A 57,671-nucleotide genomic window follows, 5' to 3' on the forward strand; every position below is an offset into this window, starting at 1 on the left:
GGACCAGCGCGCGGCGTCGGATGTGGTGCATCGCAAGGCGGAGGGGCGTCCGCATACTGGACGTATGCGGACGTTCCGACAACGCGGCGAGGTGCCGCAGCTGTCGTCGCGCGCCTGCCAGGGATTACGGGACAGCCCTTAACCTGACCGGGGAGGACTTCTGCAACAAGCCCGACTAGCCGGGCAAGCCGAACACTCCGAACAAAGAGGGAGATCATGACCGATACCCCAGTTCGCCGCCTGAACGACGGCCGCGCCATTCCCGCCGTCGGACTCGGTACCTGGCCCCTGGACGACGACGCGGCGGAGCGGGCCGTCGCCGGCGCCCTGGGCCTCGGGTACCGGCTGGTCGACACGGCGCTGAACTACCGCAACGAGACGGGCACCGGCCGCGGGATCGCCCGCAGCGGCGTGCCGAGGGAGGACGTCTTCGTCACGACCAAGGTTCCGGGTCGCCACCACGGCTACGAGCAGACGCTGACGTCGTTCGAGGAATCACGGCGCAATCTCGGGCTGGAGTACGTGGATCTGTACCTCGTTCACTGGCCGCTGCCCCGCCTCGATCTGTACGTCGACACCTGGAAGGCGTTGATCCGGCTCCGCGAGGACGGGCTGGTGCGTTCGATCGGCGTCTCCAACTTCACCGCGGACCAGATCGACCGGCTGGAGCGGGAGACGGGGGTGCTGCCGGCCGTCAACCAGATCGAGATGCACCCGCGTCTCCCGCAGGACGAGTTGCGGTCCGTGCACGCCGCGAAGGGCATCGTCACGGAGAGCTGGAGCCCGCTCGCCCGCGGCCGGGGCGTGCTCACCGACCCGGAGGTGGTCGCCGTCGCGGAGACGCACGGCGTGACTCCCGGTCAGGTCGTACTGCGCTGGCACACCCAGCTCGGTGCCGTACCGATCCCGAAATCGGCAGATCCGGGACGGCAGCACGAGAACCTGGACCTGTTCGGATTCGAACTCACCGCAGACGAGCTGGCCCGCGTCTCCGCCGGGCCGCAGCGGCGCTACGGAGGGGACCCCGAGGTCCACGAGGAGTTCTGAGGAGCCGGGAACCGGGCCGGGCGGCGGCGCCGCGGTACGCCGAGAGGCCCGGGGAACTCCGGGCGGGCGCGCCGACGCCGGTTCACCGAGGCCGGGTCACCGGCATCGGCATCACCGCGAGCGCGGGGTGACTTCCGCCATCCGGGACCAGCCCTCGCCCGGCACCTCGACGTTGATGATCTCCGGCGTCACCGCGACCAGATCGGCCATCCGGTCCATCGCGGCCGTGAAGTGCTCCGACTTCACATGGGCCTCCCCGGCCTCGGGGGAGGCGAACGCCTCCAGCAGGACGAACTGGTCCGGGTTCTCGACGCTGGTCGACCACTCGAAGAACACGTTGCCCGGCTCAGCCCGGGTGGCGCGGGTGAAGTCCTCGACAGCGGGAAGCCAGTTGTCGCGCTCGTCGCTGCGCACGGTGAATTTCACGGCGATAAAGATCATGACATCATGTTCGCATACGTTAATCGGCATCACCCCCTCGGGCGCGGCCGGGCGAGGCGTCACGGTCAGGCGAGGCGTCCCGGCCGGACGAGGCAACCCGGTCCGGCAGACTCCACGGCCGGGCGGGGCGGCATCCCGCCCGCATCCGCCGTCGCGGTCAGCCGCTCCCTTCCGGCCTGCCCCGCCAGTCCTGCCTTTCCAGGAGGCGGCCCGTGGGTTCGGCGAGGACACCGTTCGCCGCGATCCGCGCACCGCGCAGCCAGGTCGACCGCACGACGCCGTGCAGAGTCCTGCCCGCGTAGGCGGTGACCTGGTTGCGGTGGAACAGCTCGGCGGGGTCGACGGTGAAGGTCTCGTCCGGGGCGAGCACCGCGAAGTCGGCATCGCGGCCCGGCTCGATCGCGCCCTTGCGGGTCAGCCCGGCCAGCTCGGCGGGGGCGGCCGACATCCAGCGGGCCACGTCGTCGAGCGAATGGCCCCGCCTGCGGGCCTCGGTCCAGATGACGGGGAGGCCCAGCTGGAGGGAGGAGATACCGCCCCACGCGGAGGCGAAGTCCGGGGTCTTGAGGTCGGCGGTGCACGGCGAGTGGTCGGACACCACGCAGTCGATCGTCCCGTCGGCCAGCCCCGCCCACAGCGCGTCCCGGTTGGCGGCCTCCCGGATCGGGGGGCAGCACTTGAACTCCGTCGCGCCGTCCGGGACTTCCTCGGCGGTGAGGGTGAGGAAGTGCGGGCACGACTCGACGGTGACCCGCACGCCGTCGCGCCGGGCGGCGGCGATCATCGGCAGCGCGTCGGCGGAGGACAGATGAAGGACATGGACCCGGGCGTCGAACCGCCGCGCGCAGGCGATGAGCGCCTCGATCGCGGTGTTCTCGGCGTCGCGGGGCCGCGAGGCCAGGAAATCGGCATACGCGGGGCCGCCGCGCATCGGGGCGGCGGCCAGGTGGCGCGAGTCCTCGGCGTGCACGATGAGCAGGCCGCCGAAGCCGGCGATCTCGGCCAGGGAGCGGGCCAGCTGCTCCTGGCCGAGCTCCGGGAACTCGTCGACGCCGGAGGGTGAGAGGAAGCACTTGAACCCGAAGACCCCGGCTTCGTGCAGCGGGCGCAGGTCCTGCACGTTGGACGGGACGGCCCCACCCCAGAACCCGGTGTCGACGTGCACCTCGGGCGCGGCCACCCGCCGTTTGGTGCGCAGGTGCCCGACGGTGGTGGTCGGCGGGAGGGAGTTGAGCGGCATGTCGATCAGGGTGGTGATGCCGCCCGCCGCCGCGGCCCGGGTGGCGGTGCGAAAGCCCTCCCACTCGGTACGGCCGGGATCGTTCACATGGACGTGCGTGTCGACCAGTCCGGGCAGCAGGACATCGTCGCCGAGGTCCTCCAGCCGGGCACCGACGGGCACTTCGGCGTCGTGAGGCAGGACGGCGTCGATGGTCCCGTCGGAGACGGCGACCGACGCAGGACGCGTCCCGTCCGGGGTCACGACGCGCGTCGAGCGCAGTACCAGATTCACGTCCGCCTTCACGCCCGCACCGGACACCCGTGCTCCTCACTTCTCGCTCCGGCCCGGCTCCGGCACGGTCACGCCCACCTCCGGCCCGGCTCGGCTCCGACCCCACGGCCACCAAGAAATTCAACGAACCGTTGAAGGAGTCTTCACGCGGGATCCGACCCCGTCAAGACCCTCCCCCGCCGCACGCGTCGGCCACCACCCTCACGCCCGCCGCCCCCTAGCATTTCCGCGCGTCGGAACATATGTCCCGGAAGGCGGAACACCTCGCGGCGCGAACGGAACGACCGCACCACCACCCCACCGCAGCCGCGAGACCGGGGCAAACGGGCTCTGACCGGCCAGGACGCCGCACCGGGAGCGGTGGGCCGATCGGGGGCCGCCCGGTAGGCTGCGGGGTGCCTCGCCCGGGCGGGGCACCCGCTTTTCCGTCCCGAAAGGACCGTTGACGTGCCGTCGCCCCACGCCAGCACATCCGACTCCAAGCCCGCCGCCTCCAGCGGCGGCGTGCAGTCCCTCGAACGCGCCTTCGATCTGCTGGAGCGGATGGCCGATGCCGGGGGCGAGGTCGGGCTGAGCGAGCTCTCCGCGAGCAGCGGACTGCCGCTGCCGACGATCCACCGGCTGGTCCGCACGCTGGTCCTCTGCGGATACGTGCGCCAGCAGCCGAACCGGCGGTACGCGCTCGGCCCCCGGCTGATCCGGCTCGGCGAGTCCGCGTCCCGGCTGCTCGGCACCTGGGCCCGCCCGTATCTCGCCCGGCTGGTCGAGGAGACCGGCGAGACCGCGAACATGGCGATGCTCGACGGCGACGAGGTCGTGTACGTGGCTCAGGTGCCGTCCAAGCACTCGATGCGCATGTTCACCGAGGTCGGCCGACGTGTGCTCCCCCACTCCACGGGCGTCGGCAAGGCGCTGCTGGCGCACACGTCCCCGGAGGAGGTGCGGGCGTTGCTCACCCGTACCGGGATGCCGGCCGCAACCGAGAAAACGATCACCTCTCCGGATGCCTTCCTGGAGGCGCTGGACCAGGTCCGCCGGGTCGGCTACGCGATGGACGACAACGAGCAGGAGATCGGGGTGCGCTGCCTGGCGGTATCCGTCCCCGACTCCCCCACTGCCGCCGCGCTCTCGATCTCGGGTCCGGCGGGCCGGGTGACGGAGGCGGCGACGGAGCGGATCGTGCCGGTCCTCCAGCAGGCCGCGAGGGATCTGTCCGACGCCCTGGCGGGCACTGGTTCCGCGGGCTGAGCCCGGACGCCGGACGCGGGGGCCGTCCGGTCCCGGGCCGGGACCGGACGGCGGAGAGGCCATGGGGCCCGATGAGATTCGGGGCCCCACGGCCGTACGGACAACCGCCCCTCAGGCCGGCGCGGGAGCCGTCAGCCGCCCGCCCTGCGGGTGCCGGCCGCCCGGTGCGATGCCCGCCGTGTACGCGGTGAGCGCGCCGATCCCGCCCCGTCGCTCGCCCCCCGCCCCGTCGCTCGGCAGGCGTTCCGCCCGGCCGGCGCTCCGCTCGTGCGGTCAGCCGCGCGGGGGTTCACCGAAGAGGTCCACGGCGACGCGCACGTCCCGGAGAGCGGATGCCAGCGCGCTGACCGATCCGATCGCCCCCGCGATCAGCAGCAGCGAACGCCGCAGCCGCGGGATCTCGGGCGCACCACTGATCGCCATCTCGTCCAGGGCCGCCAGCTCGTCCTCGGCGATCCCCCGGTCGGGGAATTCCGCGGGGTGTCCCGCCAGCTCCCTGCGGAGTCGGGAGACGGCCGTTCGCAGCTCCGTCACCCTCGGGTCCTCACCGCTGCTCGTCACCCGCGCCTGTCCCACACTTCGCAACAAAGCACTCCCCCTCGCACGTCCGTGTGCCAGTGTCCGACCGGGTCCCGGATTGCGGCCAAGTCTCCGGGGGTTCCCGCAAGTTAACGCCATGAAAGGTGTCGTGCGCCACTCCGCGGACAGAATTCAGGGGTCCCGTACGGGTGATCCGCGCGGCGCGCTGTAGACCCCGCCGCACCAGGTCATCGCACCCCTGTTCCACCCCGCCCGCCCCACCAGCCACTCGCGCGTCCCGGAGCGTCCGAGGCACCGCGCCCGGGGTAGGAACTCCGCATGAATCGAACAGATCGGGCCCCGGTGGTCGCGGGGCTGCTGCTCGCCGCGGGCGGTGGGCGTCGGCTCGGCGGGCGTCCCAAGGCGTTGCTCGAACACCGCGGCCGCCCTCTGGTGGAGCACGCGGTGCGGGTGCTGCGGGCGGGCGGCTGCGACCGCGTGCATGTGGTGCTGGGCGCCGCGGCCGACGAGGTACGCGAGCGGGCCGACCTCACCGGGTGCGCGGTGACCGTCAACCCCGGATGGGCGGAGGGCATGGGCTCGTCGCTGCGGGCGGGGCTCGGGGCCCTCGCCGCCACGGACGCCGACGCGGCCCTGGTGCTCCTCGTCGACCAGCCGGGCATCGGCCCGGAGGCGGTGGCCCGGGTGCGGTGCGCGTGCGGCTCCCGCGCCGGTCTCGTCGCGGCCACGTACGGCGGCGAACGCGGTCATCCGGTGCTGATCGGGGCCGACCGGTGGGCGGATGTCGCGGCGGCGGCGGTGGGCGACCGGGGCGCGCGCTCGTATCTGCGGGCGCATCACGACGCGCTCGGGCTCGTCGAGTGTTCGGACGTGGCCGAGGCGTACGACATCGACGGCCCGGAGGACCTGAGACATCTCGCGTGAGAAATGAGCCCTGAGGCACACGAGAAGTGAACCCCGAGGCGTGAGGGACTGGGCGACGGCGGCACTCCGTGCCACAGCCCGGCGACTTCTGTCGACCCGGAGAGTCTCGACATCAACAAATGATTGAATTTCCACTATGAGGAAACTAATATCCACAGACCCACGGATCGGAAGCCCTCTGCCCCAGACGGCATCCGCACCCACGTCCCGGAGCCCCGGCACCCCGTGCCGTGCCGGCCGACCGGCCACCATGAGGGCCGTCCGCACCGCCCGCCGAAGGAGTGACAGCTCATGTCCGCACCAGCGCCGTCTTCGCCGGCCATCGTCGACGCCGAGCCCCTGCCCCGGCAGGACGAGGTCCTGACCGACGCGGCCCTCGCGTTCGTGGCCGAGCTGCACCGCCGGTTCACGCCCCGCCGCGACGAGCTGCTCGCGCGCCGCGCCGAGCGCCGGACCGAGATCGCCCGCACCTCCATGCTGGACTTCCTGCCCGAGACGGCGGCGATCCGCGAGGACGGCACCTGGCGGGTCGCGCCGGCCCCTGCCGCACTGGAGGACCGTCGCGTGGAGATCACCGGTCCGACCGACCGCAAGATGACCATCAACGCCCTGAACTCCGGCGCCCGGGTCTGGCTCGCGGACTTCGAGGACGCGTCCGCCCCGACGTGGGAGAACGTGATCCTCGGTCAGCTCAATCTGATCGACGCCTACACCCGTTCCATCGACTTCACGGACCCGGGGACCGGCAAGTCGTACGCACTGAGGCCCGCCGGCGAACTCGCCACCGTCGTCACCCGTCCGCGCGGCTGGCATCTGAACGAGCGTCACCTCCAGCTGGACGGCACCCCGGTGCCGGGCGCGCTGGTCGACTTCGGCCTCTACTTCTTCCACAACGCCCGGCGCCTCGTCGACCTCGGCAAGGGTCCGTACTTCTACCTCCCGAAGACGGAGTCCCATCTGGAGGCGCGCCTCTGGAACGACGTCTTCGTCTTCGCCCAGGACTACGTCGGCATCCCGCAGGGCACGGTCCGCGCCACCGTGCTCATCGAGACGATCACCGCCGCGTACGAGATGGAGGAGATCCTGTACGAACTGCGCGACCACGCCTCCGGGCTGAACGCGGGCCGTTGGGACTACCTGTTCTCCATCGTCAAGAACTTCCGTGACGGCGGGGCCGGGTTCGTCCTCCCCGACCGCAACGCGGTCACGATGACGGCCCCGTTCATGCGCGCGTACACCGAACTGCTCGTCCGCACCTGCCACAAGCGCGGTGCGCACGCCATCGGCGGCATGGCGGCGTTCATTCCGTCGCGCCGGGACGCGGAGGTCAACAAGGTGGCCTTCGAGAAGGTCAAGGCGGACAAGGACCGCGAGGCCCACGACGGCTTCGACGGCTCCTGGGTCGCCCACCCGGACCTGGTCCCGATCGCCATGGCCTCCTTCGACGCGGTCCTCGGCGAGAGGCCGAACCAGAAGGACCGGCTGCGCGAGGACGTGTCGGTGGCCGCGGGCGACCTGATCGCCATCGGCACCCTGGACGCCAGGCCCACCTACGACGGCCTGCGCAACGCCGTCGCGGTCGGCATCCGCTACATCGAGGCGTGGCTGCGCGGCCTGGGCGCGGTCGTCATCTTCAACCTGATGGAGGACGCGGCCACCGCGGAGATCTCGCGCTCGCAGATCTGGCAGTGGATCAACGCGGGCGTGGTCTTCGAGAACGGCGAGCGGGCCACGGCGGAGCTGGCCCGCGAGGTCGCCGCCGAGGAACTCGCCGCGATCCGCGCCGAGATCGGCGACGGGGCGTTCACCACCGGGCAGTGGCAGCAGGCCCACGACCTGCTGCTCCAGGTCGCCCTGGACCAGGACTACGCGGACTTCCTGACCCTGCCCGCGTACGAGCGGCTGCGCTGAGCCGGCGCTTGCGTACATGACTGCCCCAGGTGCCGCCGTCACCTGGGGCAGTGCCATATCGCGATGAACTCGAAGTCAGAAATTCATCAGGAAGGTGTCAGGGTGACAAATCTGACCGGCTCTTCCAGGACGGCCTGTGCACCCTCGAGGTCGGCAAACCTCGTCGCCAGAGTCGCCTGTGCGAGGCGAGGCGGAAGCGCCTCACCGAACTTCAGCCCCTTTACCGCCCGCTGGTCGACGTCGGGCAGACAGAGCTGGTCCGACACATCGGCCACAGCCTGCTTCCAGTGCTGCTGGTCCACATCCTCCCGAAGCCGAATCCAGCAGTCGTTCGCCCGCTGGGCGGGCGCGGCCACGGTGCCGAGCGTCGCCGCAAGCGTGGCGTTGGCTCGATGACCGGCCCAGGTCCACCAGCGGACCTGCCCGCCGGAAGTGCGAGTGACGAGTGTGCCGCCCGGGTGCACAACATCCATGAAGTGGTCCCGTGCCTCGGCGAGCGCCGTGACCGCACGCCTCGAGAGGGCCACGTCCGGGTCGGCCCCCAGCAGGACCTCACGCATGGCTCGCATCAGTTCGAAAGAAGTGGCACGTTCGAGGCCGAGACCGCTCCACTTGGCTTTCCCTCCGCTGTCGGTCGGCTCGACGAAGCAGCGTTTGCGGTGCCAGTCGATGTACGTCACGAGCCAGCTCCGGCCTGCGAGGAGCAGCTTGCGCGGCCCTTCGACCTCCTCGGTGAGCAGATCGGGATCGGTTCTGCCGATCTCACTGCGCCCCTGCAACACGGTGAACTGAGGAGGCGAGGTGAAGACGGCCGTGAGATTCATGAAGTGTCGGTGCCCGAAGCGTCGTTCCGCCTCAGGACCGATGAAAAGCATGCCGCCGTCCTGGTCCAGGTATCCCTCTTCCACGAGATGGCGCACGATCGGCTCGGCCGGCTGCCCGAAGGGACCGAAGCCGTTCCACCACTCCTGCCACAGCTTGTCGCCCACCCGGTGTTCCTGAAGACACAGAGCAAGGAGCTGTTGAGCCACGATGTGGCGGGGCTCCGGGGGCGCGACGACAGGCTCGACCCAACCCCGTTTCCACTGGAGCAACAGTGCCGCTGCGGCAAGAAGTCCATCTTCGTCGAGCGCAAGGAACAGACAGTTGCGGCTGGTCCCCGCCCGGCGGCCGGTACGTCCGAGACGCTGCAGGAAGGACGCCACCGTCATGGGGGCATCGAGCTGAATCACTCGGTCCAGGTCACCCACGTCGATACCGAGTTCCAGCGTACTGGTCGAAACGATGACGCAGTCGCGCGCCTCGGAGAATGCCTGCTCCGCACGGCGCCGCTCGTCAACCGACAGAGAGGCGTGCGACAGAAACATGGTCACGCCTCTCAGGCGAAGCTTTTCGCCCAATTCTTCGACCAGGCGGCGCGATTCGCAGAACACGAGGCGCTTCTCACCCCGGTGAAGTGCCGCGATCACAGTCGCCGCGTTCTCGACCGAACCGACGTAATCAAGTTCGATGTCACCCGGCACCGCATGCGCACCCCGCTGCCGCGGCTCGTCGAGATGCGGTGCGACCACACGAGCCGAACGGCGGCCCGCAGCCGAACCCTGGAGCCATTGCAGAAGCTCGGCAGGATTGCCCACGGTCGCGGAGAGCCCAATGCGTTGCACGGGGCGGCCCACTGTCTTCTGAAGCCTCTCCAGCACTGCCAGTAGGTGCCACCCGCGATCGTCGCCGGCGAACGCATGGACTTCGTCCACGACGATCGCCTGCAGACCCGAGAAGAAGGCCCTGTGGTCGACGTTGGCACTGACCAGCATCGCCTCAAGAGATTCCGGTGTGGTGAGCAGCACGTCCGGCCGGTCGGCCAGAATCCTCTTTCGCCGCCCAGTGGTCACGTCCCCGTGCCAGAGAGCCGCAGTACGCCCGATCCAGCCGGTATACATCTCGAGCCGTGGTAGCAAATTGTTGAGCAGGGCCTTGAGGGGACACACGTACAACACCGACGTCCCCGACCATCGGTCCGTCGTCATTCTGGACAGCAGAGGAAAGCTGGCCGCCTCGGTCTTTCCTCCCGCCGTGGGGGCCAGCAGAATGGCGTCCTCCCCAGCCATGACAGGACCGATCGACTCCTCCTGCAGGGGGCGCAGCCCGCGCCATCCGAGGGAGTTGACGATGTGGTGCACCAGGACCGGATCCAGAGCATCGAGGGGGCTCACGGCAGTTCCAGTTCGATGTCGCCCGCATTCGACGCCGTTGCGTTGCGCTCCACTTCGTTCAGCTCGGCGCTGGACACGGTGAGTGCGTAGTGCTGCCGAGGATCGAACTCGTCGAACTCGTCTACCCGGTCGAGCACATCGGCGACGATTTTGCGCAGGAAGAGCCGCGGTGCCACGCCGACCCTCCCGCCGAGACCTCCCGTCACCGCGGCGGCCAGTTCACCGATGTACGCGTCATCGACCCGCGCCGCGATCCGCGCGGGGTTCCGGGCCGCTCCCATGTACAAGTCGCGTACGTTCCGCCCCAGTTCCCCGAGCCGGGGCAGATCGAATCCGGCCAGCCGCAGTTGCACGGCGCGCGGTGAGTCGAATCGCGGGTCGGTCGTGAAGTCGGTGGCGAGTCTCTGGGCCAGCGGGGGAAGCCGCTGCACACCCTGCTGTCCGTCGTAGAAGGCGGGCGTACCCGTAATCACCAGGAAGAGGCCCGGAAAGCGGCCCGTGTCGATTTCGTCGAGCAGTTGCCGCAGGGCGTTGAGACCCTTCTCACGCACGTCTCCGCGTACGCGCTGAAGGGTCTCGATCTCGTCGAGCACCACCAGCAGGCCGGGGTGACCGCAGTCCCGCAGTACGGTCAGGAGCCCTTGGAGAAAGCCCAGTGCACCGAAGTGGTCGAGATCGCCGCGTACGCCGGCTGCACGCCGGGCGGAGGACGCGACCGACTTCTGACCGCCCAGCCACGCGATGAGTGCCTCTGCCGTGGCAGCATCCCCGGCAGCCCGCGCTTCCCGGTATCCGCGAAGGGCTGCCGCGAACGCGGGAGTGGTGCGGGCGACATCGGCGAGGCGCTGCTCCAGGAGTGCGTCGACGGCAGTCCCGAGGGCCTTCTCGTCGTCGTCCTCCACTTCGCCCGCGTCGAGGATTTCCTCCTCCAAGGTGTAGAACCAGGAATCGATCACAGCCCGTAGGGCACTGGGCCGATGGGTGGCGGTGGTGAGTCGCTCGGTCAGCCGCCGGTAGACGGTTTCCAGCCGGTGCAGCGGTGTCTCCGTCTCGGAGATCTGCACTTCGGTGGTGGCGAGCCCTGCACGCTTGGCCCGTTCGGCCAGCCACCTGGCGAAGAAGGTCTTGCCGGAACCGTACTCCCCACGGATGGCGTGAAAAGCGGACCCACCCCGTGCGACGGTCGCGATGTCGTCGTTCAGCGCCCCGCTGAAGTGGTCGAGGCCGACTGCGAAGAGATCGAGCCCGGACTGAGGAACGGTTCCGCGGCGCAGGGCGTCGACCACTTCGCGGCGGCGTGCCGCGCTGACCTCGGTTGCACCGGTCATGGTTGCTCCGTTCCGAACTGCTCCTGGAGGAGCGGGATGTTGAGTTCCACGGTCCGCCCCGCGTCCACCAGATTGATCACGCCGTATCCCTCGATGTTCAGGAGCCGCTGCACGACGGTGACGAAGACTTCCGCGTTCCGCTGCGACCGACCGGTGGCCTCGGCCGCCGCTGCGGCCACGGCGTCCGGGGTGAGCTTGCCCCCGGCGTTGGCCAGCGCATCGATGACGGCGACGACGGCCTTGCCGTCCGGCGGGCGGCGTACGAATTTCCGCTGCGTCCTGTAGCGCTGCGAGCCGACGACCTTTCCACCCAGCGTCAGCGTCGCCGGTGTCACCTCGTCAGCGGCGAACAACGCCTCGCCGGCCTGGTTTTCCACGCGGCGCCGGGGCTTGCGTGCCGTCGGCTGCTGGGTCTCCGCAGGTGCTGTTGCGGCGTCGTTGCCGGCCCGCCACCAGGCGGGCACGGTCTGCTCGTTCGGCAGCACCACCCAGCCGGACGGCAGCAGTTCCTGCGACGGTACGAGCATGATCACGGGCACGGTCACCTCGGCGAGCGCGGCACCACCGTGGTAGCCGGCCTTGCGTGGCGTGTATCGGATGTCCTCGCGCCATGCCGCGACGATGGTGCCGCCGGCTTCCCTCACTCGCGGGCCGCTGAGCTCGACTTCGCCTTCGCCCACCTCGCCGGTACGCCAGCGGGCGCTCTGCGCCCCGGGCGCTTTCAGGGGCCCCTGCCCTTGCGGCGAACAATCGAGCACATGTCCGTGGTCGGATACGAGCATGACGGGACGACCGTATCCGCGTGCCGCATTGAGCAGATCCAGCAGGTGGCTGATGTCCCTCAACCGCCAACTGGTTCGCTCGCCTTCCTGCCCGTGGTCGAGGGCGTCGTCGATGGTGTTGAGTACGACGGCGACGACGTCGTCCCCGGCGAGCGCATCCAGCAGTTCGGGGGCGAGCCGATGTCCCTCGACGCCGCCGATCTGCCCCTTGTGGAACACCCTGCCGACGCGCCGGTGCCGCTTCCAGAACGCCTCGAACCCACTGCTCTCCGCGGCCTGCTTACCGTTGGCCGGTTCTCCCGAGAGCAGGGATGCGCGGCTGATGGTGGTGACGGAGGGCAGCATGGAAACGGCGGCATGACGTCGCGGAGGAGCGGCAGCGTGCGGTGCGGGCACGGTCTCGGTCCATACCCTGCGGTCGATCTCGTCGCCCAGTTGGGCCGCTATCGCGGCGCTCATACCGTCCAGGACGAGCACCAACGGGCTCGTTCCGGACGCCAGCGGTACGGCCAGCGTCGTGAGTACGTCCTCGATCAGGAGGGCTCCCCCAGGCGCCTGGGACGACGCGGTGCGTGTCCAGCCGGCAAGGCGTGCGGCGAACTGCTCGTCGAGGGTGCTGCGCCGTGCGCGTGCATTGCCGATGAGCAGGTGGTACGCCTGCCCCACGACCGGATCGCCCATGGGGTCTCCAGCCGCCAGGACACGCAGTGCACGGTCGGTCCACCCCCACTGGGCGAACTGCTCACCGACAGCTTGGCCGACGGACTCGACGGTCGGGGTCGGCCCGTCGAGCCACCTCACCACCCTCACTGCCATACGCGCCGCCTCGCAGCTCGCCGGGTGCAGGCGTGCCAGTTGGTGTGCGAGTACCTGGTCCAGAGCAGCCTCGGCCGCCTTGGAGGAATCCGGGAGAGCGGCGGCCAGATCCCGCAGCCGCGCCCTGAAGCCCGACGGCAGGAGCGGGTCGACGCGCAGCGCCTGCCCCAGCCCTGCTTCGGAGGCGAGCTCGTCGGCCCGGTCGAGCACGGCGTACACGCGTTGGCGTGCTTCGGCACCTGCGGGGGTACTGCCCTCGGCCTCGGCGATCCAGCGGGTGAGGGTGCCGATCACCGATGCGGTGAACTTGGGCAGGTCCTCCACCGAGCGCAGCGTGGGACCGAAGAGGCCCCCGAGCGCGAAGCTCGTCCCGGCAGGAGCCTCTGGTGCACTCAGTACGGAGCCCAGCACACCGAGTGCCATCGCATCCTGCCCTCGGCCATCGGCAACCAGGGAGAGCAGAGTGGGTGCGGCTGCTCCGACGGTGTCGGTGAGCCAAGCGGTCAGACCGTCGCGTTCTGCCTGCGGCAACTCCCGGAATCGGGCAGGGCCGGCTGTCGTCCGTGACCAGGCGAGCAGGGCATTCGTGTCCAGTTCGAAACGGTGGCCTGCAAAACCGCCTCCGAGACCGAGCCGCTCGCCCACCAACGCCCGTACTGCGGCGTCCCGGGTGAGGACCGATCCACTGCGCGGCCAGCCGGCCACTGGTTCGGCCTCCAGCAGCGCCGTGAGCAGCCACGTCTCCCTGATCATCCGGGGGTCGAGGTCGGCAGCACCGAACAGCTGCTTGACGATCTCGGCCCGGTCGACACCGAGGCTGCGGCGCCCCACCGCGTGGGCGCGCACGTCCCAGCCCAGATCAGCTGCCGGAATATCGCTGGTGACGACGAGCAGCTGACCGGCTTCCGAGCCGTCCAGGAGTTCCTGCCACGCGGCGACGATCCCGAGAACGGAGTCCTGGTCGGTGACCCTCACCAGCCGTTGCCTGCCGTCGATGCGGGCAGTGAACTCCGTCGGAGCCGTGTTGTCGTACCGTGCGTTGACGAGCAGAAGTCTGCAGTCCGCAGCACGGCGTAGCTCGGTCTCCAGGAGGGCTTCGACGATTCGCCGGTCGATGAGCGGCCGCAGAGCCATCAGGACTGCGTCTCGTCTTCGGTGGAGCTGGTGGTGCCGTTCTCGGCAGGGACCACTTGCCACGTGATCTCCACAGCCATGCCGGGGTGCGCGGCCGAGTAGGCCAGGATCTCGTCCCAGAGATTGTCGATGGCCTTGTTCAGCGAGTTCTCGACGTGGCTGGGCTGAAGCCTGACCGTACGGGAGAGGCCCGTGCTCGGCTGACCGGGGGTTGTGGCCGCGGCAGGGTTGTTGGAGGGGACGGACGGCCTGCCGTGCCGGGTGAGGGATACGTCGTCGGCGGCGGGCGGTTCGGGAGCCGCCACCGCGTGCGGCGCGACGGGAGTCTCCACCTGGGTCAGCCGGGCCGCGTCCTGGACCAGGGCAACGGCCCTGGTCCGGATCGATTCGAGCACGGGGATCAGCGAGCGCTCGAATTCACTGGTCGCAGCGGTATCCGCGATCTCCGCGAGGAGCCTGTCGGCTCGTTCCCCCACGCTGTCCTGACGCCCCGCGAACCCTCGCACGCCGTCCAGGAGCGCCCAGTCCGCGTCGTCGAGCGCCTGGAGGACGTCGCGTGCCGAGGTGAGCGCGGTGGCGAGCACAGCGTCACCGGTGTCATGGGAGGCACCTGCCAGTTCCCGTACGAGCCCGGTCGCGTCCCGGTGGCGCCCGAGACGGGCCAGCAGGTCCGCCGCGTCCTTTCCGGAGGACAGCCGCTCGCTGGTCTCCCGGTCCATACCGAGTGCCTCCGCGTGCCTGCTCAGCGAAGTACGCAAGGCGTTGACCGACTGCTCGTATTCCGCGACCTTCTCGCTGACGCAGGTGAAGAGCTTGTTCACATTCCGCGCGAACAGAGTCGGCTGGACGGACACGCCGAAGAGCCTCGCCGCCCGTGCCCTCGCGGTGTCATATTCCTCTTCGGTCGGCAACTGCTGGGCTCGCAGTCCAAAGCCTGCGCCGATGCGCTCCAGCTCCGGCGGCTGGGACAGCGGGCTGCCGTGGTAGGTCCAGGCGCGGTCGTCGAGCAGTGCGTAGGTCGCGATGACCAGGTTGCTGATGTTCTTGTCGAGGCCGGTCCAGCCGAGATCCTCGGCAATCCAGGTGCGGATCTCCTCGGCTGTCAGGTCCGCGGCCCCGGGGCGGTGCTGGTGGGCGGCCTGGTTGATACGCGCGCGCCAGTCGTTGCGCAGAACGAGCGGGCCGTCGTGGACCTGACCGAGTTCCAGCGGTTCCACGACTCTCTTGACGATCTTGAGATGGTGGCTGTCGACCTCGATGCGGCGGCCCCCGTCATCCATGGCACGGGTGATCCAGGTCAGAGCGGTCTTCAGCTCTCCCAGGCCGACAGCCTTACGGTCTCCGGTCCTGGTGAAGTCGGGGTGCTTGGGATAAAGAGCGTGAAAGACGCCGTCGGCAAGGTGCTGCAGGTTGTCCTGGAAGGACTTGCCTCCCTGCAGCTGCGGCCTCGCGTACTCGGGCAGCAGCGACAGGACGTGCTTGCCCTCACTCACCTCCGCGGAGACGCTGTTCTCGTCCACCTTCGCAATGCCGTACAGCTGAGCGAGCGTCGCGGTGAGCTGTGAGGTGAGGGTGTCGCGCTGGGCAGCGAGCTGGTGGCGCACGCGCACCCGGTCGTCGGAGTGGAGGTGACCCGCGTAATCGTCGAGCCGGTCCCTCTCCAACAGATAATTGATCTTGATCAGCCGTCCGAGCTGGGCACTCTTCTGCTCGGAGAAGAACGAGGGCAGCCAGATCAGCGTCGGAGCCATGAGCCCTTCGGACCGAAGCATCTCGACGCGCTGTGCGTCGTCATTCGGGTAGTGCTGACCGTCGTCGAAGGGGTAGTCCAGAATGAACCGGGCCCTCCCGTCAACGCCCGGGTGGAACTGGTCGGCGGAAAGCTGCGTGGTGTCACGGACGTTTTCGAAGACGAACTCGGCGGTGCGCTTCGTCCCCTGCCACACGATTTCGTGTTCGCACACGAAGGCTCCGGAGTCCTTGAGTCCGAGCGCTTTCCACAGCTGGTCCTTGACCCAGATGCGCCGGGCTCCGGTCCTGTCCTCGTCGGCGACCATGTCGAGCAGCGGCTCGATGTCCAGGTCGGACAGATGAAGGGTGAAGACGGGATCCTGGTCGCCATCGGCACGAATTTCACCGAACTCGGCCTGCAGCTCACGCAGTCGGGTCACCACGAGCGACCCGGGAGCGACGGTACGGGAGCGGATCGAGCCGTGATTCAGCGCGGCGATCCGCCCGCCGGTGAGCCTCTTGAGCGCCGGGACGTCGGGGGCGAGCGCCGCAAGAAGCAGGGTCTTGACGAACCGGTCGTCGGCAATGAACTTTTCGCTCTGCTCGGAGCCGTACTTCTCCAGAAGATGCGCCCGGACCTTTGCGTGGAAGGTGTGCGCGGCCTCGGCCTCGTTCTTGAGCCGGTCGGTGAAGGCTTCCCCGGTACCGTCCGAGAGCACGTCCCACAGATCACCGAGGGGGATCAGTTCGCCCAGCTTGATGTCCGCGCGCCGCCTCCGAAGCATCTCCTGCAACAGTTTGAGACCAGTGCGTTCGCGCTGCAGAGCGCCGGAGAGCGCCACAAGAACATTGAGCAATGCGGGTGAAAGGGGGTATACCGCCCGAAAGTCTGACCAATCGGCATGTGTCGCGCCATGAGCATCGAGCAGAACGTCCTTGACCTGCGAGTTGCTCGACTCGATGGTCACGAAGGCATCATCGAGAGCAGCCCGGGCGAGCTGGTCCTTGGGCTTGAGAATGCGCTCCTTGATGATCTCCGGCAGATTGCGGTCCTCAAGGCTGATCACATCGAAGCGTCCGGCAAGGTATTCGACCTGCTGTTCCAGATTTTTCACATCCGCGCCCACTACGTCGGCGCCGACGAGCTGGGAGAGATCGCGCTGTCGGGAGATGAGCGAGACGATCGGGACCGGTCGCGCGCTGTCTCCCGACTCGATCAGCTTGACCAACTTGCTGACCTCGGAGTTCACCTTCTCGCGGTTCGACATGTGCGCCTGCAGCCAGAGGATCAGCTCATCGAGGAAGAGAATGATGCCGTCGTAGCCGAGCGATTTGGCGTGCCGACTGATCACGGCGAGACCGTTCTCCAGCGGCAGGAACGCCTGCGCATCGCCTCGGGCACCCTCGGCGTACGAAGACATCGGCCCGGTCAGCAGCGCGGATACCAGTCGATCCCGCAGAGGATCACCGGCGTGCGCGGAAAAAGCGCGGTGCAGTTCGGCCGGTGTCCATTGCGTGGTGGCCCCGTCGATCACATCCAGATCGTCCTCGACCACTTCGGACGCACCACCGGTCACAGGCAGCAACTCCGCGAAGGCCGCATCACCGATCGCCCTGCGGAACCGCTCGGCGTCGGCAAGCATGGAGTCCGCTCGATAGACGGGCGGCACTGGCGCATCGGGGTGGAGCCGCCGCACCTCGGCGACGTACCCACCGAGCAGTGCCGAGTCCAGGTCGGTCGAACCGACGAGGTGGTACGGCACCATCAGGAACCGCTTGCCCTTCAGCCAGTCGTCGTGTTCGGCGATGACTTCCTGGAGCCTCGGCTTGGCACGGGCAGCCGGCACGTTGTTCAGCACCGCGTGCAGCACGGCCAGGAAGTGGCTCTTACCCGAACCGAACGAACCGTGGAGGTAGGCGGCGTGCGAGTTACCACCGCGAGCCGCGGCACGCACGATCCCGAGGGCCTTGCCGAAGGCTGCCTTGAGCTGGTCGGTGACCACGTACTCGGCGACCCGGGCATCGGTTTCGGTGAAGCCCCCTGTGAGCTCCACCTTGAAATCGCCGGCATGGACGTCTTCCTTGATGTCGATGACATCCCGCAGGAAGAGCTCATTGGTGGGCATCGGTGGCTCTCGTTCCCTCACTCGGCGGTTCACATATTCCGCGCTGCGCGCATCTCGCCCCTATCTTGCCAGCTCACACGGCATATCGGACACGAGATGGAAACATCGGCAAAGGCACTTCGAGTCACCTCCTCTCCGGGGTCAGCGGCTCGACGTGCGACCAGATGAACGTCCGGTCGCCCTCGAGGTGCGCGTCGCCCCAATGGATGGCGTGAATGCCGTCCTCCCACGCGGAGGTGAAGAACACGGAGACGAGCTTCGTGGTGTGCCCGAGTTCCTCGAAAGCCTCGTGGAACTCCTCGTACTCGTCCGTGGTGAGAATCTCGTCCAGCGGAAAGAGCCCCTCCGGCGCCTCGGGCCCGTGGGCGGTCAGCATGCGCCTGCGCTGGGGCGAGACGTCGGCCCGCAACCGGGCACGATCGAGTGGGACCGCACGGTCGGCGTACCGGAACGGAAACAGGGCGTGGCCGTTGATCACCGCGTAGGCGTAGCCACGCAGCTCACGGACCGTGCCACCGAGGGCAACGGCTTCATCGGCCAGCTCCTCGCGTACCGCTTCGGCCAGGACGTGTCCGTACGGTCCGCGCTTCTTGAGATTCGCCCCGGCGTGCACGGCCCTCGCCCGCTGATGTGCCCGCGCCAGTCGCTTCGGTATGCCCGCAACGAGACCGCTCGCCTGTGCCCCGAAGCGCTTCTGTGCCCACGCCGAGGGACTCGCCCCCTTGCCGTTCCGCCCCGCACCATCGCCCATGATCGCCCCCTGTCTCCTGTCACTCCCCCACCTGTGTGACATGGGCGGATGACAGGGACAAGAGCGCGAATCAGCCGGAGGACGCCAACCGCCTACGGCTCGTCGCGCTCCGATACCTTGTCCTCCTCGGCGGACTCGGCACCGCCCTTGGGAAATGCCGGCCAGAGCTGACCGCCCTCGAAGGACTCACGAAGCAGCGGGATCGTCTCGTCCGGGATACGGAATCCGGTGGCCCACGACGGTTCCGTCACTGATCCGTAGATGGTGTGCAGCAGGAACGGCTCCTCGCCGCTCAGCACCTCCAGGTCCTCGAGCTCGCGTGCCACAGTGCTGACCGGCCGGGTGAACCCCTTGAGCTGCCGGTCCGGCGGGTAGCCCGCGAGGTCGTACACCGTGTCCCGGTCCACGAACCCTCCATTCGCGGCAGCGGCGACGATCACCTTGGCATGCGCCGGATAGCGCACGACAAGCTGCTCGATGAACGCGTTCAGCGACTGCAGGCTCCAGCCTTCTTCCGCCTCGCCGTCGTCCCGGTCCGCTCCGCCCAGCTGCTCCAGGTCGTCCACCGAGTCCTTGTCGACGTGCAGCCCCTCGAGCAATTGCTCGGCCCAGGTGAGCAGCTCCGCCGGAGTCAGCATGTAGAGGCGCACACCTGCCTGCTCCCTCAGCTCCGCCACCAGCTCGGCCCTGGGGCGCGCCGGGATGTCACCGTCTCGCTGCTGCCACCAGTCCTTCTTGACGTCACCCGTCACCAGCAGCACATCGCAGGTACGTCGCTGAGCCTCCTGCAGCAACTGCAACCACAGCAGGTAGTCCCCGGCAGCCCGCTCGGCAGGCTTGGTCTTGAAATCCTCGTACCCAGGGGGGATTTCCTCGTCGGCCCGCTTCTGAGCCGTCTGGACGGCCTTGTCGTACTCGTCCGTCGGCAGGGGCTCACCGATGCGGCCGGACAGGAGAGGCTCCAGCTCCACGAGCACGGGGTCGCTGTGGGTCTCGGCCGTGCCCTCCAGCGCGTCGCGCTCGGCCTGACCGTCGATGATCCCCTGTAGTTCCTCCACGGTCTCGGTGAGTGCCGACAGGCTCTCCTTGATCCGCTGGGTGACACCTTCGTCGTGCTTGAGACGTACGTCCTTGACCCACCGGTCGACGGCGTCACTCGCAGACCGCCGGACCCGCTCCAGGGCGGCCGAGGTTTCCTTGGCCTTGGTGCTGTGGTGGTGGCGGACGGATTTCTGCCCGCGGTTGCGCCAGAACTCGGTGAGCACCTGGTGCGGCACCCAGAGCCGGTCCCGCAGCTTGGTGAGCACGGCCAGAGTGTCCTGCCGGGTACGGGCGTTGGAGCGGTAGAGGTTGAGCAGCACGTTGGTGTCGAGGACGACCATCCCGCTCTGGAAGACCCGCTCGTAGTCGTTCTTTCGAGGGCTCTGATGGGCTCCGTCGCAGTCGAAGATCCCTCGTCCGGGTCCGCTTCCGGAATTGGTCTCAGTCCCGCCATCCGCCGGGTCGTCCCTGAACGCCATGGTGCTCCGTGCTTCCCCTCGTTGGCCCCTTCATACTCCCCGGGGCAATGAAGGGCATAGTTCCAGGCGTGGCCGTGGTACGAGAGAGCTATCTCGGCCAACTACGCACGACCGGCACAGGAGCGCTGACGGCGTGCGGGAGAAGTATCGGAACGGAGAGAGAGCGGCATGTTACGAACGCTACGGACGGCCACCCGACGATCGGCCGGAAGGGCGGTACCGGGCCCGCGAACCGGGTCCGTCGCTTCCGGTGACCCCGGAGGTTCTGTCAACCGTGCGGACCCAACGGCCTTGCCCGCCGAGCCCTTCAACCGCCGGATCGAGGTCCTGGTCGCGGTCGTCGACAGCCCGGACGAGACGAGTCTCGCGACACAACTCCTGGAAGGGCGTGGGTGGTCGGCGCGACCGTGGCTTCCCCGCGACGACACCGCGGATGCCTCGGCGCTCGGCCCCGGCCGTACGGGGCTGCTGGTCGAAGTCCGGCTGCACGGTGCGCGTTTCGGCGCAGTGCAGGCCGCGGTCTCCGAGATCGAGAACCTGGCTCGCCGCCACCATGCGGGCATGTGGGTGGTGGATGCGTTTCTCATCGAGCACGACCTGACCCACGACCATCGTTCTGTGTTCCACGCTCACCGCCGGCTCCCGGCGTCGTCCGCCCCCTCGGGCTTCCCGAGCCCTGGAGCCTGGGTCGCAGCCCTGCGTACGTCGCTCGGTGTCATCTCCACCGTCCGCATTCTCAAGCAGACCGGCCGCCCTTCCGTCGAAGCGCTCGAACAGCGTCTGGAGCGCGGAACACTCACCGGGCGCCCGTACGACCCGCAGCGCCTCCAACTACGCGTCCCCATGGGCATGGAAGGCCGGGACCCCGACGCACCACCGCCGAGCCCGGTGTCGACGTGGCGCCTGGCGGGCCCCCTGTTGGTGGGCCTGGGCCTGGCGGTCGCCTGCGGATTCGCTGCCGCGGCCGCGGATGGCCTGTTCGTGCTGGTGCCACTACTCATGGCGTGCGCTCTGATATGGCCCGTGGGCCGTGAGATCACCAACCGGAGGGAGGAACAATCTCTTGCCGTCACCGTGGTCTGGGGCACTGCGGCCGTCGCCCCGATGACCGTGGGCAGCCTCTTGCTGGTCCTCGCCTTGCCCGGTCCCCCGGCGCAAGTGGCACGCGTGACGGCGTACGCGGTGCTCGGGGTGGCTCTCTGTGCCCTGATCCTCTACGGCCTCGGGTACGCCCTGGTTCACTCCTGGTTCAGCCGCAACGCCAACTGGGCCGTACCAGCGCTCGTCCCCGCGCTCGCCCTGAGCCTGCCCTGGTTCGGCGGCCTGTTGCACACGATGTATCTGAAGGCCGGGTTCGGCGTCCCTTCCGACGCCATCCCGGTCTCGGTGTACTGGTCCTACGCGGCCTCGCTCAAGCCCATCGGGATCGCACTCGGGCTCGCGGCAGTTGTGCTGGCAATCGCCGGCTGGATGCGCCACTACCACCAGTGGGTCCACGCGCGAGGCATGGTCCGGATCGGCGTTCCCCTCATGAGCCTGTTCGTCATCGGGATCTCCCTGACCGCCGGACTCGTCGGAGCGGAAACGGCCGCGAACCGAGCACGCACGGCTGCAGCGTCCGGCAAGACCCCGGCGGCGTACTACGGGGTCCAGGGCCGACTCGTCTGTGTCAAGCCCGTGTCCGAGGAGATCCCCGTCTTCAACGGTCCGCTTGCCGCTACGCGCTCTCTGCTCACCTTCGGCACGTCCGGAGACCGCGTATGGCTCTGGGACCCCCAGCGCGACCAGTCGCTGTCCGTCCGACTTGAGGATGTGATCGTTACGGCGGCCGGGGCGAGCACGTGCTCAACGAGACCGAACGTTCACCGTTGAAGAACCAGTCGAGTGCGCGCAGCACGGTGGACTTGCCGACACCGGTCGGGCCGATGAAGCAGGTTATTTCCTCGAAGGCGATGTCCACCTGTGCAGACAGCAGAAGTTCTCTACGCGCACGCGCTTCAGATGATTTTCCGTCCTCCAACTCGCCTGGGCCTATAGGTGATTGAGTTTGATTTCCGCCCATACGCTCTTGCCCGGGGCTCCGACGCGACGTTCCACGCACCAGCGATCCGCGAGCTGCGAAACGAGAAACAGACCACGACCTGACTCATCGTCGGCAGCTGGCGGAGTGGGCGTCTCGGGGGCAGGGCACCGCTCGGCGCGGGTGTCGGCAACCTCAATGCGGAGAAGGGTCGTTTCCGTGGATGTGCATTGGATGAGCCTCACATGGAAGTCGCGTCCGGACACGTGGCGATGACGGATGGCGTTCGAGGCCAGCTCGGTGGCGATCAGGGTCAAGGTCTCGTTGGGGGTGGAGTCGTAGGGGTGTCCCCACTCGTCGAGCCGGTGCGAGACAAGGCGCCGAGCGAGCCGGGCGCCTCGTGGAGTGGAGGTGAACTGCATGGCGAATTCGCGTACGGGTGCTGCCGGTTGCTGGACCGGCACCTCTGGGATAGTCGCTCGGCTCATGACGACGACGATCTCGCCCACGGCATACCGTTGACCAGGGCGGACGCGCGGACGACAACGGGCTGTACTCGTCAGTGCGCGCGCTGTACACGGAACGGAGCGTGTGACGGGCTCGGCATGGAGGGCCCGCTTCCACCGCTGCCCCGGGTGGACTGCGCCCTCGCCTATCGGCAGCGGCACCCTTCGGCGAGCGCCGTCGGGGCGAGTGCCCGCATGGCCGCCTGCTCGGCTTCCGAGATGCACGGCAGCTGACGTGCGAGTACGTCGAAGTGCTGATGTCCGCGCCATGCGTCGTGGTCACCCACGACGAACAGCCGCCGACGAGCGCGGCTCACCGCGACATTCAGCAGGTTCGGGGCGGAGGCCGCCCAGGCTCGCGGTCCTGCTTTGTCCCCGCCCGCGCCGAGGACCAGCAGCACTACGTCGGCTTCCTTCCCCTGGGTCGTATGCACGGTGCCCACCCTGTCGCGCGGGACAACCTGGCAGAGGCTGCGACGGAGTCCGGCTACGACATCCCGGAACGGGCTGATGACGAAGAGCTCACGCTCAGGATCCAAGCCCTGGTCGACCAGCCGGTGCACAATGACGTTCGCGCAATCCCCCTCGTCCGGCGACCACTTGCCCTGCGATGCGCGCCCTCCGCTCACCGGCCACCACACGCCGCGGCGGGCCACGGCGTACTCGTCGTCCCGGTGCACCCCGTGCACCATGAGCCCGTCGTAGGCGATCTCGTTGCTGATCGTGAACATCGGGTCGTCGCAACGCCGGTGGACGCGCAGAGGCGACCCCACCCAGACCCGGTCGTCCTCGGAACCCTGGGGTGCCGGGAGCCAGGTGCCGTAGCTGTTCAGCCGGTCCGCGACGCGCTGCGCCGAGGTGCGGGACGGTTCCCACTCCTCAGCCACACCGAAGGTGCGTCGAAGAGCCTGCTGACCCGTGTGCGGCAGCGTGACCACCGGCTCCAGCTGCAGCGGGTCACCCACGATGACGCCTCTGCGCGCCCGCCACAGCGCACCCACCGGCATCTGCGCGGTCGCCTGGCCGGCCTCGTCGATCAACATCCAGCCCAGCGACCGGGGCCCCAGCCCCGTGAACATCCGATCCAGCGAGGCGAAGGTGGTGGAGACGACCGGCAGAGCGAGGAAGAGGCTCTGCCAGGCCGCCAGCACCACTTCCGGCTTCAGAGTCTTGGGAGCGTTGCCGCAGAGGACGTCCATCGCAGCGTCGAGATTCTTGCGCATGCGGTCGGCCGCGCCTTCGATGAACGCACGGTGCAGATCCATCGCGGCGAGAAAGAGCCGCGTGCGGGCCCGGGTGAACTCCGGGTCGGACCAGGGCGAGGAGAGCTCCCTCGCATCCTCCTCTGTTCTCTCGCCGCGCTCTTCCTGGCCCGGAATCCAGGTGCCCCAGCGGTCAAGGGCTGCCCCCAGGGTTGCCAGGAGTTGGGCGTGGCGTCCTTCCGCCGCTTGGAGCACCCGCCTGGCTTCATCCAGGGCACCTCTGCCGGCCGCTTCGGCCCGGTCGTACGCAGCGGCCGCCTGTGTGTGTTCCTCGTACGCGGCCCGAGCTGTCTGCTCCGCCTCGGCCAGCAGCTGGTCCTCCGCCTGCCAGTCGCGCTGCGCCGCGCCGAGGGTGAAGATGCCCGCGGTCAGGCCGGGACGGTGCCGACGGTGCTCCGCCCTCCGGCCCGCAGGGCCTGCAAGGTCCCTCTGCGCCCTGCCACGAGCTGCACGGGCATCCGCGGCCGGTTGCCGAAGTGCTTCCAGGTCCTGCTCGGCGCTGAGAACCGCCTCCTGGGCGGTGGTGACAGCCTCATGCGAACCGTTGAAGTCCAGGAGTGCCTCGTACGCTCGCTGCCGCTCGTCCTGCAGGGTCTGCACCGCCTGCCGTGCGTCCCGGAAACGAGCGACGGACTCCCGCCACCACATCAGGTCGAAGCCGCGCGAAGCAGCCGCCTTCAGGACGTCGCGCATGCCCTCGCCACGCTCGGCCCGCTCCTCGCGCGGAGGGCCGAACCAGTACTTGTTGCGGAAATCCGAACGGTTCCCCTTGTTGCCGAGCCTCGCGGCGAGGGTCCCCCACGCCGGAACGCCATCGAGCACAAGCCGTCCCTGCTCCGGGAAGAAAGACGCTTCCTCCCGCCATTCCTCGGCAACGGATTCGAGCGCGGGAATCTCGTTGGAAACGTTCTCGACGGCACCGTTGTTCGCCGACGCGATCACCATCTCGAAACCCGCGAGCTCCGGTTTGAGCGACGCCACAGACCGCTGGTACGTGCCGGTGCTCCAACGGTGCGCCTGGCCGGTGAACGCGTCCTCGGGGCGCCGCAGCTCGGACAGCCGCTCCGCCCTCATGACCAGGACGGCTGCGATGAGGTCCCGCAACTGTGTGGTCTTGCCCGTACCGGGCGGGCCGTTGACCGCGTACAACCCGTCGGTGTCGGCAAGCTGCTCCACGATCCGGTTGACTGCGAACTGCTGGCTCAGCACCAGTGGATGCTCGGTCTTCGACGGCCATCGTCCGAGTGGGAAATGGGACGGCTGAACGCCGTCGAGTACCGCTCCGGGTTCGTGCTTGAGGTCGATGCGCGTACGGCCTCGCAGCGCGGTCGAGGCGGTCAGGTAGTCCCGTAGCGCGGACCCCGGCTCGTCCTTGCTGAGGCTGCCCGCGACGAGGCCGAGGTCCGCCGCGATGAAGCTGTTGAGGAAGTCCGATCCGCCCGACCGGCCGGCCTTCCGCCGGGACACGGACCTGCACTGGACCCGAATCGTCTCCGGCCGCAGGTCGTCGGTGACACCGAACTGTTCTGCGACCCACCGGGTGACGGCCGACAGGTCCCGCACGGTCAACGGCTTTTCCCCGAGCCGGGGCGGAGCCTCGTCGCCGTCCGCCGCATCGGCTGCGTCGCCCTCGTCCAGCGGGCTCTCGTCCAGCGACCCGTCGTCCTCGCGCCTGGCGGAGCGCCCTGTGGAGCGCCTGGCATCGCCGTCGGCCACTGCACCGACGGCGCCGGACAGGGCGCCGGCCGCCAGATCACCGAGCACCGGTCCGAGTACGGCATTCAAGGCACCGCCGACCGCACCGGCCGTGATCTCGCACATCAACCCCGCGAAGGGCCGCTGCCGCCGCCCCGATGCCGTGTCCGCGATCGTCACCTTGCCGTCGCCGACACCCAGCACAACGCCTTCGCACGCGTCGGCTTCCGCCTCGAAACCGTCGAGCCATCCCTGGGCCCCGGGGCCGGGTTTACGGCTGCGCCCCGTCGCCCAGGCGCACGCGGAGAAGGTGATGGAGTCCTGGACCAGCAACCCTTCATCCGTGACCTCGAAGGCCAGCAGGGCACTGTCGCCGTCCACACGGCCGTCGTGGTCCTCCTCGCTGTTGCCGAAGACATCAAGCAGGACATCGCGGACGGAGGCCACCGGGTACACCCCGCAGTAGACGGTGTGCTGCCTCACCATGTTCCGGCCTGGGTTCCGTCGCCGTACGGGATGTCCCTCCTCCCACGGCAGGGGGCGCCCGGATTCCACGGGATACATGCCTTTCGGCGGCGAGGTCTTCTCCACCTTCTGCGGGCTGAACATCTCCACAGCCCGCCAGTAGCGCACGATGTCCGCCCTGCGCCGCCGCTCACTGCTCGCCGCCATACGGCCCGCCCCCTCGTTCCGGTCCGCCAGGAACGATCACCTTAGCCAGCTCCGTGGGCGGTGCGGAGGGGGTAGTGGCGCATATGCGACCTCAGGCCGGTGCTCGCTGTGCCACTGGCGGCGAACGGGGTGTCGTGCGACTGTCAGGAATCGAGTTGGACCAGGCATCGCTTCGAGTCCTCGGGACCGCTATCTGAATGGGCAACGCGCCCTGGATGGCCTGGATTACGTCCTCGTCGAGGGACGAGTCGCGCGATGCGCACGTCGCCTTCCTCGCCGAGCGGCTGCGGGGTGCGCACGTCTGGGGGAACTGCTCGGCTCGTCCAGCAAACGATCTCGGCGCGTGCCTACCGTTGACCAGGAGAGACAGACCGACGGGGTCTTCGTTGTACGCGTCCGCGCGCGGGCTGTACGCGGCACGGGGCGTGCCTGACTCCGGTGAGCGGCGTTGGCCGATCCACAGGTAGGGACTTCAGGGCAGGTAGGGCGGCCGCGGGACGGTAGCGGGAGGCAGGGACATGGACGATCAGCGACAGCAGCCGGGGCATGAGTACGAGGTCGGGTCGGGCATTCTGCATGTGTTCGGCCAGCACTTGAAGCTGTTCCGAGTGCGGGCGGGGCTGGAGCGGGTGGAGTTCGGGACGATGACTGGGTACTCGGCGTCGAGCATCGCCTCGTTCGAGCAGGGGCGGAGGATCCCGCAACCGAAGTTCATCGACCAAGCGGATGAACTCCTGGATGCGGGCGGGGTGTTGAAGGCCAGCAAGGAGGAGGTGGCTCGGGCGCAGTATCCGGCGTTCTTCCGGGATGCGGCGCGGTTGGAGGTGCAGGCAGTTGAGCTGCACGTGTACGCGACGAAGGCTGTACCCGGGCTGTTGCAGACGGAGAATTACGCGCGAGCGGTGTTCTCCATGGGGCGTCCGCTGCTGACCGAGGACAAGATCGGGCAGCGTGTGACAGCGCGCATCGCTCGCCAAGCCATCCTCTCTGCAAAGCCGTTGCCCACGATCAGCTTCGTCATCGAGGAGTTCCTGTTGCGTCGCCCGCTGGGCGGGCGTTCCGTGATGAGAGAACAGCTGGAGCAGATCTTGACCCACGGCCAGCGCCGCAACCTCGAAATCCAGGTGATGCCGATCGAGCAGGAGGAGCATGCTGGACTGGAAGCACCCTTCACCTTGATCGAGACGAAGGAAGGGCAGAGGATCGCCTACGTGGAGGCGTACAAGGACAGCCGCCTCTATACAGATCGAGCGTCGGTCCGGGAGCTTGAGGAGCAGTACGGAATCCTCCGAGCTCAAGCTCTCCCCCCCGCGCGAATCGCTGGCCTTTGTCGAGAAGTTGCTAGGAGAAGCATGAACGTCGAAGAGCCCAGGCAGGCTGTGTCCGAACTAGCCTGGTTCAAGAGCAGCTACAGCACTGGCTCGGGCGGCGAATGCGTCGAGATCGCGGCCTGCCCTGGTGCCATCCACGTCCGCGACTCGAAGGACAAGGCGGGGCCGTTCCTTTCTGTCGCCCCTGGCGGCTGGACGGCCTTCGTGGAGTTCGCCGCCCAGGGCTGACCGCCCCACGGACGGCGACGTCCCGCCACCGAACATTCCGGCGGCGGGACGTCCTCTTGTACGTGCTCGTACGCGGGGGCTCAGTCTGCCTTCTTCGCCCGGCCGCGAGTCTTCTTCTCCGGCCGCCATGCCTTGAGATCCTCGGCCGAGAGCCCGTGCTTGGCGCGCTGCTCATCCAGGTACGCCTGGTACTCCTCAGCGGGCGTACCGTCCCACTCTTCGTCGTACTCACCGTGCCACTGGTGAACCCACGGCATCAGTTCCTGGATGCCCGCGATGAGAGGCGTCAGGCGCGGAGTTTCCCAACCCGCCTGTTCAGTACGGTCATTGATCACGTTGATCAGAGCCTGCACCTGATCCTTGTGATCCCAGCCGGCCCAGCCGAGCAACAACGTCGGGTCCGAGTCGGGCGATGCGTCGGGGTAGGAGATGAACCGCTCCTTGGGCACGTCCAGCTTGCCTCGGTGGGACCAGTACGACGCCTTCAGGAAGTCGGCAGACGCGTACTTCGGAGGTACGGGGATATCGAGGCGCTTCCCCGTCTCATCCTCCTCACGCTGCCGGTCCCACACCTGCTCCCACTGCTCGCGCTTGCGTAGACCCGAGTCCTTATAACGCAGGGCGGCGAGGTGCGGGACATGCTCGAAGGCGATGATGTCTGCAAGCACCATCGCGAGAGTGGCATCACGCTTGCCCATGTGGTCGGCGGCGTACAGCTCCGCGACGGCCTGCACGTCGGCGTCCTGCCGGAGAGCGTCGGCGAGCTGAGAGATGGTGAGAGTACGGGGGGCACGGAAGCCGTCCCGAAGGCCGAACCAAAGCTTCTCGTCCTCACACCGATCGAGCAACCATACGCTGAGAGCTTCCTTCTCCTTCTTCTCCCAAGGCTCGAAAGACCAACGCCGCTTGCATTCAGGCCGTTCGATGAGAGCAATATCTTTACGAGATTGAATGATTTCAATACGCGCCTGCACGACTTCCCTATATTCAGCGGGCCAATGGGAAGGAATCTCCGTTACCGGGCTAGAACCGTGACGCTCGAACCATGAAGTCCCGGCTCCGCCAGCGGCTAGAGATCGCGCCAAAACAATCTCAAATGCCCGCTCTCCTAGGGCCACCTCGGGTGCTTCAATTGGGTGTTTAAGAGTCGCACGCGCTACTTCACCGACCGCAAGGAGACCGTAAGAGCCGTATACGGCCCAATCCAGCTCCTCCTGCAAAGCAATCATGCGATCTCGGGTTGTCCTATATTCCACGTGAGCGTCGTTTAGGCGACCACGGCTCGGCACATCCGTTCTTCCAATAACAGCAGGACTGCACAGCGACAGTTGCCGAGCAAGAGAATCGAGCGCATAACCAACGACGGGCAGGCTACGGGGGATAGGCAACTGCTCCACCTGTTGGCCATTGAAGGCGAAGCGATGCTCCCACATCTCATCCGAGATACCACCCCCCACTCCACCGTTACCCCGATCCAAACACACCTGCTTCAACCAAAAACAAGCGGTGGATGAGTTCAGCACACCCAGTAGATTTAGATGCTCCGATTCGGTAGCGGAAGCTACTAGTTTGATGATCGGTGCTGTCTGCTTGAATACTCTGCCACCACGGTCCAGGACGAAATGATTATGGGTCGCCATAAATGGAAAGGTGATGGAGAGCGGCGTCGCATAAGCTGATTCCGTATGCTGCATGTACTCCCACCATCTGAGCCCAGCGGCTTCCATGTCGCCCTGGAATGTGCGGCGTTCCTGCAAAATACGCCTCCAGCACCACAACTCAGGTTCCAGCCCTCTGGGGCCTACCGCAGCATCATAGGGATAGACGATCCCTTCGACGGAATGCGCAACCCAATCACGAACTACGCCGCCTACCACCAGCGGTTTAACTGCTGCACGCGATCGTACCGTAGGGCGAAGGGGGCGCAGAAACGCCTCGTCTGCACCAACCCTGACCGCTCGACCAATGGGAGGGGAAATTTTCGAGGAGAGGCGTGGATTGTTCTCTGAAATCTTATCAAGAAGTTCTCCAACCCCGCCGCCGCCCAGACTCCACGGGTGCGAAGATAGTTTCACTCGCTCAAAATCTTCTACTGCAACCCACTCCGAACTGGCGCCCACTTCACCAATTTGCGCAGTGATAGCTTTCCACACAAGCCCCCGTGACGGATCTGCAGGCTGATGAGGCTCTCCTCGCTTACCAAGCGCTACACGAACCAGACTTGAAGAGCGGCCGAGGCGGTTCCTGCCCACCAACAACACAGTGGCTGTTCCATGACCGGGAATATAAGCGCCGGAAGCATCAATTACGTGCGTCAGGTCAACGCTTGGGAAGAAATTCTCAATTAGCTTCTTGCCGAAATTTTGACGCAGAAACGAGTTGGCAGTGATCTGCCCTGCAAAACCACTCTCTGCACCATTCCCAGCCCCACGAATTGCAAGTTCAAAGATGCGCTGCGCAAAAGGAACCGCAAGCGCATACGTCCCCGCACACGCGTCGTACGCCTTCCGGTAATTCTCGTTCTCCTGCTTGTCCTTCACCGTGATGTAAGGGGGATTCCCCACCACCACGTGGTAAGTCCCCCGTCCCAGCAAATCCACCCGATCCGCGAACTCCCACACGTCCTCGGTCCGGAACGCAAACGTCCGCTCCTCGTCGTCCCCCACACCCGAGAACAGCGTCTCCGTGACCGTCTCAGCTCCCCGCCCATGCAGCAGCGAGTCCCCCACCGCCACATTGATCGGGAACTCCGGAGCCGCCGCCAGCCGCCGCTCCCCGCACGCCTTGAGCACCGCCACCAGCATCCGGAACCGGGCGATCGCCACCGCGAACGGGTTCTTGTCGCAGCCGTGCACCGACTCCAGGGACCGCCGCACCAGCTCCCAGTCCTCCGTACCCGGCTCCGCCTCCCGCCACTTCTTCAGCAGGCGCTCGAACATGCCGAGCAGGAAGTGGCCTGACCCGCATGCCGGGTCGATGCACCGCAGACCCCGTACGACCGGCTCGTCCCCCGGCCACCCCGCCGGCTTGTGCTTCCACGCCGGGTCGAGGCCGAACTCCTCGACCGCCGGTTCCAGCGTCAGGTCGAGGATGAACTCCTCCACGAACTCCGGGGTCTGCAGCAGCGCGTACGTCTTCCGTGCGTGCTCGCTCAGGTCCTGGTAGAGGTCGCCCAGGAAGCGGGTGTCCAGCTCCCCGTCCGTGAAGTCGTGGACGATCTCGCCGTCCGCGCCCCGCTCGCGCCAGAAGCCCAGCAGCCGCGTCGCCGCCTCGTACGACGGGCTCAGCTCCCACAGCGCGTTGTGGCCCCGGTCGAAGAGCCCTGCCACCGCCTTGTGCGTGCCCGACAGATGGTCGAAGCCCGCCACCAGCCAGTCCCGGTCGTTCAGCTCCGGCTTCTCCCGGAAGAACGCCGCCTGCCGGTCCTCCGCATCCGCGAGCCGCTCCCCCGGGCCCGCGATGAAGGGGTCGTCGACCAGGCCGTTGTCCTCGCAGAACCGCACGAACACCGTCGCCAGCACCCAGGCCGCCGCAGCCTGCGTCACACGCTCGTCCCGCCAGGCCCCGTACGTCGCTGCTGTACGGCTCGCCTCGCGGGCCGCCGCGTACTCGCGCTCAAGCTCCGTGCGGTACTCGTCCACCGACTCCGTGCGAGCCCTGAGGTCGTCCTCCAGCGCGGTGACCTGCTTGCGCAGGTCCTTCAGCAGTGCGGCCTTGTCCACCGGGGCGCCCCTCTTTCCGTGATCCGGACCCCACCCGGGCCCGCAGCTCATCCGCGTCCATCCTGCCAGCCCTGCCAGCCCTGCCAGCCCTCTCCGGACCCTTCAGCCGGAACCGGACAGCACAAGCGCCTCTCCCTCCACGACGGAAGATTCCAAAGGGCCCACGAGGTGCCGCATCCTGACCCATCGTGCTCGCACGATCACCTCGAAGGAGCCCCATGCCCCCGCCCCTGCCACCCTCCTCCAGGCAACGGACACATTGCCTCCAGGGCGCTTTCCCCTGTCCTGGGAGGACCGTGGAGAAGGAGCTGGTGTGGAGCCGGCGTATGCGAAACGCCCTTGTACACGGGCAGCAGTCCGGCACGGACCGGGGGCGGCAGGGCCCGGCGCGCCGTTCGCTCCGTCTGGCGCTCGACGGCCCGCCCGTACGGGATCACCGTATCGAGGCATCCGTTCTCGGTGGGTGGCTCACAGCTCTGCAGACAGCCGTCACCTCGGTCGCCCACGCTCTGGACGATCAGCGCCCGACCCATGACTCCGGCCCCGTACCCAGAGAGATCCAGCACGCCACAAAGCTGTACTCATCGGCCGTGTTCCCTTCTTCCTACGGCATGGTCCTGGAGGAAGCACCACCGGAGGCCCAACAAGAGCTGCCGGACGTCGCCACGGTGGAGTCCCTCCTGGACCGTGCCATGTCGACGCTCCTGGACCTGACCGACCGAGCGGAATCAGGGGACGGTGCGGAGGAAGCCGTCCTCGCTGCTGCCCTTCCGCTCGGGCGGCGGGCGGCGGGACACCTGGCACAGCTGACCGGGGTGGTGGCGGACGCGGACGCCGGTGTCAGGTTCACCTGGCAGTCGCCCCATGCCGGCCTGCGGTCGTCGAGTCCGAGCAGCAGCGGCGCGCAACGCTGCCGGGAAACGCTGGGCGCAGCGGACTTCGCACACCACAGCGGCATTCTCACCGGCACCGTCGTAGGCGGCAGCAAAGTACGCAGAACCGTGGAGATCGAGGTCCCTCGCCGCGGAGTCGTCACCGTACGCGCCGACCGTGAGGTGACCGCGCTACTCAGCGCCTATGCCAATCACACGGTTCGTGCGAAGGTCCTGGTCACCACCGCCCGCTCGCCGCTGGGCCGCGAACATCACAGCTATCTGCTGCTCGATCCGGAACTCGACGATGCGCGGTGAAGGAGCGATGCGAGCAGGCGCGGGGAGCCGTGGCTCTCCGCGCCCCGCCCCGTCCTTTGGTGACCGTCGTCAGCGCAACGCGTTGATGCGCTCCGGCCCGCCCTCAAGCCTGCGCTGCCTGTACAGCTCCGCGATGTCCGCCTCCAGACATGTGCGGATGTCCGCGCCCATCCTGCGCCATCCGAAGAACTCGCACGCCTGCTTGATCAACTCGTCCTGGGTCATGCCGGGGCACTCCGCCGCGAGCTCGCTCAGCGCCAGCTGCCGCTCGGCCGGGGCGATGTACGTGACCTTGCGTGGCGCGTCCCCGTCCTCCGCCCGCCGGGCCTTGCGACTGCCTCGACCGGCCGCTTCGTAGAAGGCACCCTGCGAGGAAAAGCTTCCCGAGCGGACCAGCTGTTGCGCCACGGCGTGGACGTTGTCCCGAATGCGATTCCCCGCACGGCCCACGCCCCACGCTTCACGGGCACGCTGCACGAGGAGATCCTCGTGAATGGGGCCTTCGGAATCGATGATCTGCATCAGTGCCTTCTTCAGCGCCGGCCTGGCCTCCGGTGTGTGCAGGTCATGGCCGGAGGTGACCGTGATCCGGCAGGCACGATACGGAGCACTCCACTCACGCTGTACCTCGGTGTCGACAGGTACCCGCTCGTACTCGATCTCGGCCGGCGCTTTCGCCTGCGCGGGTACGAAAGCGACGGGAGCGGTGAGTACCCGCCCGCCGGGCTGATCTGCCGGACTGTCCGAGGAGGCCGTGGCTCCGGATACCGCACCCGTCGATGCCGAGGGACTCGGCGCCTGGACGGACGCCGCCGGCGGGCCCTGGGCGATGGCCTGCTCGACCGCCTCGCGCAGCCGTAGCTCCGCGGCCGCCCTCCCCCGGTACCAGTCGGTGCCCCAGATCCGGTAGAGCCGCCAGCCGAGACCGTTCAGCACCTGTTCGCGCAACCGGTCACGGTCCCGGGCCGTCTTCGAGGAGTGGTACATCGCCCCGTCGCACTCGATACCGAGGGCGTACGCGCCCGGCAGCTCCGGGTGGCGCAGGCCGAGGTCGATGCGGTAGCCGGCGACGCCGACCTGCGGCTGGACCCGGTATCCCCAGTCGCGCAGCACGGCCAGTACGGACTCCTCGAAGGGGCTGTCGGGTTCCGCGTCGGACTGGACGACGTCGCGGGCGAGGACGGCGGGGCCGTTCTCCGCGTACTCCAAGTAGCGCTTGAGATGCTGGACGCTCTCGTTCGTACTGTCGGCCAGGCCGGTGCCGTGGAAGGAGGCGACGACCTCCATGCGGTAGCGGGCACGGGTGACCGCGACGTTGAGGCGCCGCCAGCCGCCTCCCTTGTTGATCGGACCGAAGTTCAGCCCGAGCTTGCCGTGCTCGTCCGGGCCGTAACCGACCGACATGATCATCACGTCGCGTTCGTCACCCTGCACCGACTCGAGGTTCTTCACGAAGAAGCCGTCGAGGCGGCCCTCGGTGAAGCAGTGTTCGAGGTCGGGGCGCAGGAGACGTGCCTGCTGTACGGCTTGGTCGATGGCTGACGCCTGTGCCTGGGAAAGGGCCACCACACCGAGGGTCTTGCCGGGACGGGTGTCGAAGTGATGGATGACTCGTTCGGCGACGTAGCTCGCCTCGGCCCGGTTGTCTCGGCGCCCGCCTCGGTCGTAGACGCCGTCGGCCTTGAGGAAGGCGACGCCGACGTCGTTGCCCTCGTCGAGGGCGCCGGGGAAGGTCACCATCGAGTTCTGGTAGAACGAGCGGTTACTGAAGGTGATCAGGTTCTCGTGGCGGCTGCGGTAGTGCCAGCGCAGAGGCAGTTCCCGCATGGCCCCGGCCTTGCAGGCGTGCAGCAGCGATTCGAAGGAATCGGGCACGTCCTCCTCGTACTCGTCCGATTCGTCCTCACCGGCGGAATCGAAGAACGAGGTCGGCGGCAGCTGCTTGTCGTCACCGGCGACGACGAGCGCACGTCCGCGGTAGATGCAGTTGATCGCGTCGCTGGGCCGGACCTGCGACGCCTCGTCGAAGACGACCACGTCGAAGTGGTAGTCGGACGGCAGGAATTGACTGACCGTCAATGGACTCATCATGAAGCACGGCTTGATCGGTTGCACGACCTCGCGCGTCCGGCCGAGCAATTCACGCACGGGCATGTGCCGGGTCTTCTTCTCCGCCTCCCGGGTGATGACGGCGCCGCCCCCGCTGCCGAAGCGGCGGGGCCGGCGCTTGTTGCATGCCTCGATCACGGCACCACCTGCGGCAGCGATCAGGCGACGGTCGGCTTCCCGGTAGTCCGCAACGCGTGCGTCCAGGTCGTCCGAACGGGTCGTGCGCAGGCGCGCGTCGGTGGCGAGGATGCCATCGGCCCAGGACCGGAGCAGCGCCTGCTCCACGATGTGCGGCAGTTGCTGCGGGTCGAGGGCCCGCTCGGCCGTGCTCGCCACGAGGCCGTCGGCGCCGTGCCGGGCGAGGACGCCGAGGCCGTCGCGGTACGCGTGCCACTCCTCGGGGCCGTGCGGGTCGGCGAGGAACGCGTCGACGACCTGTTGTGCCTGGTCGAAGGTGCCCAGCAGGAGCGGGGAAAGCTGACCTTGCCGGGCGGCATCGAAGAGGCCGAGCAACGCGGTCACGGACGCGTTCCAGCGTTCGGCCCGACGGGTGGAAATCGCGCACCAGTCGCCGAGTGATCGTCTTACATTGTCGGCCAGCAGCCCCGGAAGGGGGTCCGTGTCGACACCGTCGGCCAGGTGCCCGGCCAGCAGGTCCCTTCCGTCGGCATCACGGCTCAGTTCGGCGATGCGGTCAGCGGTCGCCAGTGCCTTGTCGAGCGCGTCCATCGCTCCCTGGTCGCGCGGGACATAGCTCCCCAGGAGGGTGGCGTGCTCGGCTGCGAGGCGTACCACCTCGGCTGCGGCCGTGTGCCAGGCCAGAGCCTGGTCCAGACGCTTGACCAGCGACTTCGCCCAGGTTCCGGAGTGGGTGAGTGCCGCGACGGCCTCGCGGTCGGCCTTGTACCGCGCCGAGAACCGGGCCATCAGTCCGCGGTGCTGATCCGCAAAACGGGTCACCAGGTCCGGCAGGTCCGCCGACTCGGGGACTTGCTCACCGAAGACGTCCTCGGCGGCCGTGCGCGCCTCGGTCTCGGCGTCGAGAGCCTGCCGCAGCTCCTGCGCAGCCTGGTGTGCTCGGCGCAGGGTGCCACCGTCGAACCACCCTCGTGGCGGGCGGTGTTCGGCAGTGGTCAGATCCGCGAGCTCGCAGAGGGCGAAGGCCGCATCGACGTGCTCCTTCTTCGGCAGGCCGAAGAGGTCGGCGAGCTGCGCGAGCTGGCTGGAGACATCGTCCGGCAGCGACGCATCAGGTGAGCCGATGCCTTCCGGAAGGCCGGTCCGCACGGAACGCACGGTCAGCTGGAGTTCGCGAACCGATCGGGGTTCATCGACTGTCGCCGCGCACGGGCGGCGAGCCGTCGCGGTCCGCAGTGCGTCGAGAGCGTCGGATGCCTCGGTGGCGACTTGGTGCGCAGCCGTGCCGACCAGCCCGCGCCATGGGAAAGTCTCCCCCTCGGCAGCGGGGCGCCAGGCCCTGCTGATGGTCTGGGCGGCTGTGGCGATCTCCTGCAGGGCTCCTGCGCTCAGGGTTCGGACGGTCTTCGCGTTCTGGGCGGACAGTGGCAGCTGCGGCGTATCCGCCTGCTCAAGTTGGACCAGTCGTCCGAGGACGTCGTGGAGCGTCCGCTGGAGGGGCTCCCTGTTCTGGTTCATCCCGGCGGCGTACGCGGACAGCTCTTCGCGCAGGCGGCGTGCCCGCTCCAGTTCGTGCTCGGCGGCTCCGGTGACCCGGGCTTCGGTGGTCAGCACCCGGGCGAGTTCGGTGGCGACCGCCTTCTTGCTGGTATCGCCGCTGTGGAGCGCCATGACGAAGTCGCCGAGGCCCACGCCGCGCAGACGGTTGCGCACGACGTCGAGCGCGGCAGCCTTCTCACTGACGAACAGGACACTGCGACCGGCGTGCATGAGGGCGGCGATCATGTTGGTGATGGTCTGGCTCTTGCCGGTACCGGGCGGGCCGCTCATCACGAAGGACCGGTTGTCGAGTGCCGCGGCGATGCACTGGCGCTGAGAGGCGTCGGCGTCCAGCACCAGCGGGGTCTTCTCGGGAAGCTGGACGTCGTCGATGCGGTCCAGCTCGGGGGGCTCGAAACCGATGAGGTCGTCGGGCAGGCCCGCATCGGGACCGAGGGCAACGGCGCGGACCAGCGGATGTCCGAGGATCCGGTCCTCGTTCTGCTGCAGGTCCTGGTACATCGCTTCGCGGTGCGAGGCGAACAGGCCGAGCACGACGCGCTCGTCGACGGACCAGCCCTTCTGCCCGGCCGAGGCCGCGCGGGCAGCGGAGAAGAGAGCAGGCAAGTCGGTGACGTCGGTGCTGGTCACCGTGGACCAGTCGACGCCCATCCGATCCAGCTTCACAGCGAGTGCCGGGTTGTGGGCCCGGTCCTGATTGTCGGCCAGGTGGAGCCGGTACCGGCGATGGCTGTCACGGCGCAATTCCACCGGAACCAGCAGCAACGGAGCGGAGCTGCCCTCGTGAGCGCCGTCCTCTCGCCAGTCCAGCATGCCGATACCCAGCCACAGCACCCAGAGACCGTAGTCGTTGAACATCTGGCCGGACTTCTGACGCAGTTGGTACAGGGCACTGTCCAACGTCGCCTGGGTGGCCTTCTGAGTGATCAGCCCGGGTTTGGGCCGCCGCTCGACCGCTTCATGACTCTCGTCGTCGGCTTCCTCGGCAGCCTCTCCCACCGGTGCGAACTCGCAGCCCCTGACAAGTTCCGACAGCAGGAACTTCGCATCGGGTGAGATGATCTCCAGAGTTGACGTCCTGGTATGCCGAAAGTTCAGCAGCCGATTGCGCCCGCCCATGTCCAAGAGGGAGTTGCGCCACCCCTCGAGCACGACTTTCAGCCGATCGAGACCCGGATCGCGCGTAGTGGCGGACGCCGTCTGGGGCTGATGGGGCATGTGGCGAGTACCTCCTGAGCAGAGCGCACAGGGGTATCCACAGTCACAGGTCCCCCCTGGGAATATCTGCCTATCAGGCAACATGGCCCGACACGCAGAAGATAGGCAATGCGATATGCATTTGTTGTGAGGATGGAATGAATGGAGCGAAAGGGTCACTCTCGGGGCGAGGCTTCTCCGGCCCTGGCATTGCCACCTGCCCGGAGCCCCTTCAGGAACAACGAGTCCAGCACCGCCCACTCGGTCGCCCGGTCGACGACTTCCACCGTGCGCCCGTCCAGTGACGGCGTCTGCTTCGGGTCCTCCATCGGGCACAGCCACCACAGACCATGCGGGCTCTGCGCGGGGCGGCGGGCCGCCTGTTGCAAGGTCACCAGCAGATCGTGGCCGCCGCCGTCGAAGTAGCGGGCGAGGAGACCGGCGTTGTGGACGAACAGCACCGCCTTGGAGCCCGCCTCCTCCGCCATACCGATGAGGCGCTCCGACATCCGCCCGGTGACCCGTTGGACGTACGAGCGCAGACCCGGCTTCAGCTCTCCGCTGCCGGTGAAGGCCGAGTCCGCGCGCAGCACCTTGGACCAGTCGGTGTTCAACTCGTCGGCCAGCGCCCGGAAGATGCTGAGAAACTCCTTGTTGAAGTCCACCGGAACGACCCCGAAGTCTGCTGCCACCGCGGCCGCCGCACCCGGTAGGTCGGCGCCCTTGAGGGTCAGTGCGAGGAAACCTCCGCGCTCGGCAGACGTGGTGAGCCTGGTGCGCAGCACGGCCTGCGGGTCGCGTCCGGCCGCCGCTGCCGTCCGGGCCTCGGCGACCAGCACGCTGGTACGGGTGAAGGTGGAGCTCGACCAACGTGTTCCCTCGACCGCTGGAGGGAAGAAGCGCCTGCGAACGGTGTCGTACTCCAGCGGGAAGCCGGCTTCCTGGAGCGCGTCCTCGATCTCGATGTGCGTGGGCGCATCAGGAACCGGCACCGATGGGAATCGTGCCTTGACGCGTGCCACGAGTTCGCTGATCGAGATGCCTGTTTCGCGGCGCACTCCGGCAGCGGCCTGGGAGATGCGCAGGGCACGGGCCAGCCCGAGTGCCTTGGGGTAGATCTCCAACCGTGGCGATGCGGAGGCATGCCGGGCGGCCACGGCGGCGAGGCTGACCAGGCGGGTGTCGGCGAGCGGAGTCATCCCGCTGGGCGCGGCGACCTCGCGCAGGGTGCGTACGACGGTGGCCCGGCCGGGCAGCGGATCCTCATCGGCCAGCCGGTCGGCCTCCGTGCCGAGGGCTGCCGCGTAGTTGGCCAGTTCCTGCGGGGTGGGATCGTCCGTGCCCGGCAGCGAGTCGAGTGCCAGCAGGACGCGGGAACCGCGGCGCAGCACCTCAAGGCGCGGCTCACGTTCCGTGCCGCGCTGGAGCGCCTCGGCGTCGGCGGCTGCGCGGACGACAGCCAGAGCCTTGGCCAGTGTGCGCTCTGGGGTGTCGTCCCCTGCGCCGTGCCGCACACGGAGTTCGGCAGCCGCTTCCTGGACCGTCATCACGCGGCCCGACTGGGCCAGGATCTGCACCAGTTCGTCTCGGATCTGCGAGATCCAGTCGGTGCCGGCCCACTCCTCGATCGCGGCCACATGATAGCGGGAGACAGTGGCCTGGCTGCTGCTCAGGTGCTTGGCAATGGCCGTCTGCGGTGGCCATGCCCCAAGTGGGGAGAGTCCGCCACCGTCGGAGGCCGAGCGCGGAAGGCCAAGCGTGAGACGGATGATGTCGGGGCGCAGATTGCCCTTGCGGGCCGGCCCGGGCGCGAGGCGTGAGGCGAGCGAGTCGACGGGTTCGGCGGCGACGAGCTGCGCCTGTGCCTGCGGATCGGCGGACAGTGACGGCGGCATGGGGGCAGCTGCGGAAGAGGCGGGCTCCGCGGGCGGCCGTCGCAGCATCGCCGTCCACTGCTTGTGGCGCCGGTTGAGCTCTCTGCGTACGAGCGTTCCCGCACCACGGGCACGGGCAATCGTGTGCGGGGGGACATCGAGCAGTTCCTCGACGGTACCCGCGCGCAGACCATTGGCGACAGAGACGGCGCGTGGGGAGAGTCCGGCCGCCTCCAGGGCGGTGGTCAGCTCGGCGGCAGCGGCGGCCGTCTCACGGGCTTCCTCCGTGCTGGCGGCGACAGCCCCGACAGTGGCAGGGGTGGTGGCCGGCTTCGCCGAGTCCGCCGTGCGGAAGATCTGCCGCCATGCGTCCTCCATCTGCTTGAAGGTGTCGAAGCGACGGTCGACATCCCGGTGCAGAGCGCGCTGGAAGAATGCGGTGAGACCATCGCGAAGTCCCGGCTCGAACAGCTCGGCCGCGACGAACAGTGCGACATCCTCGCTCATCCGAGGATCGGTTTGGCCGTCCCCCCAGACGGGGCGCTCCCCGGACGCCATCTCGTGCAAGGTCACAGCCGCCGCGTAACGTTCGGCATGATCGTCGTACAGCGAGCGACGGGTGCTGCCGAGGAACGGGTCGAGGTAGCCGCGCGTACCCGCCGTGATGTCGCGCTCGGAGGCATCTGCCAGGGAGAAGTCGAAGAGCAACAGCTCCCACGAACCGTCGTTGCGCTTGTGCAGGCCGAGGTTGTCCGGCTTGATGTCGCGGTGCCGGGTGCCCTTGGCGGCCAGTTGGTCGAGCGCGATGAAGAGGTCGTTGCCGTACCGCTCCAACTGGTCGTAGGTGAGCCGTCCTTCGCCGCGCAGCCGTGCGCCGAGGGAGGACTCCCCCGCGTATTCGAGTTCCAGGACGGTGTGACCGGCGATCTCGCGGGGTTCTTCGAGGAGCCTGACGATCCGGCCGCCGCCCACCGCCTTGAGTGCCTGGGCCTCCGCGTACAGCCGGACGTCCTTGTCCTGGTCGAGCGCAACCTTGAAGACGCGTTCCTCGACGACCGCCCTGCCGTCCGGTCCTTCGGTCTCTTCCACCACTCGCTCGACCAGCAGTGCGCGGGCCGTGGCCCCCGTTCCGAGTACCCGCCGGACCATCCAGGTCCCGTCGACCGACTGTCCGGGCACCGCCGTAAGAGGGTCGGTCTCGGCGGACACGGACTGGTCCGGAACCGTGATCTGCTGTTCGGCCTCGTTCAGCAGATCCAGGAAGCGCTCCGTCGAAGGCAGCCGGTCCACGACTTCCGCACGCGTGGCACGGTAGACGAGGTCGTCGAGGCTGTCGGAGAGCCCATCTGCCACTGCGTAGGGGTGCAATCCACCCTCCGCGGACAACCGCTCGATCAGCGCGCTGCGCCGGTCTGCCGGGGGCTCCCCCGTGAGCAGGAGATACGCGAGCGATCCCAGTCCGAAAAGGTCCAGGTCCACCGGATCGGCGAACTCCTGGTCAGTCTCCGGGGCCAGAAAGACCTGCGAAGCGTCTTCGATCAGGGTGCCGTCAAGTGGAGTATCGCCGATGGAGCGCATCGAAGTGGTGTCGAAATCACGGGCGGCCGTCTGCCAGTCCGTGATCCGAACCACGGGATCGGAACCGTCCTCGTCGGCCGAGACATAAACCGACCGAGCGGCGAGCGCACGGTGGTAAAGGGAGCGGTTGTGGGCATAGCGGAGCGCCTCGGCAAGCTGGCGTACCAGGTCCAGCCTGATCTCCGGGGTGAGCTTGCCGCCGTAGGCGTCCAAGTAGGCGTCGAGCCGGAGATCGGTGTGGCGGTGGCGAAAGAGAATCGCCGGGCCGCCCTGGTGTTGACGGATCTGTACAGCCTGCGCGATGCCACGGTGCGTGATCCCCTGCAGCACCTGGTACTCCCGGCGGGCCGCACGATCCGCGGCTCGCTTGGCTGCCTCCCCGGCCAGCTGCTCGACCAGGTATATCCGGACGCGCCCACCCTCCTGGACCAGCCCGTCATCGCGAACAGCCAGACGGTCCTCCCAGCCGGGGCCCGCGTCCAGCACACCGGGTTCCAGCTTCCAGTCGTCGCCGTACCGGAGGTGTGCGGTGGAGTTGCTGATGCCGATCTTCTGCATCAGCTGCTCCAGCAGCTGGGCGGACTGTGGAGTGACCCGCCAGCTCTCGCGCTCCGGTGGCTTGCCGAGCAGGTCGTCCCAGATCCTGCCGAGTCCGCCGGCACCGTCATTGCGGCCGTACACATTGATCCGCTGGAACTCGTCGAGGCCGCTCACCAGGCCGGGTGCATGGAGAAAAACTGCAGGCTTGATGAACGGGACCCGCCGCGGATCGACGCCCATGGACCGTGCGGCCCGCTCCAGCTGGCCCTTGAGTTCCTTGCACTTCAGGTCGGTGAGGTGCAGCGGGTTCTTCAGCGTGCGGACGCGGTCGTCATGGAACTGCCAGGTGTCGCCGTGGTTGATGACTCGGCCGGGGTGCCCCTTGAGCTCCAGGAGATACAGACCACCGGGCACGGCAATGAAGAGGTCGCACTCGTTGGTCCGGCCGGACGCCGCGGTGAAGGAGAACGTGGCCCAGGCACGGTACGGCTCGGCAGCCGGCATCAGCTGTCGGACGTGATCGAGCCCTTCCTGCTCCCACGAAAAGGTGGAACGGCGCGACTGAAACCAGCGCTCCTTGCGCGGAGGGCGCGGCTTCGGGGCCGAAGGCGTTCCTACTGCCGTCACGGTCCGACCTCCGCGGTATCCATCTCGCTCTGTGAACGAACGCACAGTCCGGACCGACCTTACCTCGGGCCTGACCGGCCGCACCTGCCCCCATCGGCTTGGCATCCGGCCGGCGGCGACTTCGCGGCGGGACCGGAGGGAGCCGCGGCTCCGGCCGAGCGCTGCCCGACCTCGACGCAGGGCGCGCTGAGGGGCGTCTGGTCCCGGATCGCCGTACGACCGGTTCGCGGGGCCCGGCGGGGTTCCGCGAACCGGCGGACCGGCTTTCTGTCCCTACCGCTTCGGCCGGGAGAGGCCCTGTTTCAGACCGGTATCCACTGCGCTCATCAGGATGCCCTGTGGCGTTTCACCCGACATCTCCCAGATCATCATCCCCAGCAGCCCCTTGGACTTCACGTAGTCGGTCTTCTTGCCGATGGACCAGGCGTCGTCGAAGGACCACCACTGGCTGCCGGTGTAGCCGTACGTGGAGATCGACTGCTCGTCGCGATGGACCGTCATCGTCGGGTAGGCGCCGATGAGGTTTGCGTAGCCGCGCGTTCCGGCCTCCTCCGCGAACTGGCCGGGGGCCGCACCACTCGCGGACTGCCATTCGCCCGCGACCCCGCCGTCCGTGACGCCCTGCCAGCCGCGCCCGTAGAAGGGGATGCCGAGGGTCAGTTTGCGGGGTTCGACTCCCGCGTCCGTGTACGCCTCGATGGCGGCGTCGGCACTGAAGTGGAAGTCGTACGGGTGCTGCTCGTCGGTGTAGAGGTTGGCCTGGTGGCCGTACGAGGTCGAGGGCGAGAGACCGCCGACGGTCGCGGTGGTCGTGGTGCCGGAGACGGTGGCGGCGAGTTCACCGCCCCGGTGGACGTCGTAGGCGGCGACCCGCTGGTCGTCGGTCGACGCGGTCCACGCCAGGGTGACGGAGGAGGAGTCGGCCGCGGTGGAGCGCAGCGAGCCCGGAGCCGTCGGCGGGGAGGTGTCGGTGGCCGGGTCGACGGTGGTGACGGCCAGCGGGGCGCTCTCGGCGGAGGTGTTGCCGCGGGTGTCGCGGGCCCGGACGGTGAAGGAGTAGGCGGTGGCGGGGGTGAGCCCGGTGACAGTGGTGCTGGTCGTCGCCGTCGCGGTGCCGACCACCTTGCCGCCTGCCAGGACGTCGTACGACGCCACGGGGAAGTCGCCCGCCGCCGCAGCCGTCCAGGACAGCGACGCGGTGCGGGCGGTGACGTCCGTCTGCTTCAGCCCGCCGGGGGCGCCCGGGGGCACGTCCGGCGACCCGTCGCACTTGTCGCCGTGGATCCGGCATCCGGTCGGCGCGGAGACCGGGCCCTTGGCCACGAACCAGAAGCTGTACGGCTCGGTCGTGCCGTGCGCGGCGACCGTGCCGTTGTAGTGGGCGTTGCCCGCGGTGACGTGGCTGCCCCGGCTGGTGACGGTGCCGTTGTACGAGGTGTCGATCGTGACGGCGGCCGGCAGGTCGAATTCGAGACTCCAGCCGGTGACGGCGGTGTCGGTGTCGTTGTGCAGGACGTACGTCCCCTTCCACCACGAGCCGTTGTCGGCGGAGGTGAAGGTGGCCGTCAGCCTGCCCGCCGCGTGCGCGGGGGCGGCCTGCAACGACAGCAGCGCGAGGAGGAGTCCGAGGACGGCGACCGCGGCGGTCGCCGTCCTCCCTCTGGAGGTCAGGTGCTCGAACATGGTGCACCCCCCCTTGGAGCAGGGACCGGTGAGGCGGTCCTGAAGAGGAGCGGAGGCGTACCTGGTGCCATGGAGCACGGGGGAAACTGAAAGGTCTGGACCAAATCGTCAATAGGTACAGACCATTTGGGGGTGCGCGCCGGACACCGCACGGGGGCGACGACAGCGGACGACAGGTGGCGGTCCGACGGCCGACCGGGCCCGTACGCGACCCGCGCTTCAGCAGGTGCCGGCGCCAAGTATGGGACAGATGTGCGAATTCGGCTCGGCGGTGGCTATGATCACGCATGGCAAGGCTGTAGCGCAGAGGTCGTCGCGCCCTAGCATCGAGCTGGAGGACGTCGGTTCGAATCCGACCGGCCTTGCCACCTTTTCGTGGAGCGGAGTCGATGGCGTCGGTTCGTCCCGAGCGGGCGGAGACCCCGGTCGTCCCCTCCGGACCGGGTGCCGACGGGGACCTGGGAGTAGTGATGTTGCAGCCGATGCCCGTGCGCTGTCCCGCGATCGAGCACCCGGACATTCCGCTCGCCGACCCGGCACTGCTGGATCCATTGCTGGAGCGGCTGGGTTCGGTGCGTCCGGTCGAGGCGGACGAGACCTACGCGCTCGGTTCCTTGCGGACGGACGGCCGGGTCGATCTGTGCAAGCAGGGGCTCGGTGTGGCGGGTACGGTCCGGGTGATGCCCGCCGCCGCACGGTCCCCGCACGCCGCGCACGTACTGCTCGGCACCAACTCGCTGGGCGACGAGGGAGCGCGGGCCGTCGCCGACTCGCTCGCGACCGACGGGCACGGCCTGCGCACCGTCTACCTCGGCTGCAACCGGATCGGAGCCGACGGGGCCTCGGCGCTCGCCGGCGCGCTCGCCGGGGACGACACCGTGCGGGCGCTGTGGCTGAAGCGCAACCCCGTGGGCGACGCCGGTGTCCGGGCGCTCGCGGCGATGCTGCGGCGCAACACCGAGCTGCGCACCCTCGACCTGGTCAACACCGGGCTCTCCACGGAGGGCCTCGGCGCGCTCCTCTCCGCGCTCGCCGAACGGTCCCGGCCGGTCGAGCGGCTGTTCCTCGGCGGCAACGGGCTCGGCCCCGACGCCGCGCCGCTGCTCGCCGCCCTGATCCGGGACGCGGGGGTTCGGGAGCTCTACCTGCCGTCCAACCACCTCGGTGACACCGGTACCGCCGTGCTCGCTGCCGCCGCCGACCCCGCCCGGCCCGTCCGGCTCGGCCTCGGCGGCAACGGGATCGGGCCCGACGGGGCGCGCGCCCTGGCCGACGCGCTCGACGGGATCGAGGCACTCGATCTGGGCCGCCCGCTGTCCGAACGGACCCTCGGGGCCAGCTCCAACCTCACCGGTGACCCCGGCGCCGACGCGCTGGCCGGGGCGCTGCACGGCAGTCCGCTGCGACGGCTGGAGCTGCGCCACACCGGGCTCACCGGACGGGGCGCGAAGACCCTGCTGGCCGCCGTCGACTCGCGCTCCCGCCTGGAGTACGTGGGGCTGGGCCCCGGTCTGCCCCGCCGGGTGAAGCGTTCCTTCGCCGCGCGACTGCGCCCGGACCGCGGCGCCCACGCGGACCTGCTCGCGGTCAGGAGCGTCTACCGATGAGCCCGAAGACGGATCCGGACGCGGGGACGAGGCTCTTCGATCCGGAGGAGACGGCGAGCCTGCGGCAGGTGCGCCGGTACGCGGTGCCCCGCTGGATGATCGAGGCGTCCGCCGAGCGGCGCGCGGACGGTGACTGGCGGGGGGCCTGCGCGGCGGCCCTGTTCGACGTGGCCTTCGACCTGTCGGAGATCGCCTCGGCGCACGGGCCCGACGTGGCCGCGGCGCTCGGCGAGGATCTGCGCCATCTGGTGCCGGACCTGGTGCGCTGGCACCTGCCGCGCGTGCTGGGCGGACGCTCGACGCTCGCCGCCGACCTGACCGTCGTCCTGGCGGGGTACGGCGCCGTGGAGGGTGCGCCCGAGGCGGACGTCCCGTACCTGTACCTGCGCACTCCCCCGATGATCGAGGGTCCGCAGCGGATCTCGCTCCGGTTCGGGACGGTGCGGCTCGGCGGCGGTTCCCGTACCTTCCGCCCGGGGGCCATGGACTGGCGGGCCTGCCGGTACCTGTGGGACGCGCGGCGCACCGGTGAACTCCGCGCCCGCGTCGGCAGTGCGGTCCGGTCGCCGTTCCTCCACGCCGACGGCACTCCGCTCGGGGCGGACGAACTGCCCGGCGCTGACCCCGGAACCGCCGACCCGGTGGCCCACGCCGAATGGGTGACGCTGCTGCACCAACGCGGGCGGGTCGCCGACTCCCTCGCGGCGGCCGGGATCGAGCTGGACACGACCGAGCCGGACACGCCGTCCTGGCACCGGGCGGAGCCGGAGTCGGTCCTGGGACGGCTCGCCCTGGACGTCCCCCGCCTGGAAACCGAGGCCCGACGGTTCGCGGAGCTGTACGCGACGGACCGCCTCCAGATCAGCGGGGACTGGTACGCCCGCATCCTGCTGGAGTTCACGGGCGATTACGGCGACAGGCGGCTGCGGATCGGGCTCGTCGGGCGCGACACGGTCGCGGACGTGCCCTTGCTCCCTCCGGCGCACTGGCGGCGGCTGCCGGATCTCGACCTGCTGCGGACCGGTGCGCTGACTCCGGCTCAGCTGCATCCGCTGGTCGGGGAGGCCCTGTTCCCCGGTGTCGTGTTCCCCGGTGCGGAGCCGGCCGGTCCGCCGGGGCCGACGCCGCCCGCACCGGTACGTGTGCGGTGCCGCGGCGAATGGCACGAGGTCGCCTTCCGGGACGGCAGGCTCGCCACCCCGCACAGCGTGCAGGAGCAGCAGCGCGAGAACGCGCTGCGCGCCTTCGGCGGCGCGGTCACCGGGTGCTTCGCGGTGGAGCACTCCTGCACCACCGGCACCGGCCGGCTCCCCAAGGCCCTGCGGGCCCAGCGGCGGGACCTCTTCCTGCGCGCCCAGCACGGCGACACCCCGGGGGTGCTGGAGCTGTTGGACGCGGGCGTGGATCCCCGGATGCGGGACGCCGGACGGCGCGGTCTGCTCCACGTGCTGCACTTCCTGGACCACGAGCCCCTGCTGTCCCGGCTGCTGGACGCCGGTCTCGATCTGGAGGCGCCGGACCACCGGGAGCGCACCCCGCTCTGCGTGGCGGTCGCCGACCGGGGTTCGGCGGAGCTGGTGAGGGCACTGGTCGAGGCCGGGGCACGGATCGACGTCACCGACCAGACGGAGCTCTCGCTGGCCCAGCTGATCCGCATGTACCGCCGGACGGACCTGCAGTTCCTCCGGGAACGGGTGGAGAAGGAGCACCCGGGCATCGGTGCCGAATGGTGGGACGAGTGGCAGGAGGAGCGGGAGGAGTACGAGAGTGAGGACGAGGACGAGTGAGCACCGTCGCCCGTGACACCGCGGGGCAGCCGCCCGCGACGCCCTCCCCCGTCGCCCCGGCGGGGCGTCCGCCCGTGACGCCGTCACCGGCCGCCGGACTCGCGGAGCCGCCCGGGCCGTCGGCTCCGGCCGCCGCGCCGGGGCCGCTGGACGCCGCCGACGAGCTCAACCGCCGGCTCCGCTCGTCCCGTACGGAAGCCGCCACCAACCCTCAACTCGAAGCATTGGCACTGGCGGTGACGGCCAATCAGCCCGTCCTGCTGTGGGGCGAGCCGGGGATCGGCAAGTCGGCCGGCATGGAACAGCTCGCCGCCGGGCTCGGTCTCGGACTGGAGACGGTCATCGCCAGTGTGCACGAGCCGTCCGACTTCGCCGGGCTGCCGGTCGTCGGTGACGACCCGGCCGTGACCGGGGTGCCGATGGCCCCGCCGGACTGGGCGGTGCGGCTGGCGCGCACGGGCCGGGGGCTGCTGTTCTTCGACGAGTTGTCGTCCGCTCCCCCCGCGGTACAGGCGGCGTTGCTGCGCGTGGTGCTGGAACGGCGGGTGGGCAGCCTGACGTTGCCCGAGTCGGTGCGTATCGTGGCCGCGGCGAACCCGCCGTCGAGCGCGGCGGACGGGTGGCACCTCAGCCCGCCGCTCGCCAACCGCTTCGTGCATCTGCTGTGGACGCACGACCCGCGCACGGTGGCGCGCGGCATGGCCGGTACCTGGCCCGAGGTGACGGTCCCCGTCGTCGACGCCGCCCGCGTCCCGGGGTCGGCGGCACGGGCCCGCGGAGCGGTCTCCGGCTTCCTCACCGCGCGCCCGGGTCTCGTCCACCACATCCCCGCCGACGCGGAGAGCCGGGGACGGGCCTGGCCGTCGCCGCGTACCTGGGACATGGCGCTGCGGCTGCTCGCCACCGGGTACGCGACGGGCGCCGGGCGGGAGGCACTCGCCGCCGCGCTGGCCGGGGCGGTGGGCGACGGCGCGGGCATCGAGCTGCTGTCGTACCTGGAGAACCTCGACCTGCCCGACCCGGACCGGGTGCTGGCCAACCCCGACGCGTTCGCCCTGCCGGAGCGCGGCGACCGCCAACTGGCCTTCCTCATCGCGATCGTGGCGGCCGTCCAGGGCGATCTCACCCAGAAGCGCTGGGAGGCGGGCTGGGCGGTGCTGGCGAAGGCCGTGGACGCGGGCGTGCCCGACGTGGCGGCCAGGGCGGCGGTCGACCTGGCGTCGATGCGGGACACCGACTGGCCGGTGCCCGAGGGCATCGACGCGTTCGTGGAACTGCTCCAGCTGTCCGGCGCGCTGCCCCAGAGCGGCTGAGGCGGGTACGGAGGTGGCGAAGCCGGAAGCCGCCCCGGGGCGGGCCCAGTTGGACATGACCAAGCTGCTCGCCGCCCGCTACCGGGCGGCGACCGACCGGCCGTATCTGGCCTCGGCGCTGTACGCGCTGTCGGTGGTGCCGAGCGCCGAGGTACCGACGATGGGAGTGGACCGGCACTGGCGGTGCTACGTGTCGCCCGCCTTCGTGGAGGCGACGCCGGTGGCGGAGCTGGCCGGGGTGTGGCTGCACGAGGTGGCGCATCTGCTGCGCGACCACCACGGCCGCGCGGAACGGCTGCCCGCCTCCGACCGGCGCGACCACCACCGCCTCAACGTGGCGCAGGACTGTGAGATCAACGACGACCTGATCGCGGACGGACTGCCGCTGCCGGCGGGCCGGTTGGAACCCCGTCTCTTCGGCCTGCCGACCGGGCGGCTCTTCGAGGACTACCTGCCGTCGATTCCGCCGGGGTCGCCCGCCCACGACTGCGGTTCGGGCGCGCACGGGCAGCCCGCGCCCTGGGAACTGCCCGGGAGCCAGGGGCCGACGAGCCTGGGCCCGGTGGAGGCGCAGGCGCTGCGGCGGCACACCGCGGAGGCCATGCGTGCTCACCGGCGCACCCGGGGCACGCTCCCGGGGGGCTGGGAGCGCTGGGCCGACGGGATCCTGGAGCCCAGCATCGACTGGCGGCAGGCGCTCGCGGGCGCCGTCCGCGAGGCCGCGGCCTGGGCGGCCGGGGCGATGGACTACACGTACCGGCGTCCCTCCCGGCGCAGTGCGGCGCTGCGCGGCGTGGTCCTGCCCAGCCTGCGCCGTCCGCTGCCCCGGGTCGCCGTGGTCATCGACACCTCGGGGTCGATGGGGGACGACGAACTCGGCGCGGCGCTGGGCGAGGTCACCGGTGTGCTGCGGGAGGTGGGCGTCCGGGGCAACCGGGTCACGGTACTGGCCTGCGACGCGGACGTGCAGAGCGTGTCGCGGGTGACCTCCGCCGAGCAGGTCGCCCTGGGCGGGGGTGGCGGCACCGACATGCGGGTGGGCATCGCCGCCGCGCTCGCGGCCCGGGACCGGCCGAACATCGTCGTCGTCCTCACCGACGGCTTCACCCCCTGGCCGGACGAGGCACCTTCGTGCCGGCTCGTCGCGGCGCTGATCGGCGCGGATGCCCCGCAGCCGCCGCAGTGGGTGGAGACGGTGCGCGTCACCGGCTGACTCAGTGACGTACGGTCGGCCGATGTTGTGCATACGAGGAATCGTGCTGCCGGAACGCGAGGAGCGGGTGTTCCGGATCGACGGCGGAGTGCTGCGCGAGGGCGCACCGCCGGACGGACTCGCGGGGCGGGACACGGAGTTGGTCGTCGACGGCGGCTGGCTGCTGCCCGGACTCGTCGACGTGCACACCCATCCGGGGGCGCTGTCGACGGACGAACCGTTCGACGAGGAACTGCTGCGCGAGCAGTTGGGTGAGCACCGGGATGCCGGGGTGCTGGCGGTGCGCACCCCGGGCACCGCGGCGCGGATGCCGGCGTGGGTGGACGAGGACCCGAGGCTGCCGCGTGTGACGTCGGCGGGGCGGTGGCTGGCCACGCCCGGCCGGTTCTTCCCCGGCTTCGGGCGCGATGTGACCGAGGACGAACTGGTGCGGGCCGCTGTGGAGGAGGCCACCGCCTCGTCCGGCTGGTGCAAGGTGATCGGCGACTGGGCGCAGGACGAACCGGCCGTGCCGCTGCCGCTGTTGACCTCGGTCGTGGAGGCGGTGCACGCGGTGGGCGGGAAGGTCGCCGTGCACTGCCAGACCACCGAGGGCTCGCGCAACGCCGTGCTGGCGGGCGCCGACAGCCTGGAGCACGGGATGCATCTGGACCCGGCGCTGCTCGACCGGATGGCCGCGCAGGGCACGGCGTTCGTCCCGACGCTCGGCGCCTTCGGCGCGCGGGCGGACGAGATGCGGGCGCGGGAGCCGGGCGTGCGCCGCGATCTGTGGCTGGCGGGCTGGGACGTCATGCCCGGCACCGTGCGAGCCGCCCACGAGGCGGGTGTCACGGTCCTGGCGGGCACCGACACCTTCCCGTGCGGAACGGTCGCGGGCGAGATGTCCTGGCTGGTACGGGCCGGGCTGTCGGCCACGGCGGCGCTCGGGGCGGCGTCCTGGACGGCGCGGGCCTGGCTCGGGCTGCCGGGCCTCGTCGACGGGGCTCCGGCCGATGTCGTCGCGTACGCGGCCGATCCGACACGGGACCCGGCCGTTCTGGAGCACCCGAGCCGGATCGTGCTGCGGGGGCGCGTGGTGCGGTGAGCGCGCCACCCCCGGGACCGGCGCCGTGATCGTCCTGGGCCGGGCGGCGGCCGTGTCCCAGGCCGCCGCAGGGCAAACCTCCGGCCGCCCGGCGCGAGGAGCGTGCGCGCCGTAGGCCGCGTACGCCGGTGCGCACGTCATATGACCTGCGCTTTCATTCCTCCCCCGAAGATCGTCCGGACCCGTGACCCGACGATCGGCGGCTGCGTTGGGGCTGGCGAACGGCTCACGCACAGTGGGCCGGAGAACGGAGGAGAGAACCGCATGACGAAGAGGACGACGCTGGCCGCGGCGGCCCTGACCGCCGGTCTGGGCCTGGCGTTCAGCCCGGCCGCCCAGGCCGTGCAGAGCCCGGTCGCCGCGCCCGCGGCGAAGGCACCGGCCGCGGTCTGCACCGTCAACGACAACGGGGTGAACTTCCGCGGCGGACCGGGCACGGACTACCCGGTCCTGGGCCAGGTGAACAAGGGCCAGAACCTCGAGAAGCGCGGCAGGCAGGGCAACTGGGTCATGGGCGACCTGTGGGGCGGACGCACCGGCGTCTGGATCCACACGGCCTACCTCAACTGCTGAGGCCGCCGCGCCCCGGGGCCCTCGGCCGCTGAGGTCCGAGCGCCCCTGCCCCGTCCCCGCAGGGCCCCGCACCGCGCTCACCGCGTGGTGCGGGGCCTCGTGACGTTCCGGCGGCCGTCCCCCTCGGCCGCCCGGTACGGGGTGTTCCGGGGTGTCAGGCCCCGGCGGCGAGCCGCGCGAGGCGGCGAGCCTCGTCGCGGGTGGTACGGGCGATGGCGTCCTCGTCCGCGGTGATCAGGCGGCCGTCCTCGACGACCGGTCTGCCGTCGACGAGGGAGAGGGTGACCGGGGCGGCGGCGCCGAGGACGAGCGCGGTGACCGGGTCCGCGATGGAGGCGTGGGCGAGGGTGTCCATGTTCCAGAGCACCAGGTCGGCGAGCTTGCCGGGTTCCAGGGAGCCGATCTCGTCGGCGCGGCCCAGCACCCGGGCGCCGCCGCGCGTTGCCAGGCGCAGGGCCTGACGGGCGTTCAGGGCCTTCTCCCGATGGGTCCCGAGCCGATTGACGAGGAGGGCGTTGCGCAGTTCGGTGTGGAGTTCGCCGGACTCGTTGGACGCGGTGCCGTCGACGCCGAGGCCGACCGGGACACCGGCCGCGAGCATGTCGGGGACGCGCGCGATGCCCGCGGCGAGCCGGGCGTTGGACGAGGGGCAGTGCGCGACGCCGGTGCCGGTGCGGGCGAAGACGGCGATGTCGGAGTCGTTCATGTGGACGCAGTGCGCCATCCACACGTCGTCGCCGAGCCAGCCGGTCGACGCGAAGTAGTCGGTCGGTCCCATGCCGAAGAGTTCGTGGCAGAACTTCTCCTCCTCCACGGTCTCCGAGCCGTGGGTGTGCAGGCGCACCCCCTTGCGGCGGGCCAGCTCGGCGCCCTCGCGGAGGAGTTCGGTGGAGATGGAGAACGGGGAGCAGGGAGCGACGGCGATCCGGGTCATCGCGTCGAACGAGGGGTCGTGGTGGGCGTCGACGGTCGCCTCGGTGGCGGCGAGCGCGCCGTCGAGGGTCTCCACGGCGAAGTCCGGGGGCAGTCCCCCGTCCGACTCGCCCCGGTCCATGGAGCCCCGGGCGAGGGTGAATCGTACGCCCATGTCACGGGCGGCCCCGATGATGGCACCGGACAGGTCACCGGCGTCCCGCGGGTGGACGTAATGGTGGTCCACGGCTGTGGTGACCCCGCCCCGGGCCATCATGGCGAGCGAGCCCTGCGCCGCGGCGCGGACCATCGGTTCGTCGATGCGCGCCCATGTCGGGTAGAGGGCGACGAGCCAGTCGAACAGGTTGTGGTCGGTGGCGAGGCCGCGGGTGATCCACTGGTAGAAGTGGTGGTGCGTGTTGACCAGGCCGGGGGTGACCAGGTGCCCGGTGCCGTCGACGCGGCGTACGACGTTCTCCAGGCCCCCGGGTGCCGGGCCGGGCCCGACGCTCTCGATGCGATTGCCCGCGACGACGACGTGCCCGGAGGCGTACTCGGTGTCGTCGGCGTCGACGGTCGCGATCGCGCAGTGCTCGACGACGATGCGCTCCACATGCTCGGGGACTGATGTTGCGGCCATGGCGCTTCCCTCTCTGTCCGGTGGTACGGGCACGGCGGGACCCTGGGGTCTGTCTTCGAACCGCAGCCTGCCGTGCGACGGTGGTTCGAGAACAGGTCCTGGGCCGAGGGTGGACCGAGGTGCCCGTCGGGACATGGGCCTCGGTTGTCCGTCGGACCGGATGCCGGCTGTGTCATGGGTTTGCCTCCGGCCCGGCCGGTCCCTCCGCCCGGGTGGTGCGGGCGGGGGGACCGGCGCGGCGCCGCGTCGGAGATCGGCTCAGAGATTGGTCATGTCGACCGGGATCCGCGGTTCGGTGCCGTCCCGCAGCACGGTGGCCTCGATGAGGCCGTACGGGCGGTCCGCCGCGAAGTAGACCTCGTTGTCGTTCTGGAGACCGAACGGTTCCAGGTCCACGAGGAAGTGGTGCTTGTTCGGCAGTGAGAAGCGGATCTCGTCGATCTCGCCGCGGTGGTCGATGACGCGCGAACCCATGTGGTAGAGGGTCTGCTGGAGGGAGAGGGAGTAGGTCTCGGCGAACGCCTGGAGCATGTGCTCGCGGGTCTGCTCGTAGGACTTCTCCCAGTCGGGCATCCGCTTCTCGTCGTCCGTCCAGTTGAACCGCCACCGGGCGGAGACCTCGGTGGCGAGGATGCGGTCGTACGCCTCCTTGAGCGTGGTGTACTCGTCCTTGACGTAGCCCCGGAACTCGGAGTGCGTGGAGTTCATCACCACGAGGTCCTTGAGCCCCGAGACGATCTGCCACTTCTCGCCGTCGTAGGTGATCTGGGCCGTGCGCGTCTCCTGGCCCCGGCGGACGAAGGAGTGCTTGGCCTCGTCGGCTCCGATGAACCGCGTGCTCGTGTCCGAGGTGGCGATGCGCTCCCAGGAGTACTCCTCGATCCGGATCCGGGCGACCTTGATCGGCTCCTGGGACGTCACGAAGTGGCGGGCGAGGTGGATGCCGAACTGCTCGGCGGATTCGATGCCGTGCTTCTTGGCGAACGCGTACACCGTGTTCTTGGTGGTGTCGGTCGGCAGGACGTGGGCGTTGGATCCGGAGTAGTGGACGTCCTCCATGGCGCCGGAGAGGGCGACGGAGACGTTCAGGTCCTTGATGTGGTGGGTGTCGCCGTCCCGGGTGATCCTGACGACGCGGTTCTCCGCCTTGCCGTACTGGTTCTGGCCGAGGATCACAGGGCGGGTGCGGGGGGAATCGGCGGTCATGTCGGTGCTAGCTCCCTCGGTAAACGGAGTAGCCGAACGGGTTGAGCAGCAGCGGTACGTGATAGTGCTCGCCCGGGACGACGGCGAAGGTGATCGCCACCTCGGGGAAGAACACGCCGCTGTCCCTTGCTCGGGGGGCGTCCTGCTGTGCCCCGGCCGGCCTCTTGCCGGCGGTGTGCGACTCGAAGTACGCCTCGGTGTCGAGGTCGAGCCGTACGTGGGTGGTGCCCTCCGGCAGTGCCGGCAAGTCCTTGCAGCGGCCGTCCGCGTCGGTGGCGGAGCCGCCGAGCGCGGTCCACGGGGCGTCCCTCCCGCCACGGGCGGTGAGCCGGACGGCGACGGCCGCGGCGGGGCGGCCGATGCTGGTGTCCAGGATGTGGGTGGACACCGATGCGGTGGCGGAGGTGCTCAAGACCTTCACTCTCTTTCCATGACGGGGCGGTACGTGTCTTCCGTGGCGAGGCGGGTGAGCCGGATGCGGTTGATCCTGCCGAGTTCGGTGCGCACGTGTTCGCTTTCCGCCTCCGGCGAGTTCCCGATCCGGGACTTCACGGCGTCGCGCATCTGTTCACCGGTGGCTCCGGTGGCGCAGATCAGGAAGACGTGTCCGAACCGTTCCTGGTAGGCCAGGTTCAGTTCGAGCATCTCGGTCCTGAGTTCCTCCGAGGCCCCGGCCATCCCCCGCTGTTCGCGGGAGGAGACCGGATCGCCGGGCCTCGGGCGGCCGATCGGCGGGTGAGCGGCCATCGCCTCGGCCAGGTCCCCCGCGGTCAGCGCGGCCGTGGCGGCGTCACTGGCGCGAAGGAGGGCTCCGGTGTCGGCGTAGGGGCGTCGGGAGAGGATCGCTCTCCCCCATGCCGTACTGGCGCACACCTCGTGCAGAGCGGCGGTGGCCTCGTCTTCCGCCAGGGTGTTGAACCGGGACAGGCCCGGTGTGGAGCTCGAAGTCACGGGAGCCTCCGTGGCTGTTCTCGCGATGCGAATCGTCACTCCGCGGCGGTCGGGCTGCGCATAGCTAACGCCCTCCGCGACACAACGTCAACACTTTGTTGAAATTACGCGAACGCGTGGGGCCGCCGTCCGAGGATCCGGCCGGCGGCCCCACCCACGTCTGGCGGATCCCGGCCGCCGAGGTCTCCAACTACCCTTCCTTGGAGGCGCTTTCCCTGTTCAGGTAGTTGTAGACGGTGAAGCGGCTGACGCCCAGCGCGCTCGCGACCGTCTCCACGCCATGGCGCACGGAGAACGCCCCGCGTGCCTCCAGACTGCGCACCACCGCCTGCTTGGCCCTGCGGTCCAGCTCCGACAGCGGCATCCCGTGGCGGCGTTCCAGGGCGGCCAGGATGTGGTCGAGCGACTCCGAGAGCTGGGGCAGCCGGACCGCGACGACGTCCTCGCCCTCCCAGGCCAGCACCACGTCGTCGGCCTGGGCCCGGTCGGGCCCGAGCAGTTCGGCACCCATGGCGTCGACGAGCGGCTTGACCGCCGCGACGAGGGGGTGGTCCGCGGGGACGGTCACTTGGCGTCCTCCCCGATGACGTTGACCTGGAGCGACACCCGGGTCGCGCCCGAGGCGAGGACGCTGCGCAGCAGGGTGTCCACCGTGCCGAGCACCTGGTCGGCGCCGCCCTCCGCCGTGTTGCCGAAGGGACCGACGTCCACGGCGTCCAGTTCGGCCGTCCGGATGACCTCACGGGCCACGACCGCGTGGGCGGGCGCCTCGTCGAGATCGAAGGGCTCCGTGGTGAACTCCACTCTCAGGCGCACTGTGCCTCCACTCGCGTTCGCCGTGCCCGGGTGGACCGGCGGTCCGGGGCCCGACCCTAACGACAGCGGGCCGTCGGCGCCGCTGGGGTGCACCGCGGCGTTGCCCGAGGTGTGGTTCGCGTTGAACAGCCGGCGGCGTCCGGACACCATCCGATACGCCTTCCCGGGGACCGCCCGGCGCACGCCCCGGGGCACCGGCCGGTGCGTCCGTCACCCCGGGCGCCATACTGGGCGCATGCTCATCCGTAGCGCCCGCCCCTCCGATCTGCCGCTGCTCCAGGACATGGAACGGGCCGCAGGCGAGCCGTTCCGCGCGCTCGGCATGGCCGCGATCGCGGACGACGACCCCCTGCCGCTCGACCTGTTGGAGGACTACCGGCGCGCGGGGCGCGCCTGGGTGGCGGTGGACGACGCCGACCGTCCGGTCGGCTATCTGATCGCCGACGAGGTCGACGGCGCGGCCCACATCGAACAGGTCACCGTCCACCCGTCCGCCGCCCGGCGCCGGCTGGGCAGCGGGCTCATCGACCATCTCGCCCGCTGGGCGGCGGGCCGGGGCCTGGACGCGCTCACGCTGACGACATTCCGCCATGTGCCGTGGAACGCCCCCTACTACGCACGGCTCGGCTTCCGCGTGCTGGACGATGCCGAACTCACCGACGGGCTGCGGAAGATCAGGGCGGCGGAGGCGGAACACGGCCTGGACCGGTGGCCGAGGGTCTGCATGCGGCGCGACGCACCGCACACCGACCGCACCCCTCGACCCGCCGGAGCCGAGCGGCAACGCTGAGTGCAATCGGTCACGTTCGGGCCATGGGCCACACATGTTCGAGGGATTGTCGGTGGCGGGCCTTAAGGTGGGGTACATGGCATTAACTCCACGACACGTACCGTCCACCGACCCCTCGCACCAGGCCCGTTCGTCCCGTACGTCCGCCGCCGAGGCGAACCAGGCGATACGGGCGCTGGTCGACGCGCGGGCCGGGCAGGAATGGTCCCCCGTGGAGTCCGCCGCCTACGAGGTACTGCTGATCGAGTGGGCGGCCGCCACCCGGGGTTCGGCCGGCGACATCATCGAAGCCGCCTGACCGCCCCCGGGCGCGGCCGGGACCGCTGTTCCTACGCGCCGTAGCCCTCGCGCAGTTCGATCTTCCGGACCTTCCCGCTGACCGTCATCGGGAAGGACTCCAGGATCCGAAGGCCCCGCGGGACCTTGTAGTGCGCCAGCTGCTCGCGGCAGAACTCCGTCATCTCGTCCAGGGTCGGCGGGTCCGCCGGGTCCCTCGGAATGACACAGGCGAGGACCTCCTCGCCGTAGGTGTCGTCCGGCACGCCCACCACCTGCACGTCCGCGATCTTCGGATGGCCGTGGAGGAACTCCTCGACCTCCCGCGGGTACACGTTCTCGCCGCCCCGGATGATCACGTCCTTGATCCGGCCGACGATCTCCACATAGCCGTCCCCGCGCATCACCGCGAGATCCCCGGTGTGCATCCAGCGGCCGGGGTCGATGACCTGGGCGGTGCGCTCGGGGTCCTGCCAGTAGCCGAGCATCACGCTGTAGCCGCGGGTGCACAGCTCGCCCGCCGTGCCCCGCTCCACGGTCGCCCCC

The 57,671-nt window shown here is 69.4% G+C and carries 37 protein-coding genes, 1 tRNA gene and 2 pseudogenes (1 of these 40 running past the window's edge); 17 read left to right on the top strand and 23 right to left on the bottom strand.

Annotation, left to right across the window (positions count from 1 at the left end; all coding sequences use genetic code 11):
- The first annotated feature begins 216 nt into the window (after positions 1-216).
- Positions 217-1,047 (top strand): aldo/keto reductase, encoded by an 831-nt coding sequence (locus tag ACFYXM_RS25615; protein ID WP_389292690.1) that lies wholly within the window; start codon positions 217-219, stop codon positions 1,045-1,047.
- Between the two features lie 111 nt (positions 1,048-1,158).
- Here ACFYXM_RS25615 and ACFYXM_RS25620 read toward each other — a convergent pair whose 3' ends face one another.
- Together ACFYXM_RS25620 and allB are read right to left on the bottom strand one after the other, a co-directional pair.
- On the bottom strand, positions 1,159-1,488 hold the full coding sequence (locus tag ACFYXM_RS25620; protein ID WP_389292692.1) for a putative quinol monooxygenase: 330 nt from the start codon (positions 1,486-1,488) through the stop codon (positions 1,159-1,161).
- Between the two features lie 157 nt (positions 1,489-1,645).
- Positions 1,646-3,028, bottom strand: coding sequence for an allantoinase AllB (allB, locus tag ACFYXM_RS25625; RefSeq protein WP_389292693.1), 1,383 nt, complete (start codon positions 3,026-3,028; stop codon positions 1,646-1,648).
- Between the two features lie 420 nt (positions 3,029-3,448).
- On the opposite strand from allB, the gene ACFYXM_RS25630 reads away from it, so the two are divergent.
- The gene (locus ACFYXM_RS25630; RefSeq protein ID WP_389292695.1) at positions 3,449-4,249 is read left to right on the top strand and encodes an IclR family transcriptional regulator; all 801 of its coding nucleotides are present in this window, start codon (positions 3,449-3,451) and stop codon (positions 4,247-4,249) included.
- Between the two features lie 273 nt (positions 4,250-4,522).
- Here ACFYXM_RS25630 and ACFYXM_RS25635 read toward each other — a convergent pair whose 3' ends face one another.
- Complete coding sequence (locus ACFYXM_RS25635) at positions 4,523-4,825, bottom strand: DUF5955 family protein (RefSeq protein WP_389292811.1); 303 nt, start codon at positions 4,823-4,825, stop codon at positions 4,523-4,525.
- Between the two features lie 282 nt (positions 4,826-5,107).
- Here ACFYXM_RS25635 and ACFYXM_RS25640 point away from each other — a divergent pair, with 282 nt between their 5' ends.
- Both ACFYXM_RS25640 and aceB read left to right on the top strand, forming a co-directional pair.
- Positions 5,108-5,713 carry an NTP transferase domain-containing protein gene (locus ACFYXM_RS25640; protein ID WP_389292696.1) on the top strand — a complete coding sequence of 202 codons (606 nt, stop codon included), beginning with the start codon at positions 5,108-5,110 and terminating at the stop codon, positions 5,711-5,713.
- A gap of 291 nt (positions 5,714-6,004) precedes the next feature.
- Positions 6,005-7,624 (top strand): malate synthase A, encoded by a 1,620-nt coding sequence (gene aceB, locus ACFYXM_RS25645; RefSeq protein ID WP_389292697.1) that lies wholly within the window; start codon positions 6,005-6,007, stop codon positions 7,622-7,624.
- Positions 7,625-7,710: 86 nt separating this feature from the next.
- On the opposite strand, the gene ACFYXM_RS25650 is transcribed toward aceB, so the two are convergent.
- The 6 genes from ACFYXM_RS25650 to ACFYXM_RS25675 all read right to left on the bottom strand — a co-directional run bounded on the left by ACFYXM_RS25650 (position 7,711) and on the right by ACFYXM_RS25675 (position 20,025).
- Positions 7,711-9,837: a DEAD/DEAH box helicase gene (locus ACFYXM_RS25650; RefSeq protein WP_389292698.1), complete on the bottom strand. Its 2,127-nt coding sequence runs from the start codon at positions 9,835-9,837 to the stop codon at positions 7,711-7,713.
- Entirely contained in the window at positions 9,834-11,165 is a 1,332-nt protein-coding gene (brxD, locus tag ACFYXM_RS25655) for a BREX system ATP-binding protein BrxD (RefSeq protein ID WP_389292700.1), read from the bottom strand. Before brxD ends, ACFYXM_RS25650 begins: the two co-directional genes overlap by 4 nt.
- Positions 11,162-13,897, bottom strand: coding sequence for a BREX-2 system phosphatase PglZ (pglZ, locus tag ACFYXM_RS25660; protein WP_389292701.1), 2,736 nt, complete (start codon positions 13,895-13,897; stop codon positions 11,162-11,164). Before pglZ ends, brxD begins: the two co-directional genes overlap by 4 nt.
- Entirely contained in the window at positions 13,897-17,754 is a 3,858-nt protein-coding gene (locus ACFYXM_RS25665) for a PglY protein (RefSeq protein WP_389292703.1), read from the bottom strand. Before ACFYXM_RS25665 ends, pglZ begins: the two co-directional genes overlap by 1 nt.
- A 124-nt stretch (positions 17,755-17,878) precedes the next feature.
- Positions 17,879-18,505 (bottom strand): hypothetical protein, encoded by a 627-nt coding sequence (locus ACFYXM_RS25670; protein ID WP_389292705.1) that lies wholly within the window; start codon positions 18,503-18,505, stop codon positions 17,879-17,881.
- A 92-nt stretch (positions 18,506-18,597) separates the two neighbouring features.
- Positions 18,598-20,025, bottom strand: coding sequence for a PIN-like domain-containing protein (locus ACFYXM_RS25675; RefSeq protein WP_389292706.1), 1,428 nt, complete (start codon positions 20,023-20,025; stop codon positions 18,598-18,600).
- Positions 20,026-20,316: 291 nt separating this feature from the next.
- Here ACFYXM_RS25675 and ACFYXM_RS25680 point away from each other — a divergent pair, with 291 nt between their 5' ends.
- Positions 20,317-21,897 carry a hypothetical protein gene (locus ACFYXM_RS25680; RefSeq protein WP_389292708.1) on the top strand — a complete coding sequence of 527 codons (1,581 nt, stop codon included), beginning with the start codon at positions 20,317-20,319 and terminating at the stop codon, positions 21,895-21,897.
- Here ACFYXM_RS25680 and ACFYXM_RS25685 read toward each other — a convergent pair.
- The 3 genes from ACFYXM_RS25685 to ACFYXM_RS25695 all read right to left on the bottom strand — a co-directional run bounded on the left by ACFYXM_RS25685 (position 21,845) and on the right by ACFYXM_RS25695 (position 26,180).
- Complete coding sequence (locus tag ACFYXM_RS25685; RefSeq protein ID WP_389292709.1) at positions 21,845-22,087, bottom strand: AAA family ATPase; 243 nt, start codon at positions 22,085-22,087, stop codon at positions 21,845-21,847. The two genes, ACFYXM_RS25680 and ACFYXM_RS25685, sit on opposite strands and share 53 nt — an antisense overlap.
- On the bottom strand, positions 22,057-22,554 hold the full coding sequence (locus ACFYXM_RS25690; protein WP_389292711.1) for an ATP-binding protein: 498 nt from the start codon (positions 22,552-22,554) through the stop codon (positions 22,057-22,059). Before ACFYXM_RS25690 ends, ACFYXM_RS25685 begins: the two co-directional genes overlap by 31 nt.
- Before the next feature lie 143 nt (positions 22,555-22,697).
- Positions 22,698-26,180 carry a DEAD/DEAH box helicase gene (locus ACFYXM_RS25695; RefSeq protein WP_389292713.1) on the bottom strand — a complete coding sequence of 1,161 codons (3,483 nt, stop codon included), beginning with the start codon at positions 26,178-26,180 and terminating at the stop codon, positions 22,698-22,700.
- A gap of 518 nt (positions 26,181-26,698) precedes the next feature.
- Here ACFYXM_RS25695 and ACFYXM_RS25700 point away from each other — a divergent pair.
- Both ACFYXM_RS25700 and ACFYXM_RS25705 read left to right on the top strand, forming a co-directional pair.
- Positions 26,699-27,536, top strand: a pseudogene (locus ACFYXM_RS25700) (helix-turn-helix domain-containing protein).
- Positions 27,537-27,580: 44 nt separating this feature from the next.
- Positions 27,581-27,739, top strand: a pseudogene (locus ACFYXM_RS25705) (DUF397 domain-containing protein); the annotation flags it as partial.
- An 80-nt stretch (positions 27,740-27,819) separates the two neighbouring features.
- Here ACFYXM_RS25705 and pglX read toward each other — a convergent pair.
- Positions 27,820-31,461: a BREX-2 system adenine-specific DNA-methyltransferase PglX gene (gene pglX, locus ACFYXM_RS25710; RefSeq protein WP_389292715.1), complete on the bottom strand. Its 3,642-nt coding sequence runs from the start codon at positions 31,459-31,461 to the stop codon at positions 27,820-27,822.
- Between the two features lie 326 nt (positions 31,462-31,787).
- Here pglX and ACFYXM_RS25715 point away from each other — a divergent pair, with 326 nt between their 5' ends.
- Positions 31,788-32,651, top strand: coding sequence for a hypothetical protein (locus ACFYXM_RS25715; protein ID WP_389292717.1), 864 nt, complete (start codon positions 31,788-31,790; stop codon positions 32,649-32,651).
- 69 nt (positions 32,652-32,720) lie between these two features.
- Here the strand turns inward: ACFYXM_RS25715 and ACFYXM_RS25720 are convergent, their stop codons facing one another.
- From ACFYXM_RS25720 to ACFYXM_RS25730, 3 genes are all read right to left on the bottom strand, one after another.
- Entirely contained in the window at positions 32,721-37,676 is a 4,956-nt protein-coding gene (locus ACFYXM_RS25720) for a DUF3320 domain-containing protein (protein WP_389292719.1), read from the bottom strand.
- Between the two features lie 155 nt (positions 37,677-37,831).
- Positions 37,832-42,319: a BREX system serine/threonine kinase PglW gene (pglW, locus tag ACFYXM_RS25725; RefSeq protein WP_389292720.1), complete on the bottom strand. Its 4,488-nt coding sequence runs from the start codon at positions 42,317-42,319 to the stop codon at positions 37,832-37,834.
- A gap of 228 nt (positions 42,320-42,547) precedes the next feature.
- The gene (locus ACFYXM_RS25730) at positions 42,548-43,957 is read right to left on the bottom strand and encodes a glycosyl hydrolase family 18 protein (RefSeq protein WP_389292722.1); all 1,410 of its coding nucleotides are present in this window, start codon (positions 43,955-43,957) and stop codon (positions 42,548-42,550) included.
- A 292-nt stretch (positions 43,958-44,249) separates the two neighbouring features.
- Here ACFYXM_RS25730 and ACFYXM_RS25735 point away from each other — a divergent pair.
- The 7 genes from ACFYXM_RS25735 to ACFYXM_RS25765 all read left to right on the top strand — a co-directional run bounded on the left by ACFYXM_RS25735 (position 44,250) and on the right by ACFYXM_RS25765 (position 51,534).
- Positions 44,250-44,325: transfer RNA gene (locus tag ACFYXM_RS25735), tRNA-Arg, on the top strand.
- Between the two features lie 102 nt (positions 44,326-44,427).
- Positions 44,428-45,564 carry a gala protein gene (locus ACFYXM_RS25740; RefSeq protein ID WP_389292813.1) on the top strand — a complete coding sequence of 379 codons (1,137 nt, stop codon included), beginning with the start codon at positions 44,428-44,430 and terminating at the stop codon, positions 45,562-45,564.
- The gene (locus tag ACFYXM_RS25745; RefSeq protein WP_389292724.1) at positions 45,561-47,351 is read left to right on the top strand and encodes an ankyrin repeat domain-containing protein; all 1,791 of its coding nucleotides are present in this window, start codon (positions 45,561-45,563) and stop codon (positions 47,349-47,351) included. Before ACFYXM_RS25740 ends, ACFYXM_RS25745 begins: the two co-directional genes overlap by 4 nt.
- Positions 47,352-47,425: 74 nt before the next feature.
- Positions 47,426-48,664 (top strand): AAA family ATPase, encoded by a 1,239-nt coding sequence (locus tag ACFYXM_RS25750; protein WP_389292815.1) that lies wholly within the window; start codon positions 47,426-47,428, stop codon positions 48,662-48,664.
- 55 nt (positions 48,665-48,719) lie between these two features.
- Positions 48,720-49,877, top strand: coding sequence for a VWA-like domain-containing protein (locus ACFYXM_RS25755; protein WP_389292816.1), 1,158 nt, complete (start codon positions 48,720-48,722; stop codon positions 49,875-49,877).
- A gap of 22 nt (positions 49,878-49,899) precedes the next feature.
- On the top strand, positions 49,900-50,961 hold the full coding sequence (locus ACFYXM_RS25760) for an amidohydrolase family protein (protein WP_389292726.1): 1,062 nt from the start codon (positions 49,900-49,902) through the stop codon (positions 50,959-50,961).
- 264 nt (positions 50,962-51,225) lie between these two features.
- The gene (locus ACFYXM_RS25765; RefSeq protein ID WP_389292728.1) at positions 51,226-51,534 is read left to right on the top strand and encodes an SH3 domain-containing protein; all 309 of its coding nucleotides are present in this window, start codon (positions 51,226-51,228) and stop codon (positions 51,532-51,534) included.
- Positions 51,535-51,688: 154 nt separating this feature from the next.
- On the opposite strand, the gene ACFYXM_RS25770 is transcribed toward ACFYXM_RS25765, so the two are convergent.
- The 6 genes from ACFYXM_RS25770 to ACFYXM_RS25795 all read right to left on the bottom strand — a co-directional run bounded on the left by ACFYXM_RS25770 (position 51,689) and on the right by ACFYXM_RS25795 (position 56,047).
- Positions 51,689-53,086, bottom strand: coding sequence for an 8-oxoguanine deaminase (locus ACFYXM_RS25770; protein ID WP_389292730.1), 1,398 nt, complete (start codon positions 53,084-53,086; stop codon positions 51,689-51,691).
- A 258-nt stretch (positions 53,087-53,344) separates the two neighbouring features.
- A complete protein-coding gene (gene pucL / locus ACFYXM_RS25775; protein ID WP_389292732.1) occupies positions 53,345-54,292 on the bottom strand; it encodes a factor-independent urate hydroxylase in 948 nt (315 codons plus the stop codon).
- Between the two features lie 7 nt (positions 54,293-54,299).
- Entirely contained in the window at positions 54,300-54,704 is a 405-nt protein-coding gene (uraH, locus tag ACFYXM_RS25780) for a hydroxyisourate hydrolase (protein WP_389292734.1), read from the bottom strand.
- Positions 54,705-54,709: 5 nt separating this feature from the next.
- The gene (uraD, locus tag ACFYXM_RS25785; RefSeq protein ID WP_389292736.1) at positions 54,710-55,243 is read right to left on the bottom strand and encodes a 2-oxo-4-hydroxy-4-carboxy-5-ureidoimidazoline decarboxylase; all 534 of its coding nucleotides are present in this window, start codon (positions 55,241-55,243) and stop codon (positions 54,710-54,712) included.
- 190 nt (positions 55,244-55,433) lie between these two features.
- A complete protein-coding gene (locus tag ACFYXM_RS25790; protein WP_389292738.1) occupies positions 55,434-55,811 on the bottom strand; it encodes a helix-turn-helix domain-containing protein in 378 nt (125 codons plus the stop codon).
- Positions 55,808-56,047 (bottom strand): hypothetical protein, encoded by a 240-nt coding sequence (locus ACFYXM_RS25795; protein ID WP_073782297.1) that lies wholly within the window; start codon positions 56,045-56,047, stop codon positions 55,808-55,810. Before ACFYXM_RS25795 ends, ACFYXM_RS25790 begins: the two co-directional genes overlap by 4 nt.
- A gap of 247 nt (positions 56,048-56,294) precedes the next feature.
- Between ACFYXM_RS25795 and ACFYXM_RS25800 the strand changes: the two genes are divergently transcribed.
- The gene (locus ACFYXM_RS25800) at positions 56,295-56,849 is read left to right on the top strand and encodes a GNAT family N-acetyltransferase (protein WP_389292740.1); all 555 of its coding nucleotides are present in this window, start codon (positions 56,295-56,297) and stop codon (positions 56,847-56,849) included.
- 76 nt (positions 56,850-56,925) lie between these two features.
- Entirely contained in the window at positions 56,926-57,147 is a 222-nt protein-coding gene (locus ACFYXM_RS25805; RefSeq protein ID WP_389292742.1) for a hypothetical protein, read from the top strand.
- Positions 57,148-57,178: 31 nt separating this feature from the next.
- Here the strand turns inward: ACFYXM_RS25805 and ACFYXM_RS25810 are convergent, their stop codons facing one another.
- Positions 57,179-57,671, bottom strand: partial view of an AMP-binding protein gene (locus tag ACFYXM_RS25810; RefSeq protein ID WP_389292744.1) — the final stretch only. Its footprint extends 1,115 nt past the window's final position; the window shows 493 of its 1,608 coding nt (coding positions 1,116-1,608); its start codon lies beyond the right edge, outside the window; it ends in the stop codon at positions 57,179-57,181.

This window comes from Streptomyces sp. NPDC002476 (genome assembly GCF_042889785.1).
In the GTDB taxonomy this organism is placed as follows: Bacteria; Actinomycetota; Actinomycetes; order Streptomycetales; family Streptomycetaceae; genus Streptomyces.

Excerpts from the sequence above, each read along its gene's own strand:
- ACFYXM_RS25615 (WP_389292690.1), top strand. The coding sequence starts at position 217 with ATGACCGATACCCCAGTTCGCCGCCTGAACGACGGCCGCGCCATTCCC.
- ACFYXM_RS25620 (WP_389292692.1), bottom strand. The coding sequence starts at position 1,488 with ATGATCTTTATCGCCGTGAAATTCACCGTGCGCAGCGACGAGCGCGAC.
- ACFYXM_RS25640 (WP_389292696.1), top strand. The coding sequence starts at position 5,108 with ATGAATCGAACAGATCGGGCCCCGGTGGTCGCGGGGCTGCTGCTCGCC.
- aceB (WP_389292697.1), top strand. The coding sequence starts at position 6,005 with ATGTCCGCACCAGCGCCGTCTTCGCCGGCCATCGTCGACGCCGAGCCC.
- brxD (WP_389292700.1), bottom strand. The coding sequence starts at position 11,165 with ATGACCGGTGCAACCGAGGTCAGCGCGGCACGCCGCCGCGAAGTGGTC.
- pglZ (WP_389292701.1), bottom strand. The coding sequence starts at position 13,897 with ATGGCTCTGCGGCCGCTCATCGACCGGCGAATCGTCGAAGCCCTCCTG.
- ACFYXM_RS25665 (WP_389292703.1), bottom strand. The coding sequence starts at position 17,754 with ATGCCCACCAATGAGCTCTTCCTGCGGGATGTCATCGACATCAAGGAA.
- ACFYXM_RS25670 (WP_389292705.1), bottom strand. The coding sequence starts at position 18,505 with ATGGGCGATGGTGCGGGGCGGAACGGCAAGGGGGCGAGTCCCTCGGCG.
- ACFYXM_RS25675 (WP_389292706.1), bottom strand. The coding sequence starts at position 20,025 with ATGGCGTTCAGGGACGACCCGGCGGATGGCGGGACTGAGACCAATTCC.
- ACFYXM_RS25685 (WP_389292709.1), bottom strand. The coding sequence starts at position 22,087 with ATGGGCGGAAATCAAACTCAATCACCTATAGGCCCAGGCGAGTTGGAG.
- ACFYXM_RS25695 (WP_389292713.1), bottom strand. The coding sequence starts at position 26,180 with ATGGCGGCGAGCAGTGAGCGGCGGCGCAGGGCGGACATCGTGCGCTAC.
- ACFYXM_RS25715 (WP_389292717.1), top strand. The coding sequence starts at position 31,788 with ATGCGAAACGCCCTTGTACACGGGCAGCAGTCCGGCACGGACCGGGGG.
- ACFYXM_RS25720 (WP_389292719.1), bottom strand. The coding sequence starts at position 37,676 with ATGCCCCATCAGCCCCAGACGGCGTCCGCCACTACGCGCGATCCGGGT.
- ACFYXM_RS25730 (WP_389292722.1), bottom strand. The coding sequence starts at position 43,957 with ATGTTCGAGCACCTGACCTCCAGAGGGAGGACGGCGACCGCCGCGGTC.
- ACFYXM_RS25740 (WP_389292813.1), top strand. The coding sequence starts at position 44,428 with ATGTTGCAGCCGATGCCCGTGCGCTGTCCCGCGATCGAGCACCCGGAC.
- ACFYXM_RS25745 (WP_389292724.1), top strand. The coding sequence starts at position 45,561 with ATGAGCCCGAAGACGGATCCGGACGCGGGGACGAGGCTCTTCGATCCG.
- ACFYXM_RS25755 (WP_389292816.1), top strand. The coding sequence starts at position 48,720 with ATGACCAAGCTGCTCGCCGCCCGCTACCGGGCGGCGACCGACCGGCCG.
- ACFYXM_RS25760 (WP_389292726.1), top strand. The coding sequence starts at position 49,900 with ATGTTGTGCATACGAGGAATCGTGCTGCCGGAACGCGAGGAGCGGGTG.
- ACFYXM_RS25765 (WP_389292728.1), top strand. The coding sequence starts at position 51,226 with ATGACGAAGAGGACGACGCTGGCCGCGGCGGCCCTGACCGCCGGTCTG.
- ACFYXM_RS25770 (WP_389292730.1), bottom strand. The coding sequence starts at position 53,086 with ATGGCCGCAACATCAGTCCCCGAGCATGTGGAGCGCATCGTCGTCGAG.
- pucL (WP_389292732.1), bottom strand. The coding sequence starts at position 54,292 with ATGACCGCCGATTCCCCCCGCACCCGCCCTGTGATCCTCGGCCAGAAC.
- ACFYXM_RS25800 (WP_389292740.1), top strand. The coding sequence starts at position 56,295 with ATGCTCATCCGTAGCGCCCGCCCCTCCGATCTGCCGCTGCTCCAGGAC.
- ACFYXM_RS25805 (WP_389292742.1), top strand. The coding sequence starts at position 56,926 with ATGGCATTAACTCCACGACACGTACCGTCCACCGACCCCTCGCACCAG.